Source organism: Paraburkholderia fungorum (assembly GCF_900099835.1).
In the GTDB taxonomy this organism is placed as follows: domain Bacteria; phylum Pseudomonadota; class Gammaproteobacteria; order Burkholderiales; family Burkholderiaceae; genus Paraburkholderia; species Paraburkholderia fungorum_A.
In genome coordinates, this window is record NZ_FNKP01000001.1 from 3109231 (window position 1) to 3166901 (window position 57671).

Below are 57671 nucleotides of genomic sequence, written 5' to 3' on the forward strand. Positions count from 1 at the left end.
GGAGCTTGCCGTCATGAATTTCAATGAGTATCCGATCGAGTCGCTGATGTACATCACGAACCGGCCCGAAATCGTTTTCACGCACGGCAAGGGCTCGTGGCTTTACGACAATACCGGCAAGCGATATCTGGACTTCATTCAGGGTTGGGCGGTCAATAGCCTCGGCCATTGCAACGACGGCATGATCGAAGCACTGAACACGCAATCGAAGCTGTTGCTGAACCCGTCGCCCGCCTTCTACAACGAGCCGATGGCGAAGCTCGCCGGTCTGCTCACGCAACACAGCTGCTTCGACAAGGTGTTCTTCGCGAACAGCGGCGCTGAAGCCAACGAAGGCGCGATCAAGCTCGCGCGCAAGTGGGGCAAGAAGTTCAAGGACGGCGCGTTCGAAATCATCACGTTCGATCACAGCTTCCACGGCCGCACGATCGCGACGATGTCGGCGAGCGGCAAGCCGGGCTGGGACACGATCTACGCACCGCAAGTGCCGGGTTTCCCGAAGGCGGATCTGAACGACATCGCGTCGGTTGAAAAGCTGATCAACGCGAAGACCGTTGCGGTGATGCTCGAGCCGATTCAGGGCGAAGGTGGCGTGATTCCCGCAACGAAAGAATTCATGCAGCAACTGCGCGAACTGACGAAGAAGCACAACCTGCTGCTGATCGTCGACGAAGTGCAAAGCGGTTGCGGCCGCGCAGGCACCCTGTTCGCCTACGAACTGTCGGGCATCGAGCCGGACATCATGACGCTCGGCAAGGGCATCGGCGGCGGCGTGCCGCTGGCAGCCTTGTTGTCGAAGGCTGAAGTGGCGGTATTCGAAGCGGGCGATCAGGGCGGCACCTACAACGGCAATCCGCTGATGACCGCCGTCGGCTACTCGGTGATCTCGCAACTGACGGCGCCGGGCTTCCTCGAAGGCGTGCGCGCGCGTGGCGAGTATCTGCGCTCGAAGCTGCTGGAGTTGTCGGCGGAACGCGGCTTCAAGGGCGAGCGCGGCGAAGGCCTGCTGCGCGCGCTGCTGCTCGACAACGACAACGGTCCGCTGATCGTCGAGAAAGCACGCGACATGCAGCCCGACGGCCTGCTGCTGAACGCGGCGCGTCCGAACCTGCTGCGTTTCATGCCGGCGCTGAACGTCACGAACGAAGAAATCGACCAGATGATGACGATGCTGCGGTCGATCCTCGACTCGCTGTAATCCAACAGGACCACGCGTATGACGACAAACGCGACACTATCGATCCGCCGCTTCGACGCGAGCGACACCGATGCCGTGATCGCGCTGTGGCAACAGGCGTTCCCCGAGTATCGGGACCTGACGCGGCCGCAGCGTAATCCGCATCTGTCGATTGCGAACAAGCTGGCGACCCAGCCTGAACTGTTCTTTGTCGCTGTGTTTGACGAGCGTATCGTCGGCACGGTGATGGGCGGTTACGACGGGCACCGCGGCTGGATGTATTCGCTCGCGGTCGATGAGTCGCTGCGTCGTCATGGTATCGGCACACGTCTCATTGCCCATGTCGAGAAGGCGTTGACCGGCCTTGGATGCCCGAAGTTGAACTTGCAGATTTTGTCGGCAAAAACGGATCTGCTCGCGTTCTACGAGTCGCTCGGTTATCGCGCTGATCCGGTGATCAGTCTTGGGAAACGGCTGGGTGAACTGGCCGATCCGGTGGCAATGGCAACGGCGACGACCACGGCCTGATAAACCGCCGCCCGTACCCAGAAAGAAAAAGCCGCATGCGTTTCACACGCATGCGGCTTTTTTCGTCAGTACGTCAGTGCAGCAGGGCCCGGCTTACTCGCCCAGATACGCCGCGCGCACCTTCGGATCGTCGAGCATCTGCTTCGCGTCGCCCGACATCGTGACCAGACCCGAGTCCATCACGTAGCCGCGATTCGCCGCCTGCAACGCGAGACGCGCGTTCTGCTCGACCAGCAGCACGGTCATGCCTTCAGCGGAAATCGCGCGCACCACTTCGAAGATCTTCTCGACCATGATCGGCGACAGACCCATCGACGGCTCGTCGAGCAACAACAGCTTGGGACGCGAGATGATCGCGCGCGCCATCGCCAGCATCTGCTGTTCGCCGCCCGACAACGTGCCCGCGTATTGCGCGGCACGTTCCTTCAGACGCGGGAAGAAGCCGAACATGCGGTCGACGTCCGCCTTGATGCCGTCCGTATCCGTACGCAGATAAGCACCCATCTGCATGTTCTCGACGATCGACATCCGCGCGAAGATGCCGCGCCCTTCCGGCACCATCGCCAGACCCTTCTTCAGCAGCACATGCGGCGGAATGCCCTTGATCGACTGGCCCATGTACTCGATGTCGCCGATCGTGTACGGCTTCAGGCCCGTGATCGCCTTCATCGTCGTGGTCTTGCCCGCGCCGTTCGCGCCGATCAGCGTGACCAGTTCGCCCTGCTCCACCTGCAGATCGATCCCCTTGACGGCCTGAATGCCGCCGTAGTTGACCTGCAGCCCCTTGATCTTGAGCATCGGGGTATTTGCACTCGTTGCCATAGTCGCAGCCATTAATGAACTCCCGCGCCGAGGTAAGCCTCGATCACCTTCGGATCCTTCTGCACGTCTTGCGGCAGACCTTGCGCAATCACCTTGCCGTAGTCGAGCACCGTCATCTGGTTGCACAGACCCATCACCAGCTTCACATCGTGTTCGATCAGCAGAATCGTCTTGCCGTCTGAACGGATCTTGTCGAGCAGCTTGGTCAGCTCGACTTTTTCCGTTGCGTTCATGCCGGCAGCCGGTTCGTCGAGTGCGAGCAGCTTCGGGTCCGTTGCCAGCGCACGCGCAATTTCCAGACGACGCTGATGGCCGTACGACAGGTTGCGCGACGTGTAGTCCGCGTATTGCGCGATGCCGACGTAGTCGAGCAGTTCGATTGCGCGTTCCTTGATCTCGCGTTCTTCCTTGCGCTCGGCTGGCGTCTGGAACACCGCGCCGATCAGGCCGTGCTTCGTGCGCACGTGACGGCCGACCATCACGTTTTCCAGCGCAGTCATGCCGCCGAACAGACGGATGTTCTGGAACGTCCGCGCAATGCCCGCCTGCGCCACCTGATAAACGGCAGTCGGCGTGTACGGCGTGCCGTCGAGTTTGAACTCGCCCGAATCCGGTACGTACAAGCCGGTAATCACGTTGAAGAAGGTCGTCTTGCCTGCGCCGTTCGGACCGATCAGGCCGTAAATCTGGCCCGACTTGATCTCAAGCCCAACGTCGGACAAAGCCTGCAGACCGCCGAAGCGTTTGTTGACGCCTTTCACCGAAAGTCGAATGTTGTCGCTCATAGTTATTCTCCTTTGGTGCCTTACGCGCGCACCGGCTTCTTGCCGCTGCGCTTCGACAGTTTCGCGATCTTGTCTTCGTGCTTCGGCGACGGCCACAAGCCTTCCGAGCGGTACAGCATGATCAGCACCATCGCGAGTGCGTAGACCAGCTGACGGATCACTTCCGTATCGACGATTTCATGGCCGAAGATCATGTTCTGCAGCGGACCCATGGTCGAGCGCAGGAATTCCGGCAGCACCGCGAGCAGCACCGCGCCGAGAATCACGCCCGGGATGTGACCCATGCCGCCTAGCACCACGCAGGCCAGCACCACGATCGATTCCGGCAGCGTGAACGATTCCGGCGACACGAAGCCCTGGAACGAACCGAACATCGCGCCCGACAGACCGCCGAACGACGCGCCCATCGCGAACGCCAGCAACTTCACGTTGCGGGTGTTGATGCCCATCGCCTTCGCAGCGATTTCGTCTTCGCGGATCGCGGCCCATGCACGGCCGATACGCGAGTGCTGCAAACGCGTACAGATCCAGATCACCAGCAACGCGGCGATCACGAACAGGTAGTAGTACGAGTACACCGACGGGAACTGCATGCCGAACAGCGAGTGCGTCTGCGCGAGGCTGAAGTCGCCGACATGCACCGGGTCGATCGCGGTGATCCCCTTCGGGCCGTTGGTGATGTTCACCGGACGGTCGAGGTTGTTCATGAAAATCCGCACGATTTCCCCGAAGCCCAACGTCACGATGGCGAGGTAGTCGCCCCGCAGACGCAGCGTCGGTGCGCCGAGCAGCACGCCGAACAGCGCGGCCACCGCCATCGCGCACGGCACGATGATCAGGAACGGCACATGCAGCCCGTTCGGCGCGAGATGCGCGATCCACTCGAATTGCGTCGACAGATGCGGCGAGCTGAGCAACGCGGCAACGTAAGCGCCGACCGCGTAGAACGCGATGTAGCCCAGGTCCAGCAGGCCGGCGAAGCCGACCACCACGTTCAGGCCGAGCGCGAGCATCACGTACAGCATCGCGAAGTCGAGCACGCGGACCCAGTAGTTGCCGCCTGCCGTGCCGATGATCATCGGCGCCGCGATCACGAAGATCGCGGTGATGATGCCGACGGTCCACGTCTTCGTGCGGTTCTTTTCAGGGATGAGCGTCGTGGACGGCTCGATGGGTTGAATCGAAGTCATGTTTTTTTCTCCCTGGATCAGGCGCGATCCGCCACACGTTCGCCGAGCAGACCCGACGGACGGAACACCAGCACGATGATCAGCACGATGAACGCGAACACGTCCTGATAGTTACTGCCGAACACACCACCCGTCAGATTTCCGATGTAACCCGCGCCGAGCTGTTCGATCAGGCCGAGCAGCACGCCGCCGACCATCGCGCCGCCGAGGTTGCCGATGCCGCCGAGCACCGCCGCGGTAAAGGCCTTCAGACCGGGGATGAAGCCCATGTAGAAGTGTGCGTTGCCGTATTCGGACGCGATCATTACACCGGCGAGAGCGGCGAGCGCCGAGCCGATCATGAAGGTGGCCGAGATCACGAAGTTCGGGTTCACGCCCATCAGCGACGCATTGCCCGGGTTCTCGGCGATGGCACGCATCGCGCGGCCGAGCTTGGTCTTGTGCACGAGCAGCAGCAGACCGCCCATCACGAGGAACGCGACCACGATGATGACGATTTCAGTCATCGAGATCACGGCGCCGGGTGTGGTGTCAGTGGCCTTGATCACGTTCAGCGGATCGGTCGGCAGAAGCTGCGGGAACGGCAGCGGGTTGCGCGACCAGATCATCATGGCCAGCGTCTGCAGCAGGATCGACACACCGATTGCGGTAATCAGCGGCGCGAGACGCGGCGCTTTACGCAACGGCCGGTAGGCCACGCGCTCGATCGTATAGCCGACCGCCGCGCAGACAACCGCCGCGATGATCAGTGCAATGATCAGCGTCGGCACGTTGCCGAGGCCGGGGAAGTGGTTCTGCAGCACGCCTATGGCTGACAGCGCGACCATCGCGCCGACCATCAACACGTCGCCGTGAGCGAAGTTGATGATGCCCAGAATGCCGTAAACCATCGTATAGCCCAGTGCGATGATGGCATAGACGCTGCCTAGCACCAGCCCGTTGAGGACCTGCTGGATGAAGATATCCATTTAATGCTCCTTAGCCCGTGCGACTGGATTCGCGTTCTTCATCAGCCGGTGGGCGGTGATGCTGCACGGAAACTCAATGGCACTGCGGGTACTGATGTAAAAGACCGGTAAGGGTTATCTGCTGCCGGTTTGCCCTGCAACCGTGATGCGATTGCCGGCTCGCCTTAAGCGGATGCAAAAACGGCACCGTTGGGTGGTTTCGGTGCCGTCAGGCTGAACGTTCCGTCATCACATCTTCACCACGTCGAGAACGGATTTCTTGCCGTCCTTGAAGTCGTAAAGCGTAATGGCGCCCTCTTTCAAATCACCCTTGTCGTCGAACGCGATGTGACCGATTACCCCGTTGTAGTCGGTCGACGGCATCGCAGCCAGCACCTTGGGCGCCTCGATCGAATTAGCGCGCTTCATTGCATCGACGATCACGTACACAGCGTCATACGTGAACGGCGCGTAAATCTGCACCGGCGTGTGGAAGCGGTCCTCGTACTTCTTCTCGAAGTCCGCTCCCCGGTCCATTTTCGAAAGCGCAAGTCCTGCCTCCGAACAGACCAGGTTTTGCACGGCGGTTCCCGCCAGCTCACCCACCTTGTCGGTACACACGCCGTCGCCGCCAAGGATTTTTGCCCTGATACCGAGCGCCGCCGCCTGTTTGGTGAACGGCCCGCCCGTCGCGTCCATGCCGCCGAACATGATCACGTCCGGCTGAACACTCTTGATCTTCGTGAGGATGGCCCGGAAATCCGTGGCCTTGTCGTTCGTCGCTTCCCGTGCGACGACTTTCGCTCCGCTCGCTTCTACGGTCTTCGCGAATTCGTCCGCGAGCCCCTTACCGTAGGCGGTTGCATCGTCGACTATCGCGATGCGTTTGGCGCCCAACGCCTTCGTGGCGTAATTGGCGAGCGCCGGTCCCTGTTGCGCGTCGGTCGCGACGACCCGGTAGGTCGTCTTGAATCCCTGTTGTGTATACGCGGGGTTCGTCGACGACGGCGAGATCTGCACGATGCTCGCGTCGCTATAAATCTTCGACGCCGGAATCGACACGCCCGAGTTCAGATGCCCAACTACGGCGACTACGTGATCGTCAACGAGCTTCTGCGCAACCGCGGTGCCCGTTTTCGGGTCCGCCGCGTCGTCCTGCGCGTCGAGCTCCAGTTGAATCTTGTGGCCGTCGATCGTCAAACCCTGTTTGTTGATTTCCTCGACCGCGAGACGCGCGCCGTTTTCGTTGTCCTTGCCCAGATGCGCGATACCGCCCGTCAAAGGGGCAGCATGGCCGATCTTCACGATGGTCGCTTCACTCACGGGCGCCGGAGCCGATGCCGCCACCGCCGCCGATGCTCCCGCTCCCGCCTCGCCGTCCTGCTTCTTGCCGCACGCGGTCAACATCGCAACTGCGGCCGCGATCGACACGGCGTAAGCAAATTTGACTCGCATTAAGTAGGTCTCCCGCGCCTTGCAAAATCCATTGTTCGGGACCTTAAGGCCTTGAGAACGCGCGCATTGTAACTCCAATTTTGCGATGGGCAATATTGTTGAAACGACAGGGTTTTCCTGCATTGCAACCTTATTTTGGAAGCTAATTTCTCAAAAAGGCGCAACCGGGTTGCGACTGTTTTTCGTGCATCAGTTGCACCATGGTTGAACCCCGTCACATCAAGTGTTGCAGCGAATTCGCCCAATGCCCGATAACTGCGCGCTTTTTGTTAAGTAATACGTTTGCGGAATTATCGAAGACTACGCACTATCTTAGTGCATCAAAAATCGGTGCGACTTGTTTAGCTTGAATTAAACGGGGACCGACCAATAGAGATTTGATAAAAAGTTGAATGTCGATTCAAAATAATTTGTGCGCAAAGACACCAAAATCGGCACTCCGCCATGATCTGGCACTTTATTTATTATGCTTTTGCCAAATTGCGGACATAAAAAAGCGCACCCTCAGGTGCGCTTTTCTTTCAGTTACGTTAGCTGATTGTCAGGCAATCAGACTCAGGCTGGCAGACCCAACCCGCGCGGCAGCGGAAACGCGATGTTTTCCTCGATGCCTTCGAGCGCGCGAACATTACGCACGCCAAGCTCACGCAAACGGGCGATCACCGCCTGGGCCAGCACCTCCGGCGCCGAAGCGCCAGCAGTAACGCCAATACGCCGCTTACCCTCGACCCAGACCGGATCGATCTGATCGGGCGAATCCACCATATAGGCAGGCACGCCGAGTTTTTCAGCGAGTTCGCGCAGACGGTTAGAGTTCGAGCTGTTCGGGCTTCCGACCACGATTACCACATCGCACTGCGGCGCCATGAACTTGACAGCGTCCTGGCGGTTTTGCGTCGCGTAGCAGATGTCCTGCTTTTTCGGCTCGCGGATGGACGGGTACTTGGCCTTCAACGCGCCGATGATCTGCGCGGCGTCGTCGACCGACAGCGTGGTTTGCGTGACGAACGCGATGCGCTCCGGATCGGCCAACTGCAAAGCCTGCACGTCTTCGATGTCTTCGACCAGGTGCATGCCCTCGCCCGCCTGACCCATCGTGCCTTCGACTTCAGGGTGCCCCTTGTGGCCAATCATGACGATGTCGAAACCGTCCTGACGCATCTTGGCGACTTCGATATGGACCTTGGTCACCAGCGGACACGTGGCGTCGTACACACGCAAACCGCGCGATTCCGCCTCCGAACGCACGGCCTTCGACACGCCGTGCGCACTGAAAATCACCGTATTGCCGGGCGGCACTTCTTCGAGCCGCTCGATAAAAATCGCCCCCTTCTTGCGCAAGTCTTCGACCACATACGCGTTATGGACGATTTCGTGACGCACGTAGATAGGGGAACCGTGCAGCTTGATGGCGCGCTCGACGATCTCGATAGCCCGATCGACACCGGCGCAGAACCCGCGCGGCTGTGCCAGCAGGATCTCGGTTTCGGCAAGAGTCGTGTCCGTGATGCTCATGTTTACAGAATCCCGATGATTTTCACTTCAAACGCCAGCGCCTGGCCGGCAAGCGGATGGTTGAAATCGAACAGGGCCGACGTCTCGCCGACTTCTTTCAGCACGCCGGCGTAACGGCCGCCACCTGGCGCGTTGAATTCGACCAGATCACCCGGCGAAAAATCCTCACCGATCATGCTGTTTTCACGCAGCGTAGCCAGCGACACGCGCTGGATCAGCTCCGGATTACGCGGACCGAACGCCTGACCCGGCTCTAGCTGAAAGGTCGAATGGTGGCCGACCTTCAAACCCAGCAAAATGTCTTCCAGCGGCGGCGCCAGTTGACCGGCGCCGAGCAGCAGCGTGGCCGGCTTGTCGGTGAAAGTGTTGATGACTTCGGCGCCATCGGCAAGGGAAAGCCGGTAGTGAAGCGTCACGTGTGAACCCGGTTTCACTTCGGAAATGTCGATGATGCTCATGCAATGCTCGCTCAGTCGAAGCGCGCTGCACGCGTGCGCCGCTGGCGCAGTCGACGCGTGTGGCAAACCGTCGGGGGTGCCGTGCGCAAAGCGCCTATTGTAAGCCACATAGCGGGCGACGGCTTGGCTCCGTCGCGCGCGTAGGGGCATGTCCGCGGCATTGCGCTGCAGCCATGCCCACAGCGGAGGACTCTATATATATGCACGATCACAGCAGTACGATCGACCAGGCGCCAGCAGATACGGTGTTGCAGCAAGCGTTGCCGCCACAACCGCCGCCGCCCCACACGCGGGCACAGACGAAGACATCCCTGCTACGCGGGAAATGGCATAAAAACGACATGCCGCGCGAACGGCTGATCAACCAAGGGGCGGGCGTGCTATCGGACACCGAGCTGATCGTGCTGGTCCTTGGCTCGGGGCTGCCCGATCACGACGTTTTCAGCATCGCGCAGGTTTTGCTCGACCGTTTTGGCTCGCTGCGCGCCATGCTCGACGCGACTTACACGGATTTCGACGGGATTCGTGGCATGGGCCCGGCGAAAAAGGCGCAACTGCTCGCGATCATGGAAATGGCTCGCCGCTCGCTAGTCGATAAAATGCGCAAACGCGAGTTGATGAATTCGCCTGAAGACGTGGAAAACTACCTGCGCCTGCTGATCGGCGGACGTCCGCAGGAGGTTTTCGTGTCGCTATTTCTCGACGCCCGGCATCGGCTGATCCGGTGCGAGGAAAGCGCACAAGGCTCGCTGACGCGCATGGCGGTGTATCCGCGCGAAATTGTGCGGCGCGCGTTGAGCCTTAATGCGGCCAGCCTGATCGTTGCGCATAATCACCCTTCCGGCGCCGTGCAGCCAAGCGCAAGCGATTGCCGCCTGACGCATACGCTGCGCGACGCGCTTGCTTTGATCGACGTGCAACTGGTCGATCATCTCGTGATCGGAGCCGACGACGTTTACTCGTTCGCCCGCGCCGGCTGGCCTTGACGGGGACAGAACCGGGACCTCGGCTGCGTATCGTCGTATCCGGCATCGCAAATAAGGTTTGATTTTGCGGCTTTTTTTCCGCTATAATTCCGGTTTGCCTATTTCCAACCCCCTGTTCCGAAGCCATTAAGGCGTTCCGGAAAGGTCAAGCGTCTCTAGTTCTCACACTTAAGCGCGGCTCTTTTCGGGAAACTTTCACGGCGTTCGAACTCAGAATTAGCGTATTAGGAGTGCTCTCATGGCACGCGTATGCCAAGTAACTGGGAAAGCGCCGATGAGCGGCAACAACGTTTCCCACGCGAACAACAAAACCAAGCGCCGGTTCCTTCCGAACCTGCAAAGCCGCCGTATTTGGGTGGAAAGCGAAAACCGTTTCGTGCGTCTGCGCATTTCGAACGCCGGTCTGCGCTTGATCGACAAGAACGGTATCGACGCTGTGCTCGCAGATCTGCGCGCACGCGGTGAAGCCTAAGGAGTAAATCATGGCGAAAGGCGCACGCGACAAGATCAAGTTGGAATCGACCGCAGGTACGGGTCACTTCTACACGACGACGAAGAACAAACGCAACATGCCGGAAAAGATGCTGATCAAGAAATTTGATCCGGTCGTCCGTAAGCACGTTGACTACAAGGAAACCAAGATTAAATAATCTTGGCTCCAGCCAGACGAAGGCAAAAGACAACAGAGAAGCCTCGCATTTATGCGAGGCTTTTTTGTTTTCTGCCGGTGTTTGCGTTTCGGCCTCCCCCTTTGCTCTCGCGAATAGTCTTATGCCGTTCGGCCAGCTTTCGCTCGGACCTTGCGACGCGTATCCTTTCTCGTTTTAGCGGCGAGCGCATAGCGCGCCGTCATGGAAAAACGATAGACGGAGATGTGAGTAATGGAATTCGATGTGGCGATTGTCGGAAGCGGTCTGGCTGGCCTGAGCGTCGCGCTCAACCTGGCGGAGACGCGGCGGGTTGCGGTGGTCGCCAAGCGATCGATGACCGAAGGCGCGAGCGACTGGGCGCAAGGCGGCATCGCTGCGGTGCTGGACTCGGCAGACAGCATCGAAAATCACGTTCGCGATACGCTGATTGCCGGTGGCGGCCTGTGCGACGAAGCGGCAACGCGCTTTATCGTCGAGCACGGGCGTGCCGCGATCGAATGGCTGATCGGGCAAGGCGTGCCCTTTACCAAAGACGATGCCGCCGAACTCGGCTTTCATCTGACGCGTGAAGGCGGTCATAGTCATCGCCGGATCATTCATGCCGCGGACGCAACTGGCCACGCCGTGGTCGCCACGCTCAGTGAGCGCGTGCGCCGCCATCCGAACATCACACTCCTCGAAGATCACTACGCGATCGACCTGATCACGTCAGACCGCCTCGGTCTGCCGGGCCGTCGTTGCCATGGGCTTTACGCACTTGACCTGCAAAGCGGCCGCACTGTGACCATCGAAGCGCCACACACCGTGCTCGCCACTGGCGGTGCGGGCAAGGTCTACCTCTACACCACCAATCCCGACACCGCGACCGGCGACGGCATCGCGATGGCCTGGCGGGCGGGCTGTCGCGTGTCGAATATGGAATTCATCCAGTTCCACCCGACCTGCCTGTTCCATCCGTATGCAGGTTCGTTCCTGATTTCGGAAGCGGTGCGCGGTGAAGGCGGCATCCTGAAGCTGCCCGACGGCACGCGTTTCATGCCGCAGCACGACGAACGCGCCGAGCTGGCACCACGCGACATCGTCGCGCGTGCGATCGATTTCGAGATCAAGAAGCGCGGTATCGATTGCGTGTATCTCGACATCAGTCATCAATCGCCGGAATTTTTGCACGAGCACTTCCCGACGATTCTGGCGCGCTGCCTGGAATTCGGCATCGACATCACCAAAGAGCCCATCCCGGTTGTGCCGGCTGCGCACTACACGTGCGGCGGCGTCGTCACCGATCTGGCTGGTCGCACCGATCTCGCGGGCTTGTATGCCGTCGGCGAAACTTCGTGCACGGGCTTGCATGGCGCGAACCGGCTCGCCAGCAACTCACTGCTCGAATGCCTGGTGATTGGCCGCTCCGCCGCGCAGGCCATCGAGCAGGAAGGCTTCAGCGCCGCCGTCCACGCGCCGCTGCCGGACTGGGACGAAAGCCGCGTGTCCGACCCAGATGAAGAAGTCGTGGTCGCGCACAATTGGGACGAATTGCGCCGGCTCATGTGGAATTACGTCGGCATCGTGCGTACCGACAAGCGGCTGGCGCGCGCAAAACACCGGCTGGCTCTGCTGCGCGACGAGATCCACGAGTATTACGCAAACTTCAAGGTGAGTCGCGACCTGCTTGAATTGCGTAACCTGGTCGATGTAGCGTCGCTGATTGTCGAAAGCGCGCGCTCACGGCGCGAAAGCCGCGGCCTGCACTTTAGCCGTGACTGGCCAGCCACCTTGCCTAAGGCGCTGCCGACGGTTCTATCACCCGAGTACGTACGCAATCGGAACGTGTGAGGCCGGTGAGCTAAAACGAAAAGGCCGTCGCCGAATGGATTCGGCGACGGCCTTTTGATTAACGTTAATCGCGGCCACCTACGGCCTACGGATCAAACGATCCGCATCGAGTAATCCGTAGCTCGCACGTCTTTGGTCAACGCGCCAATCGACACGCGATCGACCCCCGTTTCCGCGATCGTCCGGACCGTGTCGAAATTCACGCCGCCAGACACCTCCAGCACCGCCCGCCCTGCTGTGATGCGAACCGCGTCGCGCATGGCGTCGAACGAAAAATTGTCCAGCAGGATGGATTGCGCGCGATGCGCCAGCGCGATCTCCAGTTGCTCGAGCGTCTCGACTTCGATCTGGATAGACACGCCGGCATTCAACGCCAGCGCCGCGTCCATCGCCGCGCCCGCGCCGCCGGCCGCCGCGATATGGTTTTCCTTGATCAGAATCCCGTCGTACAACGCGAGCCGCTGATTCGCCCCGCCGCCCACGCGAACCGCGTATTTCTGCGCGAGCCGCAAACCCGGCAAAGTCTTGCGCGTATCGAGAACGCGCGTTTGCGTATGCGCGATTGCATCGACGTACCGGCGCGTTGCGCTCGCGACGCCCGACAGCAATTGCATGAAATTCAGCGCATTACGTTCAGCGGTCAGCAGCGCGCGCACCGGTCCGCGAAGTTCGCAGACGGGCGTATCGGCCGTCATCAGGTCGCCTTCGCGATAACGCCACTGCACGTCGATACGCGGATCGACCTCACGCATTACCGCATTGAACCAGGGCACGCCGCACAACACGGCATCCTCACGCACGATGATGCGCGCGTCGCGCACGTCATCGGCGGGAACGAGGCGGCCAGTCTGGTCGCCTGCGCCGACGTCTTCGGCCAATGCGTCGGCGACGTTGCGCGCCAGAGCCGCGTCGAAGGCCGCGCCATACTGCGCGTGAATTTCAGCGAACAACGGCGAAACCGCGTCGAACTTATCCTGCACTACTGCGTCTATCGCCCCCATCACGCTGCTCCCACGTTCGAATACAGTTGCGCGTCGCGTGCGAGGTCACCGCTTGCCTGCACACGTTTCTTATGACGTGCGGCAAAATCCAGCATCCGGTCAATCGGCAGACGCGCTCGCTCGCCAATCGCGCGATCGACGAAAATCTCGTTGTGGCCTCGTTCGAGCACATCGGCCAGATTCGCGAGGCCGTTCATCGCCATCCACGGACAATGCGCGCAACTCTTGCACGTCGCGCTGTTGCCGGCCGTGGGCGCGGCGATCAGCGTCTTGCCCGGCGCGGCAAGCTGCATTTTGTGGAGAATGCCGAGATCGGTTGCCACAATGAAATGCGTGGCGTCGAGTTTTTGAGCGGCGTCAATCAGTTGCGTGGTCGAGCCGACCACGTCCGCCTGCTCAACCACATTGGCCGGCGACTCCGGATGCACCAGCACTTTCGCGCCGGGATATTCGGCGCGCAGCAGATCGAGTTCGATGCCTTTGAATTCGTCATGAACGAGACATGAGCCCTGCCACAGCAGCATGTCTGCGCCGGTCTTGTTCTGGATATAGCTGCCAAGGTGCCGATCCGGCGCCCAGATGATTTTCTCGCCGCGAGCATGCAGGTCGGCAACGATTTCCAGTCCGATCGACGACGTCACCATCCAGTCCGCGCGCGCCTTCACCGCGGCGCTCGTGTTCGCGTAGACGACCACCGTGCGGTCCGGGTGTGCGTCGCAGAAAGCCGAAAATTCATCGACTGGGCAGCCGAGATCGAGCGAACAGGTCGCATCGAGATCCGGCATCAGAATGCGCTTATTCGGACTGAGAATTTTCGCGGTCTCGCCCATGAAACGTACACCGGCAACGACCAGCGTTTGCGCCGAATGATCGCGCCCGAAACGCGCCATTTCCAGCGAGTCGGCTACACAGCCGCCGGTTTCGTCGGCAAGTTCCTGCAATTCTGCGTCGACATAATAGTGAGCGACAAGCACCGCCTTCTCGCGCTCGAGCAATGCGCGAATACGCGCCTTCAACGCCTGCTTTTCCTCCGCCGACGGCATGTCGGGCACCTTCGCCCACGCCTGCCCGATCCCACAGGACGTGCCCTGCGCTTGCGGCCGGTCGTATTCGACGGTCCTGATCGCCTGCTGATCCATGATCTCCTCTGCCTTCGCTCTGCCGCCGCGGACTGTCAATCGAAAGATGTTGCAGTTTCCGCGGCCCAAAAAAGCAAAACCCCGCCAACGCGGGGTTTTGTGACGTAACGAAATTTTAATAGATTTCGCGATCAAGCATAACGGCGCAGGCGCGTCGCAAAGTCTTGAAGTGCCTTGATACCGCTCTGTTCAGCGCGGTGACACCAGTCTTGCAACTGCACCAGCAGCTGGTCGCGCGATGCATTCGAGCGCTCCCACATTGCCGCGAGTTCATTGCGCATGTCGATGTACGTTTTCAGCTTCTGGCTGTTCGCAAAGATCTGCGGCAACTGACGCTTCTGCGGCTCGTCGAGGCCCGCTTCTTCCTTGTGGAACCAGCTACGGGCGCCGCGCATGACCAGATACTTTTCGCGCGCGCCGACTTCCTTCAAATGAGCCAATTCCTGACGATAAGCGCGCTTGAGCGCCTTGCCGTAACGGGCCATGACTTCGTAACGGTTAGCCAGCACGGCTTGCAGCGTGTCCTGATCGAGCACCAGCTTGCCGGTAGTCAGACGCGGCGTAGGTGCAACCTTCTTGACCTTGGCCAGACGGAACGCCGACATGATGCGGATATACATCCAGCCGATATCGAACTCGTACCACTTGTTCGACAGCTTGGCCGACGTCGCATACGTGTGGTGATTGTTATGCAGTTCTTCACCGCCGATGATGATGCCCCACGGGAAGATGTTGGTGCTCGCATCTGTCGAATTGAAGTTGCGATAACCCCAGAAGTGCGCCAGACCGTTGACCACACCCGCTGCCCAGAAGGGAATCCACACCATCTGCACGGCCCAGATCGTCAAGCCCACAACGCCGAACAGTGCGACGTTCAGCACCATCATCAGGCTCACGCCGAGAATCGGGTACTTGGTGTACACGTTGCGTTCCATCCAGTCGTTCGGCGTGCCGTGACTGAACTTGCGCATCGTTTCTTCGTTTTTCGCTTCAGCGCGATACAGTTCCGCGCCTTCGAGCAGCACCTTCCAGATGCCGCGCGTCTGCGGGCTGTGCGGATCTTCCTCTGTCTCGCACTTGGCGTGATGCTTACGGTGAATCGCAGCCCATTGGCCGGTCAGCATGCCCGTGGTCATCCACAGCCAGAAACGGAAAAAATGACTGACGACAGGGTGCAGTTCCAGCGCGCGGTGCGCCTGGCAGCGATGCAGATACACCGTGACGCCAATAATCGTAATGTGTGTCACGACCAGCGTGTACACGACGAGTTGCCACCACGAGAAGTGCAACAGACCGTGGGCAAGGAAATCGAGCAAAGAATTCAACAAGGCAATTTACCTGTGGAACGAGAGACACGAGGCACGCGCAAAATACGCGTGTCAAGAAAGTGAAAGCATACAGCGGGATTGGACGATATTCTACTTGAAGCGTTCCAAGTGTTTGTAACAAATAGGGATTTTTTGTTCGGTATCAAGAGGATAGAGGTCGGCGGCGACAAATAAAGTGTCCGCCGCCGCTCTCCGGACGCCTGTCAGTGGGCGCTGTCCGCCTGATTGGCTGCTGGAGCGGTCATTGTTACCGGCTGTGGCATTGCGTCACGGATGTTGCCGACAATCCGCACTTCGCGTTGCGCGAACGGGATGGCGATGTCGTGTTCCGAGAACAGCCGCCAGATATTTCGGTTCACGGCCGAGCGCACGCCCGACGTTCCGGTGGCCGCGTCCTCGATCCAGAAGCCGAGTTCAAGGTTGACGCCGTCCGGCCCGAAGCTCGCCAGATAAGGCGTCGGCGCCGGTTCACGCAACACACGCGGTACGCCTTCGGTGGCGCGCGCCAGCAAGGCCATCGCCTGCTCGACATTGCACGAATAGGCGACCTGCACCGCCAGTTTCGCGTAGCCCCGCGTCAGGTAGGACGACTGGTTCTGCACGACATCCGTGATCAGCTTTTCGTTCGGAATCAGCGTTTCGATGCCGTCCAGTCCGCGCACCACCGTGTAGCGCGTGCGGATCTGCGTGACCATGCCTTGCAGGCCGCTCACGTTGATCGTGTCGCCGATCCGCAGCGAGCGGTCGAGCAGAATGATGAAGCCCGACACGTAGTTGCTCGCGATTTTCTGCATGCCGAACCCGAGCCCAACGCCCAGCGCACCGCCAAAAACGCCCAGCACGGTAATGTCGATGCCGACCAGCGACAGGCTGATCAGCACCGCCGCCAGCACGAACGCCGCCCGGCCGACACGCGCCACGACCACCTTCAGATTGGCGTCGAGCGTGGTCGCGCGCATCAGGCGGTCTTCGAAGGTCGAGCCGAGCCACATCGCGACGATCATCGTGATCGCCACCCACAGCAGGCCCGTGGTCAGCGACAGCAGCGTCAGGCGCGCGTTGGCGATCCGGAAATGGACGCTGCCCATCCACGCGATCACGTCGTCCTGAATGCCCATCACGGTAAGCACCATGGCGACCCAGACGACCAGCGAAACGACCTTCTCGACGAGGAAGAGCCACGGGTGCACCTCTCCGTCGCGGCTGAAAACTCGTCGCGCGAAGAAAAATACGATGTAAATCAATGCGATGCCGAACAACGGCACGAGTGCCAGGTTCAGCAGCGCGGTATGCATGAACTGGCCGGTGATGGCTCGGGCGAGCCACACGAGCAGCGCGCCCAGCAGCGGAAACCAAGCGCGATTCAGGCTTTCCGCGCCGAAGCGCAAAGTCTGGTAACGCGTCTCACGGCGCGCGTCCAGCGTACGGCGCACCGCACGCGCAAGCAGCCACGCGATGCCGAGCGTCGCGAGCAGGATGCCGACCTGCCACAACATCACGGGCTGGCCGAAGTCGTGCACAAGGTCGCCGAACATGTGAGAAAAGATGCGTTCTTCCATGATGTTGCCGAAATCGCCGGCCCGCGCTGGTTCAACGAATGAACCCGGCGCGAGCCGGCAAACAGCCAGACGTGATGCTTAGCTCTGACGCTCGAGCACGGCGGCGAAGAAGCCGTCCGTGGCGTGGCGGTGCGGCCACAGCGACAGGTAGTCGCCCATTTCCAGTTCGATCCGCTGCTCGGCCAGCACGTCGCGCGCGGGCACCAGAGCGAAATCCGGGTGATCGGCGAGGAATTTCTGCACGACGCCTTCGTTTTCGGCTTCCAGAATCGAACAGGTCGCATAGACCAGACGGCCGCCCTTCTTCACGAGACGCGCCGCGCTCGCCAGAATCGACGACTGCTTCGGCGCCAGTTCCGCAACCGATTCCGGCGACTGACGCCACTTCAGGTCAGGATTGCGGCGCAGCGTGCCCAAGCCGCTGCAGGGCGCGTCGACCAGCACGCGGTCGATCTTGCCCGCAAGGCGCTTGATCTTCGCGTCATGTTCGCTGTCGATCAGCACCGGATTCACGTTCGACAGCCCGCTGCGCGCGAGGCGCGGCTTGAGCTTGGCGAGACGGCGCTCGGAGATATCGAATGCGTAAAGACGGCCCGTGGAACGCATTGCCGCGCCCAGTGCCAGCGTTTTGCCGCCCGCGCCCGCGCAGAAATCGACGATCATCTCGCCGCGCTTCGGCGCGACCAGCGAGCACAGCAACTGGCTGCCTTCGTCCTGCACTTCGAGCCAGCCGTGCTGGAACGCGTCGAGCTTGGTGAGCGGCGGCTTGCCGACCACACGCACGCCGAACGGCGCGAACGGCGTTGCGCCCGCCTCGATACCGGCCTTCGACAGCGCGTTCAGCACGTCGTCGCGGCTCGCCTTGATCGGGTTTGCGCGCAAATCCAGCGGCGCCGGGTAGTTCAGCGCGGCCGCCAGTTGCGCGAGTTCTGCAGGTTCGAAACGCTGACTCAGCGCCTCGCTGATCCAGCCCGGCAGATTCAGGCGAATCCGCAACGGCAGGCTTTCCGGGTCGATCATCGCGACGTGTTCGAGCCACTTCGATTCCGCTTCCGTCACGAACGGCTTGAGCGCCGAACGCCCTGCCGTCTGCATCAGACCCAGCAAAGCCATCCGGCGCGCCGGGCTGCCCGCGCCGCTTTCGGCGAGGTGAGCGAATTCCATCCGGCGACGCAGCACGGCGAAAACCGCCTCGGCGATCACGCCACGCTCGCCGTGCCCGAGCTTCGGATGCGCGCGGAAAAAGCGGCTGGTCGTCGCGTCGGCGGGACCGTTCAGTTTCAGGACTTCAGCCAGCAAAGTCTCAGTTTGTCCAATCAAAAAACCATGTAATCTCATGCGCCCTCTCCGGCGGTGTGACCGGCAAAGAGCCATTGCGGCTCTGACGGCGTAAGCGTGACACGCAGGCCATCAAGGGCAAGACGCCCTTCGACGAACCAGCGCACCGCGCGTGGATAAATAATATGTTCGGTTGCCAGCACGCGTTCAGCGAGCGTGGCGGGGGTGTCGCCCGCGATCACAGGAACCGCCGATTGCGCGACGATCGGCCCGTGATCCAGTTGCGACGTGACAAAATGCACGGACGCGCCATGCAGCCGCACGCCCGCGTCGAGCGCCTGCTGGTGGGTTTTCAGGCCCGGAAAGCTCGGCAGCAGCGACGGATGCACGTTCAGCATGCGCCCGGCGTAGTGATCGACGAAACCGGCCGTGAGCACGCGCATGAAGCCCGCGAGCACGACCAGATCCGGCGCAAAACCATCGATTTGTTCCGCCAGCGCAGCGTCGAAGCTGTCGCGGTCGGCGAACTGGCGGTGATCGACCACCGCCGTCGCAATACCGTGCGACGCCGCGAACGCAAGGCCCGCGGCATCAGGACGGTTGGCAATCACGGCGGCGATTTGCGCCGGCCAGCCTTCGTTCGAGCAGGCCCGAACGATCGCTTCCATGTTGCTTCCCCGCCCGGAAATCAGGATGACGAGTTTTTTCATTTGCGGATTTTATCATTCGGCAACACCTGAATCGCGACGCGCGAGCCGTCTGTTGCGCTGAGCGTTTATAATCGTTTGTTTTGCGGCACCTCAGCCGCCCTACTCCAACCCGCTATCGTGAGAGTCTTCCGCGGTCTTCCCAATGCCGAAAGCCGTGCGCCCTGCGCACTGACCATCGGCAACTTCGACGGTGTCCACCGCGGCCATCAGGCTCTGCTCGCCCATGTGCGCGCAGCAGCGGATGCGCGCGGCCTGCCCGTCTGCGTGATGACCTTCGAGCCGCACCCGCGCGAGTTCTTCAATCCGGCCGGCGCGCCGCCCCGCATCGCGTTGCTGCGCGACAAGCTGGAAGCGTTGCGCGCCAATGGTGTCGATCGGGTGGTGGTCGAGCATTTCAATCACACTTTTGCCAGCCAGTCGCCGGATGCGTTCGTCGAACGGATCATCGTCAACGGGCTGCATGCACGCTGGGTGATGATCGGCGACGATTTCCGCTACGGCGCGAAGCGCGCGGGCGATTTTGCGTCGCTGAAGGCAGCGGGCCAGCAATACGGCTTCGAAGTCGAGCAGATGGCGACGGTTGCCGATCCGACGGGTGCGCGCATTTCCAGCTCCGGCGTACGCGCGGCCCTGGTAGCGGGCGACCTCGATGCGGCCCGCTCTGCGCTGGGCCGCGATTATCTGATCAGCGGCCATGTCGTGCACGGCATGAAACTCGGCCGCGATCTCGGTTTCCCCACGCTCAACCTGCCGATCGCGCACAAGCGCCCGGCGCTCGCCGGCATTTTCGTCGTGCGCGTGCACGGTGTCGCCGCCGAACCGTTGCCGGGTGTCGCAAGCCTCGGCCTGCGTCCCACCGTCGACGATTCCGGCCGCGTGCTGCTCGAAGTGCACCTGCTCGACTGGCACGGCGACGCGTATGGCAAACTCGTGCGCGTCGAATTCCTGAAGAAGCTGCGTGACGAGGAAAAGTATGTCGACCTCGAAACGCTGACCAAAGCGATCGCGCGCGACGTCGTCAATGCGCGCGCGTGGTTCGCGGCCGCCGGCGCGGGTGCGCCGGGTAGCCGCTCCACCGGTTTCGCCACCTCGGCCACCGACCGAATTAGATAGCCGCCGCGGACGAGGTGTGCGTGCCGAACGCCGCCTCGTCCGTCGCTGCGCGCATCGAAAGGCGTCCGTGGATCACGACATGCCTGCCGGGCGCGCCCAACAACGCCCTCGCGCATCGTGCGCGACCCCGCGCCCTGCTGCGCATAGAACGAATTCACCGCGACCACATCATGAGCAACAAGAAAGCCGATTCGAAACCGCAGTCACGCTACCCGGTGAACCTGCTCGACACGCCGTTCCCCATGCGCGGCGATCTGCCCAAGCGCGAGCCGCAATGGGTCAAGGAATGGCAGGAACGCAAGATCTACGAAAAGATCCGCGCCGCCAGCAAAGGCCGCAAGAAGTTCATCCTGCACGACGGCCCTCCGTATGCCAACGGTGACATCCACCTCGGCCACGCGGTGAACAAGATTCTGAAGGACATGATCGTCAAGGCGCGCAACCTGGCGGGCTTCGACGCGGTCTACGTGCCGGGCTGGGACTGCCACGGCATGCCGATCGAAATCCAGATCGAAAAGCAGTTCGGCAAGTCGTTGCCGGCCGCCGAAGTGATGCAGAAGGCGCGCGCCTACGCGACCGAGCAGATCGAGAAGCAGAAGGTCGGCTTCCGCCGTCTCGGCGTGCTCGGCGACTGGGACAATCCGTACAAGACGATGAACTTCACGAACGAAGCCGGCGAAATCCGCGCGCTCGCGAAGATCATGGAAAAGGGCTATGTGTTCCGCGGCCTGAAGCCGGTCAACTGGTGTTTCGACTGCGGCTCGGCCTTGGCTGAAGCGGAAGTCGAGTACAAGGACAAGACCGATCCGACCATCGACGTGCTGTTCAGCTTCGCCGAACCGGAAAAGACCGCGCAGGCGTTCGGCCTCGCTGCCTTGCCGCGCAATGAAGGCGGCATCGTCATCTGGACCACCACGCCGTGGACCATTCCCGCGAACCAGGCACTGAACCTGCACCCGGAAATCGTCTACGCGCTGGTCGACACGCCGCGTGGCCTGCTGATTCTCGCCCAGGAGCGCGTCGAAGCCTGCCTGAAGCAGTACAAGCTCGAAGGCACGATCATCGCGACCACCACGGGCGAGAAGCTCGTGAATCTGCGCTTCAACCACCCGCTGGCATCCGCGCATCCGTCGTACAAGCGCACGGCGCCGGTCTATCTCGGCGACTACGTGACGACCGAATCCGGCACGGGTGTCGTGCACTCGTCGCCCGCGTACGGCGTGGAAGACTTCGTGTCGTGCAAGGCGCACGGCATGTCCGACTCCGACATCATCAACCCGGTGATGGGCGACGGCCGCTACATCGAATCGCTCGCGCTGTTCGGCGGACTGTCGATCTGGGCGGCGAATCCGCAGATCGTCGAAGCGCTGCAAAGCGCCGGCTCGCTGCTGCACACCGAGAAGTATTTGCACAGCTACATGCACTGCTGGCGCCACAAGACGCCGATCATCTATCGCGCGACGTCGCAGTGGTTCGCCGGCATGGACGTGAAGCCGAACGACACCGACAAGACCCTGCGCGAAACCGCGCTCGAAGGTATCGAAAACACCGCGTTCTATCCGGCGTGGGGCAAGCAGCGTCTGTTCAGCATGATCGCCAACCGCCCGGACTGGACGCTGTCGCGTCAGCGTCAATGGGGCGTGCCGATGGCGTTCTTCGTGCACAAGGAAACCGGCGAACTGCATCCGCGTACGCTGGAATTGCTCGAAGAGGTCGCGCAACGTGTCGAGAAGGCCGGTATCGAAGCATGGCAATCGCTCGATCCGCGTGAACTGCTCGGCGACGACGCGAACATGTACGAAAAGAACCGCGACACGCTCGACGTGTGGTTCGATTCGGGCACCACGCACTGGCATGTGCTGCGCGGCTCGCACAAAGACGAGCTGCAATTCCCGGCCGACCTGTATCTGGAAGGTTCGGACCAGCATCGCGGCTGGTTCCATTCGTCGCTCTTGACCGCGTCGATGATCGACGGCCGTCCGCCGTACAACGCGCTGCTGACGCACGGCTTCACCGTCGACGGCGAAGGCCGCAAGATGAGCAAGTCGCTCGGCAACGGTATCGATCCGCATGAAGTGGCGAACCGGCTCGGCGCGGAAATCATCCGTTTGTGGATTGCGTCGACCGACTACTCGGGCGAACTCGCGATCTCCGAAGAAATCCTGAAGCGCGTGACGGAAGGCTATCGCCGGATTCGCAATACGCTGCGCTTCCTGATGGCGAACCTGTCGGACTTCGACTTCGCGCAGCACGCGCGTCCGGTCGAAGACTGGCTCGAGATCGATCGCTATGCAGTCGCGTTGTCGGCGAATCTGCAGAACGACATCCTCACGCACTACGACAAGTACGAGTTCCACCCGGTGGTCGCGAAGCTGCAGACGTTCTGCTCGGAAGACCTCGGCGGTTTCTACCTCGACGTGCTGAAAGACCGCCTGTACACCACGGCGGCCGACTCGGTCGCACGCCGTTCGGCACAGACCGCGCTGTACCACATCGCGCACGGCCTGCTGCGTCTGATGGCGCCGTTCCTGTCGTTCACCGCCGAAGAAGCGTGGAAGGTGTTCCAGCCGAACAGCGAAACCATCTTCACCGAGACGTATCACGCATTCCCGGCCGTACCGGACGCAGGCGAACTGCTCGACAAGTGGACGCTCCTGCGCGCGGCACGCAGCGACGTGACGAAGGCGCTGGAAGAAGCGCGCGTCGCGAACCTGATCGGCTCGTCGTTGCAGGCCGAAGTCGAAATCCGCGCGAGCGGCGCGCGTTACGACGCGCTCGCGAGCCTCGCCGACGACCTGAAGTTCGTGCTGATCACGTCGGCGGCTAACGTCGTCAAGGTCGATAGCGAAGCGGACGAAGGCGTCGAAGTGATCGCGTCGAAGTATCTGAAGTGCGAGCGCTGCTGGCACTATCGCGCGGATGTCGGCGCGAACGCGGAACACCCCACGTTGTGCGGCCGCTGCTTCAGCAATCTGTTCGGAAATGGTGAAACGAGGAGCGCGGCATAATGGCGAGAACCATGTCGAAAAGCCCGTCGAAAACGTCTGCAGCAAGCAGTTCGCTGGCACCCTGGCTGGGCATCGCGCTCATCGTCATCCTGTTCGATCAGTTGACGAAAATCGCGGTCCAGAAGGTGTTCGCGTACGGTGTTCCGCACGAGGTCACGCCGTTTTTCAACCTGATCCTCGTCTACAACCGCGGCGCGGCGTTCAGCTTCCTCGCGATGGCGGGCGGCTGGCAGCGCTGGGCGTTCACCGCGCTCGGCGTGGTGGCCGCTATCGTGATCTGTTATCTGCTCAAGCGGCATAGCGGGCAGAAAATGTTCTGCACGGCGCTCTCGCTGATTCTCGGCGGCGCGCTCGGCAATGTGATCGACCGGCTCGCGTACGGCCACGTCATCGACTTTCTCGATTTCCACCTGCGCGGTTCGCACTGGCCGGCGTTCAATCTCGCCGACAGCGCGATCACGATCGGCGCGATCCTGCTCGTGCTCGACGAATTGCGGCGCGTACGCGGCTCATCACGCTGACACCGTTGGCTTGAGGCGGTGCGGTGCCTTTTCGGGTCCGACCGCGCTTACGCCCTGGTTTGAAACACGCAGCGGGGCGGGGTGCATCATCGATACCCCGCCCCGCTGCCCGCCACCACGCTTTGTCGGAGGCTTTCGTTGGCAACCGCAGAACTCGCAGGAAAACACCTCGTCCTCGGCATGTCGGGCGGGATTGCCTGCTACAAGATCGCCGAACTCACGCGCCTCCTGACCAAGGCGGGCGCAACGGTCCAGGTCGTCATGACCGAAGCGGCCACGCAGTTCATCACCCCCGTCACCATGCAGGCGCTCTCGGGCCGTCCGGTCTACACGAGCCAGTGGGACGGACGCGTGCCGAACAACATGGCGCATATCGATCTGTCGCGTGAAGCCGACGCAATCGTGATCGCGCCCGCCTCCACCGATTTCCTCGCCAAACTTGCGCACGGCATGGCCGACGATCTGCTGTCGACGATGTGCGTCGCGCGCGATTGCCCACTGCTCGTCGTTCCGGCGATGAACCGTCAAATGTGGCAGAACCCGGCGACCCAGCGCAACGTCACGCAATTGCGCGCGGATGGCGTCGAAGTGCTCGGTCCCGATTCGGGCCCGCAGGCGTGCGGCGAAATCGGCGATGGCCGTATGCTCGAAGCAGCGGCGACGTACGAAGCGATCGCGTCGTTCTTCTCGCCGAAGATTCTGTCGGGCAAGCGTGTGTTGTTGACCGCCGGCCCGACTTTCGAGCCGCTCGATCCGGTGCGCGGCATCACCAATCGTTCGAGCGGGAAGATGGGGTTCGCGTTGGCGCGCGCCGCGCAACAGGCAGGCGCGGACGTGCATCTGATCGCTGGTCCCGTCGCGCTCGACACGCCATGGGGCGTGTTCCGCGAAAACGTGCAAACCGCGCAGCAGATGCACGACGCGGTAATGCGCTCGGTGTCCGACGCCGACATCTTCATTGGCGTGGCCGCGGTGGCTGACTGGCGCGTCGATCACGTCAGCGAGCACAAGATCAAGAAGGCCGCCGACCGCGCGTTGCCGACCTTCTCGTTCGTCGAGAACCCGGATATTTTGGCCTCGGTCGCGAGGTTGCCGCATCCGCCGTTCGCGGTGGGTTTTGCAGCAGAAAGCGGCGACCTCGAAGTCCACGGCGAAGAAAAGCGTGTCCGGAAAAACGTGCCGCTGCTAATCGGCAACCTCGGCCCACTGACATTCGGCCTCGACGATAACGAAGTGATTCTGTTCGAAGCAGCCGGTGCCACCAAGCTGCCACGCGCCGACAAGCAGACGCTCGCGCGCGCACTGATCGCGGAAATTGCGAAGCGTCTGCCCGATACGAGTCTGATTCGCTAAAGCCGCCGCTACGTGAAAAGCGTGTGCGTCAGTCCGCGCACGCTCAGCGAATTGAATCCTCAGGAGCAGTACTGACATGACGCTACTTTCCGTGCTCGATCAAACGCCCGTGATCGCCGGGCACTCGGTGGCGGACGCCATCGCCGCCACCGTCGAACTCGCACAACTCGCCGACAACCTCGGCTACACCCGCTACTGGTGCGCCGAACATCACGGCTTGCGCGGGGTCTCGAACCCATGTCCCGAAGTGATGCTCGCGCGCCTGGGCAGCGTGACCCGGCGCATCCGACTCGGCTCCGGCGGCGTGATGCTGCCGTACTACAGCCCGTTCAAGGTCGCCGAGCAATTCATGATGCTCGAGGCGCTGTTCCCGAATCGCATCGATCTCGGCGTGGGACGCGCGCCGGGCGGCGACATCCGCACGGCCCAAGCGGTTGCGGCCGGCGACTACAATCGCGGCGACATTTTTCCGCAGCAAGTGGCCGATCTGGTCGGCCTCATGCACGGCACGTTGCCGCCCGATCACATCGCGCAAGGCGTTTTGCTGCAGCCACAAATCGAAACGCGTCCGCAATTGTGGATGCTCGGTTCCAGCGAATTCGGCGGCTTGCTCGCCGCGCAACTCGGTATTCGCTTCGCGTTCGCGCATTTCATCAATGCGCATTTCGGGCACCAGGTGGCGCTCGCTTATCGCGAGCGCTTCAAGGCGAGCCAGGAATCGCAGCAGCCGTATCTGGCCGCCGCTGTTTTCGTCATTTGCGCGGACACGGAACAGGAAGCCGCCGACCTGGAAAAAGCCGTCGATCTGCGTCGTGTGCAAATGGCATATGGACTCAACGAGCCGATTCCGTCGATTGAACAAGGCGTTGCGCAGGAATACGGCGAGCGAGAAAAACTCGTGATCGCGCGCGAGAAACCGCGCAGCATCGTCGGCACGCCTGAAACGGTCACCGAACGGCTACATGCTTTGCAGGAACAGTTCCAGGCCGACGAATTGATGGTGCTGACGGTTGCCGGCAGCTACCGCGCGCGCTTGCGCTCCTACGAACTTCTCGCCGACGCGTTCCAGCTCGGCTCGAACACCACTCAGCCCTAACCCTCAAAAACATTTCCAATCTGCATGAAACTCGACCTGAAGATTCTCGATGCGCGCATGCGCGATCAGCTCCCCGCCTACGCGACGACCGGCAGCGCGGGCCTCGACCTGCGCGCGTGTCTCGACGAACCGCTGACGCTGAAACCCGGCGAAACCGCATTGGTGCCGACGGGTCTCGCGATTCACGTCGGCGATCCGGGTTATGCGGCGCTGATCCTGCCGCGTTCGGGTTTGGGCCATAAGCACGGGATCGTGCTCGGTAACCTGGTCGGCCTGATCGACTCGGACTACCAGGGTCAACTGATGATCTCGACCTGGAATCGCGGTGAAACGACGTTCGTGCTGAATCCGATGGAGCGTCTCGCTCAACTGGTTATCGTGCCGGTCGTGCAGGCCGAGTTCAATATCGTCGACGACTTCGAGCAGAGCGAGCGCGGCGTGGGCGGTTTTGGCAGCACGGGCAAGCACTAAGCTATTGCTGCTTCGGCATCGTTCTTTCGAATGACGCCGAAACTTGCCAACCGGAGCGCCAAAAGAAAACGGCGCGGGTTTTTCAACCCGCGCCGTTTTGCTTTCTGGCGCAACTTGGGACGGCTTAAGCCTTACTCGACTTCCACCGCTTCCGGATTTGGATTGCGCGGCGCCGGATGTTCGTCGAAAGTCAACTGAACCTTGTCTTCCGCATCGACGTCGACCGTGACACGGCCGCCGTTCATCAGCTTGCCGAACAGCAGTTCGTCGGCCAGCGCACGACGGATCGTGTCCTGGATCAGACGCTGCATCGGCCGCGCACCCATCAGCGGATCGAAACCGTGCTTGGCGAGATGCTTGCGCAACGCGTCGGTGAAGAGCGCGTCGACCTTCTTCTCGTGCAACTGATCTTCCAGTTGCATCAGGAACTTGTCGACCACACGCATGATGATTTCTTCATCGAGCGAACGGAAGCTGATCGTCGCGTCCAGACGGTTACGGAACTCAGGCGTGAACATGCGCTTGATATCGACCATTTCGTCGCCGGTTTCCCGACGATTCGTGAAGCCGATCACCGACTTGCCCATTGCCTCAGCGCCCGCATTCGTCGTCATGATGATGATGACGTTGCGGAAATCTGCCTTGCGACCGTTGTTGTCTGTCAGCGTGCCATGGTCCATGACCTGCAGCAGCACGTTGTAGATGTCCGGATGCGCCTTCTCGATTTCGTCGAGCAGCAGCACGCAATGCGGCTTCTTCGTGACAGCTTCGGTCAGCAGACCGCCCTGGTCGAAACCGACGTAGCCCGGAGGCGCGCCGATCAGACGGCTAACAGCGTGACGCTCCATGTATTCCGACATGTCGAAGCGGATCAGCTCGATACCCAGCGTGAACGCCAGTTGCTTCGCCACTTCGGTCTTGCCGACACCGGTCGGACCGGAGAACAGGAACGCGCCAATCGGTTTGTCCAGCTTGCCGAGACCCGCACGCGCCATCTTGATCGCAGCCGACAGCGCGTCGATAGCCGGGTCTTGCCCGAACACCACGCTCTTCAGATCGCGATCCAGCGTTTGCAGCTTGCTGCGGTCGTCTTGCGACACGCTTTGCGGCGGGACACGAGCAATCTTCGAGATGATTTCCTCGATCTCGTTCTTGCCGATGGTCTTCTTCTGCTTCGACTTCGGCAGGATGCGTTGCGCTGCGCCCGCTTCGTCGATCACGTCGATCGCTTTGTCCGGCAGATGACGATCCGTGATGAAGCGTGCCGACAACTCAGCCGCTGCCGACAGCGCTCCCGACGAATACTTCACGCCGTGATGCTCTTCGAAACGCGACTTCAGGCCACGCAGAATCGCCACCGTCTGCTCGACGGTCGGCTCGGTCACGTCGACCTTCTGGAAACGACGCGACAAGGCCGCGTCTTTTTCGAAGATGCCGCGATATTCGGTGAACGTCGTCGCGCCAATGCACTTCAGCGTGCCCGACGACAACGCCGGCTTCAGCAGATTTGACGCGTCCAGCGTGCCGCCCGATGCAGCGCCTGCGCCGATCAGCGTATGAATTTCGTCGATGAACAGAATGGCATGCGGACGTTCCTTCAATTCCTTGAGAACCGTCTTCAGGCGCTGTTCAAAGTCGCCGCGATACTTGGTGCCGGCGAGCAGCGCGCCCATGTCGAGCGAATACACCTGCGCATCCGCCAGAATATCGGGCACTTCGCCGCGCGTAATTCGCCACGCCAGGCCTTCGGCGATCGCCGTCTTACCGACGCCCGCCTCGCCGACCAGCAGCGGATTGTTCTTGCGCCGACGGCACAGCACCTGGACCACGCGCTCGACTTCCGACTCTCGCCCGATCAGCGGGTCGATGCGGCCGTCTTTCGCCATCTGGTTCAGGTTCTGCGTGAACTGGGCGAGCGGCGTTTCTTTCTGCGCGGCGGCTTCGTCGGACTCGGCATTCGCGTCGCTCGCTTTCGCGGCGTCGGTGCTGCTCGTCTTGGCGATGCCATGCGAGATGAAATTGACCACGTCCAGACGCGTCACGCCCTGCTGTTGCAGGTAGTACACCGCGTGCGAGTCCTTCTCGCCGAAGATCGCGACCAGCACATTCGCGCCGGTCACTTCCTTCTTGCCATTCGAGGTGGACTGAACATGCATGATCGCGCGCTGGATCACACGCTGGAAACCCAGCGTGGGCTGCGTGTCGACGTCGTCCGTGCCAGGCACGGTCGGCGTGTTGTCATGAATGAAGTTGCGCAGGTTCTGGCGCAGATCCTCGATATTGGCCGCGCATGCACGCAACACTTCCGCCGCCGTTGGGTTGTCCAACAGTGCCAGCAAAAGATGTTCGACCGTTATGAACTCGTGCCGCGCCTGGCGTGCTTCCATGAACGCCATGTGCAGGCTGACTTCCAGTTCCTGGGCAATCATGCTTCCTCCATCACACACTGCAGCGGATGCCCGGCCTGCCGTGCGTGGGTAACGACTTGCTCGACTTTGGTCGACGCGATGTCCCGCGTATAGACCCCACAAACTCCCCTGCCCTCGCGATGCACCTTCAACATTACCTGTGTTGCGGTTTCACGATCTTTATTGAAGTATTCCTGCACGATCATCACGACAAATTCCATTGGCGTGAAGTCGTCGTTCAACAGCACCACCTTGTACATGGCTGGCGGCTTGAGCTTCTTCTCCTGCCGCTCCAGTACGGTGCCGTCCTGCTTGTCCGGGATAATCGCCATACACCCATTCTAAACAACTAGGACAGGCCCGCAATCCTGTCAAAACCCGGCCAACCGGCCGATGAGCCCGTTCGCTACCGCCTGATGGGTGAAACTCCGTCATGCGTGCGATTCGACGAGCCGATTGCGGAGCCGGCCCCTATCCTGATGCAGCGCGGCCGTGTTGCACCGCAGTCGGATCGAGTATCGCACAACCTGCCGGAGCCGGTTGGGACGCTCGTCAAAGCCAGACCAGCCCGGCGACCCTTAGCACAGCATGTGAGTCGATTATGCGACTTTTCAAGCGGTCCCGCTTGCGCAACCGCACATAACGGAAGCGGTAAAAACCCTGGAAACTGGCCTGTTTGCAACGCGACAACGGCATCTCAAAATTTTCTTGACACTCGAATAAAGAGCCTCAACAATCAAGCTGGCACTTTTTTCACTGAGCCATAATTCGAAAAAATGCCGATGGTGAGCTTGTGAGGAGGGAGTGGCTGCATAACGCGGTCACGGAGCTTTTCGAGGGCTCGTGGTAGTGACATGAGTTACAGGGGAAGTTGGAATGGCAACTGGTACGGTCAAATGGTTCAATGACGCAAAAGGTTTCGGATTTATCACGCCTGATGAAGGCGGCGAAGATCTGTTTGCACACTTCTCGGCCATCCAGATGAATGGGTTCAAAACCCTCAAGGAAGGCCAAAAGGTAACCTTCGAGGTCGTGCAAGGCCCGAAAGGCAAGCAGGCATCGAACATTCAGGCTCCCGCCTAAAACTGTTCGTTACCTGTCCTTTGAAACCCGGCTTCGTGCCGGGTTTCTTTTTTGGAGAAACGTTTCTAATTGCCGCCGATTTTTATCGACCGAACGCGACTCCCAATTATTGGGCACAGCTACGTCTAATACTCATTGCGCGATTTAAAATCGGTCGTGGAAATTACTACGGCGCGCAAACAGCATCTGCATTAAAGACGGGTAAATACGTAGGCAAATCGGCGGACAAAAAAATAACCCCGCCGCCTTCCGACGCCGGGGTTATTTATGCGCAATAGATTAATTCAGCGCGCAAGCCTTACATGTTTTCAATCATGACCTGACCGAATGCCGAACACGACACCTGAGTGGCGCCTTCCATCAGGCGCGCAAAGTCGTATGTGACACGTTTTTGCAGAATCGATTTTTCCATCGACTCGATGATCAGGTCGGCCGCCTCGAACCAGCCGAGGTGGCGCAGCATCATTTCCGCCGACAGAATCTCCGAACCCGGATTCACATAGTCCTTGCCCGCGTACTTCGGCGCGGTGCCGTGCGTGGCTTCGAACATCGCGACCGAATCCGACAGATTCGCACCCGGCGCAATCCCGATCCCGCCGACCTGTGCCGCCAGCGCGTCCGAAACGTAGTCGCCGTTCAGGTTCAGCGTCGCGATCACGTCGTATTCGGCCGGGCGCAACAGGATCTGCTGCAGGAACGCATCGGCAATCACGTCTTTCACGACCACGTCGCCGCCCGTCCGCGGATTCTTGACCTTCATCCACGGACCGCCGTCGATCAGCTCCGCGTTGAATTCCTTCTGCGCCAGCGCATAACCGTAGTCGCGGAACGCGCCTTCGGTGTACTTCATGATGTTGCCCTTGTGCACCAGCGTGACCGAGCGGCGATCATTGTCGATCGCATATTGAATCGCCTTGCGCACCAGCCGCTCCGTGCCTTCGCGCGACACCGGCTTGACCCCGATCCCCGACGAGTCCGGAAAGCGGATCTTCTTCACGCCCATCTCGTCCTGCAGGAACTTGATGATTTTCTTCGCCTGCTCGGATCCGGCCGGCCATTCGATACCCGCGTAGATGTCTTCCGAGTTCTCGCGGAAAATCACCATGTCGGTCTTCTCGGGTTCGCGCATCGGCGACGGCACGCCTTTGAAATAGCGCACCGGCCGCAGGCATACATACAGATCGAGTTCCTGGCGCAACGCGACGTTCAGTGAACGGATACCGCCGCCGACCGGCGTCGTAAGCGGTCCCTTGATCGACACGATGTATTCCTTGACCACCTGCAGCGTTTCTTCCGGGAGCCACACGTCCGGCCCATACACCCTGGTCGCCTTCTCGCCCGCGTAGATTTCCATCCAGTGGATTTTCTTCTTGCCCGCGTAGGCTTTCTCGACCGCGGCGTCCACCACCTTGATCATCACGGGCGTGATGTCGATACCCGTGCCGTCGCCTTCGATGAACGGAATGATCGGCTGGTCGGAAACGTTGAGCGAGAAATCGGCGTTGACAGTGATCTTGTCACCACCGGTCGGAACCTTGATGTGCTGATACGACATGATCGGACTCCAGTGAAGGCTATGCAGAAAGCTGATGGAAGACTGCGAAAATGGGTGCTCCTCGCTAAGCGCAATGCCGGACTGCCGCAAGCAGCTTGGCCGCTATTCTAGCCCACGCTCCCGTAGCGACGCGGCCACGGCGGCTCGGGGTTTTCCAACATGGACAGGGGTCGGCGGAGGCGCGGCTCGCATCTTATGTTCTATATAAGAGTCAGGATTGGCCCGATTCGCGAATGCTTTATGATTCCGGCGTCCGCTTTTCGCTCAGCAGACGGCGCGGCACGTTCTGAGCGACATCGGAACGCTGCGCGCCGCGAGCGTTTTTCGCATCACTTCTATCCGTTTCTCTTATGCGCCTTCTCGCTCTGAACAAACCGTTCGGCACCATCTGCCAATTCTCGCCGCACGAGACGCGCGCGTCGCTGGCCGACTGGGTCAAGGTGCCGGATGTTTATCCTGCGGGCCGGCTCGATTCCGACAGCGAAGGCCTGCTCCTTCTCACCGACGACGGCGCACTGCAAGCGCGCATCGCCGAGCCGCGTCACAAACTGGTCAAACGTTATTGGGCACAAGTCGAAGGCGCGGTCGATCACGCCACGCTGAAAAAACTCGCGCGCGGTGTCGATCTCGGCGACTACGTGACACGACCGTGTCGCGCGGAATTTGTCGAGCCGGGCGAATCGCTGTGGGCCCGCACACCGCCCATCCGTTTTCGCGCCGCGATACCGACGACGTGGATCGAACTGTCGATCACCGAGGGCAAGAATCGCCAGGTGCGTCGCATGACGGCAGCAGTCGGCTTTCCGACGCTGCGGCTCGTGCGTGTCGGCGTGGGCGCGCTCGATATTTTTTCGCTTGGACTTCAGCCTGGAGAAAGCGTCGAGTTGTCGTCGAAAGCACCTTGGGAAGGTGTCGTCTAACACTCCCTTACATTTAAAAACAATGCGGCGGCCGCCGGGCCCGTCACGCACGAATCGTCACTACGTGTACGCGTTTTCTCTTCGCGACACGACCTAACCCGTTGTATCCGCAAATAAAAACGCGCGTGAAACGAAGGTAAAAAAACGTGAAACACGAGCGCGCGAGATAAGCCTCAGCGCGCTCATTCGCAGCGCATCATCGTCTTATAAATTTTCCACAAAAATTACGTCAACCGCCGCGCAAGCTCACGCGTTATTCGACGCAGATGCCGCCCGAAGCTATCCGGCATTCAGCCTTAAGGGCCTTTGCACAAGCCGTTCTTGCGGTACGAGCAGGGAGTCTGAGCGCTAAACAGACGCACCGAAAATTTGTTCGATGCGGCTGTCAACCGAAAGGTGGATGGCACGTTTACCGACATGACTCTACATATAACCGGGTCATTTGGTTAATCAACTAAAGCTGAGGATTTACAAAATGAACAAACTGATCGCCGCTCTGGTCGCTGGCCTCTTCGCAACGGCAGCATTCGCACAAGCTTCGGCACCGGAAGCAGCTTCGGCAGCTCCGGCTGCAGCAGCTTCGTCGGCAAAGAAGACCACGAAGAAGGCTCACAAGAAGTCGCACAAGAAGGCAGCAGCTGCTGCAGCAGCTTCGGCAGCTTCGGAATAAGTTTGTAAAAACGCAGTCAAGAACTAGCTTCATTGCCGTTCTTACGGCGTTGAAAGGCAGATCACCGAAAGGCGATCTGCCTTTTTGTTTTTGACGCGCTCGCGTAACATTCGCTGATTAAATTCCAAGCAAGGAGTCTTGCCGTGCGATTTCCCCTGCGCTCGTTGATTGCGCGTTTCGCTGTTGCCGTTGCATTGCCGCTCGCTGCGTTGTCGTTCGTTGCAACTACTGCTGCTCCCGCTCACGCGCAGCAGATGCCGCCTGGCGCGAAGCAGCCCAGCGAATTCCCGCGCGTGAAGCTGACCGCCGGCATGTTCGTGATCGACGCCGCCGTTGCCGCGAACGATGCGGATCGCGAACAAGGTTTGATGTATCGCACGAATCTCGGTCCGAACGAAGGCATGCTGTTCGTGTTCAACGAACATGCCGTGCATTGCTTCTGGATGAAAAACACGTTGATCCCGCTGTCCATCGCGTTCATGCGCGCGGACGGCACGATCACCGACATCGACGAGATGCAGGCCGAGACCACCGACAATCACTGCCCGAAGAACAACGGCGAGTTTGCGCTGGAAATGCCGAAGGGCTGGTTCACGTCGAAGGGCATCAAACCGGGCATGAAGATTCAGGGTCTGCCGCCGCTGCAACAGCAATAAGCCGATCCGGTTTCAGCGGTCACGGAAAAAGCCGGTGCCTTTTGCGAGGCGCCGGCTTTTTTGCATTCGCGCGCCGCGGCAACGCGTGTTGCGGGATCAGGCGAAGTGCGCGCATCGCGTCATCGCGCGCCAGGTCAGCCCAACGCGGTCGCGTAGGCAAACGCCCGCCAGCAGGCGCTTGCGCCCCGCTGGCAAGATTCCTGCAAAAGACTAGCCGACGCGCTATCCTAGTAATCTTAGTAAAGCAGCACCCAGGCTCGCCGGGTAGCACAAACTGCCGTCCGGCCAGCGTTTCAGGCGCGCCATTCCAAGGAGGTTCACGTGCCCCGCAAGACTCCCATCGAGCGCTACCGGAATATCGGCATCAGCGCTCACATCGATGCCGGCAAAACCACCACCACTGAACGCATCCTGTTCTACACCGGCGTGACCCACAAGATCGGCGAGGTTCACGACGGTGCGGCGACGATGGACTGGATGGAACAGGAGCAGGAGCGCGGCATCACCATCACGTCGGCGGCGACTACCGCCTTCTGGAAGGGCATGGCCGGCAACTACCCCGAACATCGGATCAACATCATCGACACTCCGGGCCACGTCGACTTCACGATTGAAGTCGAGCGCTCGATGCGCGTGCTCGACGGCGCGTGCATGGTGTACGACTCGGTCGGCGGCGTGCAGCCGCAATCCGAAACCGTGTGGCGTCAGGCGAACAAGTACAAGGTGCCGCGCATTGCGTTCGTCAACAAGATGGACCGCGTAGGCGCCGACTTTTTCCGCGTGCAGCGGCAGATCGGCGATCGTCTGAAAGGTGTCGCGGTGCCGATCCAGATTCCAATCGGCGCGGAAGAACACTTCCAGGGCGTGGTCGATCTGGTCAAGATGAAGGCGATCTACTGGGAAGAAGAGAACCAGGGCATCAAGTTCGAATACCGCGATATTCCGGCGGAACTCGCGGCCACCGCGAAGGAATGGCACGACAAGATGGTCGAAGCCGCCGCCGAAGCGAATGAGGAACTGCTCGACAAATACCTCGGCGGCGAAGCGCTGAGCGAAGAAGAGATCAAGCACGGCATTCGCGCGCGCTGCATTGCGAACGAAATCGTGCCGATGCTGTGCGGCAGCGCGTTCAAGAACAAGGGCGTGCAGGCGATGCTCGACGCGGTGATCGACTATCTGCCGTCGCCGGTGGACGTGCCCGCGATTACCGGTCACGACGAGCACGACAAGGAGATCGAGCGTCATCCGAACGACACCGATCCGTTCTCCGCGCTCGCGTTCAAGATCATGACCGACCCGTTCGTCGGCCAGCTGATTTTCTTCCGCGTCTATTCGGGCGTGGTGAATTCGGGCGACACGGTCTACAACGCGATCAAGGAAAAGAAGGAGCGCCTTGGCCGCATCCTGCAGATGCACGCGAACGAGCGCAAGGAAATCAAGGAAGTCTATGCGGGCGATATCGCCGCAGCAGTCGGCCTGAAAGAAGCGACGACCGGCGACACGCTGTGCGATCCGAACAACGTGATCATCCTCGAAAAGATGATCTTCCCGGAGCCGGTCATTTCGCAGGCCGTCGAGCCGAAGACCAAGGTCGACCAGGAAAAGATGGGCATCGCGCTGAACCGCCTTGCTCAGGAAGACCCGTCGTTCCGCGTGCAGACCGATGAAGAATCCGGCCAGACGATCATCTCCGGGATGGGCGAGCTCCACCTGGAAATTCTGGTCGACCGGATGAAGCGCGAATTCGGCGTCGAGGCCACGGTCGGCAAGCCGCAGGTCGCATATCGCGAAACGGTGCGCAACAAGGTCGAGGACGTCGAAGGCAAGTTCGTCAAGCAGTCGGGCGGTCGCGGTCAGTACGGTCACGCGGTCATTACGCTCGAACCGGCAGCGCAGGGCAAGGGCTACGAATTCGTCGACGCGATCAAGGGCGGCGTAATTCCGCGCGAATACATTCCGGCGGTGGACAAGGGCATCGTGGAAACGCTGAAGGCCGGCGTGCTCGCGGGCTATCCGGTGGTCGACGTGAAGGTGACGCTGACCTTCGGTTCGTACCACGACGTGGACTCGAACGAAAACGCGTTCCGCATGGCCGGTTCGATGGCGTTCAAGGAAGCGATGCGCAAGGCCAAGCCGGTACTGCTCGAACCGATGATGGCCGTCGAAGTGGAAACGCCGGAAGACTTCATGGGCAACGTGATGGGCGATCTGTCGAGCCGTCGCGGGCTCGTGCAGGGCATGGAAGACATCGCCGGCGGTGGCGGCAAGCTGGTGCGCGCCGAAGTGCCGCTCGCGGAGATGTTCGGCTACTCGACATCGCTGCGCTCGGCCACGCAGGGCCGCGCCACGTACACGATGGAGTTCAAGCACTACGCTGAAACGCCGAACAACGTCGCCGAAGCCGTGATCAACGCGAAGCAGAAGTAAGCTGCGGTCGAAGCATCGACGTTGCAATGCAGCGCAACGTCGATGCTTCAGCACGGCGACCCCAAGCCCGTTCCTTGCGAACGGGCTTTTTTTCGTCCATACGACCGCCGCCGCGCCTGATCCACACAGCACTTTTTGAACATGCAAAAATGCCAGACGGCGCCGACCTGAACACAGGAAGCGCCGGACAACGCCGGGACCGCCGGGAACCATGCTTGGGAGGAGACACCATGAGCCAGGATCACGAACACCCGCATTACCGCGACGATCAGCCCGCAGCGCCGGTCGATTGGCGCGAGCACGGCGTGAAGGTCATCAAGGGCGATCAGCTCGACAGCAATACCGCGCAGACGCCGGGCATGAACCGCGCGGCCGCGATCAACGCCGCGCGGGTCGGCGCGCAGAAAATCTGGGCCGGTACCGTGACGATCCACCCGAACGCGAAGACCGGCGCGCATCATCACGGCGCGCTCGAAAGCGTGATCTACGTGGTGCGCGGCCAGGCGCGCATGCGCTGGGGCGAGCATCTGGAATTCACCGCAGAAGCCGGTCCGGGCGACTTTATTTTCGTGCCGCCGTATGTGCCGCATCAGGAGATCAATGCCAGCACCGACGACCCGCTCGAATGCGTGCTGGTGCGCAGCGACAACGAAGCGGTGGTGGTCAACCTGAACATCGACGCGGTGGAAGCGCCCGAAACCGTGTTCTGGGTCGATCCGATTCACAAGCATCCGCACGACCATTAACTCCTTGCCACGCGACTCATGACGCCAACCGCTTCGCTGCGCCCTCGCCTGTTCACGCTGTATGCCGTGCTGATCGCCGCCAATCTCGGTGCCTGGGCATGGGCGTTGATCGCGTTTCGCCATTACCCGCTGCTGCTCGGCACCGCGCTGCTCGCTTATGGTTTCGGCCTGCGCCATGCCGTCGACGCGGATCACATCGCGGCTATCGACGCCGTCACGCGCAAACTGATGCAAACCGGCAAGAAGCCGCTCGGCGTGGGGCTGTCGTTTTCGCTGGGGCATTCGACCATCGTGATTCTCGCGACGATCGGCATTGCGTGGACCACGCATTCGCTGCACGGCCGCTTCGAGACTTTCAAGGCCGTGGGTGGCACGATCGGCACGCTGGTGTCGGCCACGTTTCTGCTGGTGCTGGCGGCCGTCAATCTGGTGATTCTGCGTGACGTGTGGCGTCGTTATCGCCATGTTCAACATGACGTCGAAACCGCTGTTCAGGCACCGGACGATGCGATTGCGCCCGCTGGCCTGCTGTCGCGTGCATTGCGTCCACTGTTCCGGCTCGTGACGAAAAGCTGGCACATGTACCCGGTTGGCGTGCTGTTCGGCCTCGGCTTCGACACCGCCACCGAAATCGGCTTGCTGGCGATCGCCGCGTCGCAGGCGGGCACGGGTCTGCCGCTGTATTCGATCCTCGTATTTCCCGCCCTCTTCACGGCAGGCATGACGCTGGTCGATTCGACCGATAACGTGCTGATGGTCCACGCGTACGGCTGGGCCATGGACGACCCGAAACGCAAGCTGTACTACAACGCGAGCATCACGTTCGTGTCGGCGGTGGTGGCAATCGTGATCGGCGGCGTCGAGGCATTGGGATTGCTGTCGGACAAATTCGGCCTGAACGGCGGCCTCTGGGATGCGGTCGCCAGCGTCAACGACCGCTTCGGCGCACTCGGTTACGGCATTGTTGCGGCGTTCATGGCGTGCTGGATCGGCTCGGTGCTGTTCCATCGCTGGCGTCGTCCGGATGCGCTCGTGCGGTAATTTCAACGCGTGATCATGCGGTGCCGCGCGGCGTAACCGGTAAGGATGCCAGCGGCGCGTGCGTGCAGTCGTCATGACCGTAAGACTCGCGTGGATCATCGAGCCGCGACCGTTGTGATGGCGATACACAGCGGCTCTTTTATCCGCCAATCGACAATCGGTCGACGCTGCGAGCGTGCCGCATCGCAAGGCAATCGCTTACACTGAAGCGGCTTTGCGCAGGCTTTGATTTTTCGATGTCGCATGCCGACGTCGCCATTGCACTCGCGTTCGTCGCATGGCGTATTTTGCGTCGGCGGCGCGACGCTTCAGAACCGGCAACAGAACGGACTGGACACTCCATCGATGAAAACTCCCGCGGACCGACTTCTCGCACTCGACGCAGCCCGCCTTGCTGCCGATGCTCACGGCACCCACGGCCACCACGCCATCGACGAATTCCTTGCCGGCCGCATCACGCGCCGCGAGTTGCTGCGCTATGCGAGCGTGATCGGTTTGTCGCTAGCGGGCGGCGGTTTGCTGAACCTGCCGCGCGCGCAGGCTCAGGCCGCGGCGGGTGCAGGCAACCAGACGATCCGCGTAGCTCATCTGACGCCTGCGGGCGCTGTCGATCCCCTCACCGTGACAGACGCCGCGAGTCTCGCGCTGCTGAATCAGACCGGCGAGTTCCTGATCGACGACGACGGAGAAAAGCTGATGCTGAAGCCCGCGCTCGCGTTGTCCTGGAAGCCGAACGACAAAGGCGACGTGTGGACCTTCACGCTGCGCCAGAACGTCAAGTTTCACGACGGCCAGCCGTTCGGCGCGAAGGATGTGGTCGCCACCTTCGACCGCCTCGCCGATCCCGCGAGCGGCTCGGCGGCGCTCTCCGTGCTCAAGGGCGTGCTGTCCAAAGGCGGCGCGAAAGTCGTGGACGAGCACACGGTCGCCTTCCATCTGGATGCGCCGAACGGCAACTTCCCGTACTACGTTTCCTCGGACAATTACAACGCCGTGATCCTGCCCGCGAACTACGCGGGCGGTTATGAGAAGACCTTCATCGGCACCGGTCCGTTCAGGTTCGAGAAGTATCAGCCGAAGGTCGGCGCGTCGTTCGTGCGCAATCCCGATTACTGGGGCGAGAAAGCGTTACCGCAACGCGTACAGTTCTCGTTCTACGCCGACGAACAGGCGCAATTGCTCGCGCTGCAGGGCCACCAGGCCGACGTGATGGGCACCTTCACCGTGCAGGGCGGCGCAGGCATTCTGAACAACCCGGAATACAAGGCCGTGGGAGTGAAGTCGAGCGCGCACCGGCAGATTCATATGCGCAACGACAATCCGCTGTTCAAGGACAAACGCGTACGCCAGGCGCTGGCGTTGTCGATCGATCGCGATGTGCTGGTGCGCGGCCTCTTCAAAGGCCGCGCGCAACTCGGCAACGACAGTCCGTTTGCACCGGTGTTTCCGTCATCCGATGCAGGCGTCGCTCAGCGCAAGATCGATATCGCGAAGGCGAAGCAACTGCTCGCGCAAGCCGGCGTGCCGAATGGTTTCGACGTTACGCTGACCACCGAGAAGTACATGGAGATTCCCGATCTCGCGGTGGTCGTGCAGAACGCGGCGAAAGCCATTGGCGTGCGCATCAATCTGAAAATCGAGAGTCAGTCGCTGTATTACGGCGCGGGCACGCCGGGCAAATCCGACTGGCTCGACTCTCCGCTCGGCATTACCGATTACGGTCATCGCGGCGTGCCGAACGTGTTCCTGAACGCGCCGCTCACCAGCACCGGCACATGGAACGCCGCGCACTTCAAGAATCCGCAATACGATCAACTGGTCGCGCAATTCGTTGCGGCAATCGATCTGCCCTCGCAGAAGAAAATCTCCGGGCAAATTCAAACGCTGTTGCTCGACGAGACGCCCGTCATCATTCCGTTCTTCTACGATCAACTGATCGCGATGCGTAAAGGCGTGAACGGCGTGCGCTTCACCGCGCTCGCGCAACTGTATTTCGACCGCGCGGTGCTCAGCGCGTAAGCGCAGGCGATGCCTGGCAGGAGATCACGATGTCGTCCACGGTGACCCCTTCCGCTTCCCGTCCGTCGAATGGCCATGCGGGCCGCGCCGTGCGTTTTCTGGCGACGCGCGTCGGACTGTCGTTGATCACGTTGTGGCTACTGTCGGTGATCGTGTTCGCGGGCGGTCAGCTGCTGCCTGGCGATATCGGCCGCGCGGTACTCGGTCCGCTCGCCGATGCGCGCGCGGTCGCCGCGCTCAATCATCAACTCGGCGCGGATCGTCCGTTGCTCACGCAGTACGTCGACTGGATTTCGCATTTCTTGCGCGGCGATATGGGGCTTTCGTATGCGTACCGCGAACCGGTTGGGCCGTTTATTGCCGCCGCGCTTGGCGCTTCGGCGAAGCTCGGCCTGCTCGCGTTTATCGTCGTGGTGCCGCTTGGGATTGCGGGCGGCGTGTGGTCGGCGATGCACGCGGGACGCTGGCTCGATCGCACGATCAGCATTGCCGGATTGTCGGCCACGGTGGTGCCGGAATTCGTGTCGTCGATCGTGCTGATTCTGGTGTTCGGCGTGTGGCTGCAATGGCTGCCGATCGAAGCGTCGTATCCACCCGAAGCCAGCGTGTTCGAACAACTCAGGCATCTGATTCTGCCGATACTGCCGCTGGTGTTCGTCTTCTTCGGCTATATCGCGCGGATGGCGCGGGCGGGCACCGTCGAGGCGCTCGATGCCGACTACACGCGCACCGCGATCCTCAAAGGCCTGCCGCGGCACATCGTGATCTGGCGACACGTACTGCGTAATGCGTTGCTGCCGACCATCACGGTCGCCGCAACTCAACTCGGCTATATGATCGGCGGACTCGTGGTGGTGGAGACGCTGTTCCACTATCAGGGCATCGGCTCGCTGATCTACAACGCCGCGAAGGCCAAGGATTTCCCGATGCTCGAAGCGGGCGTGCTGACTATCGGCGTGGTCTACACCGTCGCCAATCTCGTGGCCGATGCGCTGCATGTGCTGCTCAATCCGCGTCTGCGTGTGAGGAGCGCCGAATGAGTGCGACCGCTCCGCAAGCCACGCCGCCTGTCCAGACTGCTTCGAAAGAACCGCGCTTCGACTCGTTGCGCGAGTTGCTGCGCTCGCCCACATTCGTCGTGGGCGCGCTCATCGTGTTGTGGTGGATCGTGTGCGCGCTTGGCGGTCAATGGATCGTGCGCATCGATCCGTACGCATCCGATCCGCTCAACTCGTTGACGCCGCCCGATCACACACACTGGTTCGGCACAGACCAATTGGGCCGCGACGTGTTCTCGCGCGTGATCGTCGGCGCGCGCGACATCCTGACCATTGCACCGCTGGCGACCGTGCTCGGCACGGCGGCGGGCACCGCCCTCGGGTTGATCGTCGGCTACTTCGAAGGCTGGGTCGACAGCATCGTGGGGCGCGTGATCGACGCCGTGCTTGCACTGCCGCTCGTGATCGTCGCGCTGCTCGCGCTGGCGGCGGTCGGTGCGTCGAACCTCACGGTGATTCTCGTAATCGGCATCACGTTCACGCCGATCACCGCGCGCACCGTGCGTGCCGCCGTGTTCGCCGAACGGCATCTGGACTACGTCGCCGCTGCGCAACTGCGCGGTGAGCACGCGCTGTACATCATGTTCGTCGAGATTCTGCCGAACGTATTGCCGCCGATCGTCGTCGAAGCCACCGTGCGGCTCGGCTACGCGATCTTCGCGGTCGCCACGTTGTCGTTTCTCGGCTTCGGCATTCAACCGCCGTCCGCCGACTGGGGACTCGCGTTATCCGAGTCGTACACGCTGATGGCGGGCGGCGCATGGTGGACCGTGGTGTTCTCGGCGGCCGCAATTGCGTCGCTGGTGGTCGGCGTGAATCTGATCGCCGACAGCGTGCAAGGCGTACTCGACCGATGAGCCAACCGACGCCCTCCTCTTCAGCCGCGTTCGCCGCCTTCGACGTATCGAAGAGCGACCGCACGGACGCACTGACCGTCGTCGGCCTGACCGTCACGTACCGGATTCGCGGACGCGACCGCGAAGTGCTTCAGGACATCTCGTTTCGCGTCCGACGCGGCGAAGCGTACGGGCTGGTCGGCGAATCGGGTTGCGGCAAATCGACCGTCGCGATGGCGGCTGTGCGCTATCTGCCGCGCAACGGCAAGGTGAAGGCGGGCAAGATCCTCATCGCTGGCGACGACGTGCAGAAGCTCGATGCCGACGCGCTGCGCCATATGCGCGCGAATACGACGTCGATGGTCTATCAGGACCCGGGGCGCGCGCTGAATCCATCGCTGACTGTCGCGCGGCAGGTTTCCGAGGCGTTCGAAGCGACCGGCATGGCGCACGACGAAGCGTTGCAGCGCTCGCTCGACATGCTCAAGCGGGTTCGCATCGCCGCGCCCGAGCGCGTGATGGACAGCTATCCTCATCAACTATCGGGCGGCATGCAGCAACGCGTGGTGATCGCGATGGCGCTGGCATCGAACCCCGCGCTGCTGATTCTCGACGAGCCGACGACCGGGCTCGACGCGACCGTCGAAGCGGAAGTGCTCGATCTGGTGGCGCAGTTGCGCGAGGAACTCGGCACCGCCGTGCTGTTCATCAGCCATAACCTTGCGGTGATCGGGCGAATGTGCGAGCGCGTCGGCGTGCTTTACGCCGGCAAGCTGGTCGAAGAAGGCGCGACTGAAGATGTGTTCGCGCGGCCGCGTCATCCATACACGGTTGGGCTGTTGCGCTGTTTGCCGACCACCGGGCGCAGCAAGGACAGCGAGCGGCTCGACACGATTGCGGGCAGCCTGCCGTTGCCGGGTTCGGTCACGCAAGGCTGCATTTACGCGGACCGCTGCCGTCTCGCCGACGACCGGTGCCGTCGCGACGCGCCGCCGCCGCATCGGCTGAGTGCGGCGCATGGCGATCAGATGTCGCGCTGCCACTACCACGAACGCGCGATCGAATTACCGCGCGCGACGCCGCAAGCGTTGCCTGTCCATGACGCTGCGGCTTTTGCTGCGGGCAAACCTGGCGAGCCGTTACGCCCCGTGCTGCGCGCGCAGAAACTCTCGAAGACATTCCACGTAGGCGGCACACCGCTCCTCGCCCTCGACGACATTTCGCTCGATCTTGTCAGCGGCGAGACGCTCGGCCTCGTCGGCGAATCGGGCAGCGGCAAGACGACGCTCGCGAAGCTGATGCTCGGCCTGCTCACGCCCGACGCGGGCAGCGTGCTCGAACTCGATGGCGCGCCGCTCGCCGCGCGCGTCACGCGACGCAACGACGAACAGATCAAGTCGATGCAGATCGTGTTCCAGAATCCCGACTCGGCGCTCAATCGCGCGCATTCGGTGAAGCGCCTGATTGGCCGCGCGTTGAAGCGGCTCACGCCGTTGCGCGGCGCCGCCGTCGACGAACGGCTCGACACGTTGACCGAAGCCGTGCGTTTGCCCGAACGTTATCTCGACTCGCGCACGCGGCAGTTGTCCGGCGGACTCAAGCAGCGCGTCGCGATTGCGCGCGCGTTTGCGGGCGAGCCGCGCGTGGTGGTATGCGACGAGCCGACTTCCGCGCTCGACGTCTCCGTGCAGGCCGCGATCCTCAATCTACTCGCCGATCTGCAACGAGAACGCGGCGTCAGTTACGTGTTCATCTCGCACGATCTGCATGTGGTGCGCTATCTGTCGGACCGGATCGCGGTGCTCTATCTCGGCAGATTGCTGGAAATCGGCCCGGCGGCAGCGGTGTTCGACGGGCCGCATCATCCTTATACCGAGGCGCTGCTGTCGTCGGCTCCGGCGCTCGACGGCGAGAACAGGCAGGCGCGCATCCGTCTGTCCGGCGACCTGCCGAGCGCGGTCTCGCCGCCTTCCGGCTGCGTCTTTCATACGCGCTGTCCGCGCAAGATCGGCGCGATCTGCGAGCAGGAGCCCCCGCCTTTCGTCGATGCCGATGGCGATGGCGATGCCGTGCATCGAATCCGCTGCCATATTCCGGTGGAAGAATTGCGCGCGCTTCAGCGTGTCTCGCGTGAAGGCGCGAGTGGCGATGCGTCCGGCGATGCGTCCGGGATCGTGTCCACGATGGCATCCAGGGCCGGCAAGGGTAACGAGTAGCGCGGTTCGTCCCAGCCCCGCGCCAGGCGATTCACGCGGCTTTCTGGCCGCGCGTTTCATCGCCGAAACGTTTTCATGCGTTTTTTCATCGTGCGCATCGCACATGCTCATCCGGTACCTGTCGCCGCAAGGCTTTGCGGCCAGTGGCATGGTTATCGCTAAGTATCGTCCAGACATTTGAAGCCGGACAGCGCGGAAGATCGGCGGCGGCATGCGTTTGTGCGCGTGCCGTTCAGCGCCACGCGATGCGGTAAAAGAGTCGGAAATCGTAGCGGTAAAAGAGGTAACGCAGGACTGACGCGCCGGGGCGCGCGTCGGCGAATCAGGCACCGTTTGGGTTGGCAGCAGTGAGTGAACAGGCCCAAACGACCCGGGGGCGGCGAGGTCCGCAGTCAGACAGGTCCGCCGCTGCGGAATCAGCGTGAGAGAGGACGGTAACGAGGCACCGTTGTTCCCTCGGGAGAGACGTGATGAAGACCAGAAAATCCAATCGATATTATTTCGGGATCCTTCGGAGTACAGCTGTCGCGGCTGGCGTGATTGCGCTGGCGACGGGCGTGGCGTATCCCGCATCGACGGAGGTGATCCCCGAGTGGATGCTGCTCGCCGACACGCCGTTGCCTGGCGGCAGCCAGCAGGGCTCGACGCAAGCCGCACCGGACAACGGCGCCGCGCCCGACGCGGTGGCCACGGGCGCGGCGCCCGGCGACACCACCGCCGCCGACGATGCCGCTGCACTATTCGCGCCGCGCGACTGCAATAGCGTCAACATCGGCGGATGCGCTCACCATGGCGGCGGCAGCGGCAGTAACGGCGCGGCGAGCGCGGGCGCGAGCGGCAACAGCGGCGGCGGAGCGGGTGCCGGGAACGGCGGCGGCAGCTCCGGTGCGGGAGCAGGCGCAGGCGCAGGCGGGAAAGGAAATAGCGGTGGCGGTAATGGGGGGAGTAGTGGAAGTAGTGGAAGTAGTGGAAGTAGCGGAAGTAGCGGAAGTAGCGGAAGCAGTGGCAGTAGCGGCAGTAGCGGCAGCAGTGGAAGTAGCGGAAGCAGCGGAAGCAGCGGAAGCAGCGGAAGCAGCAGTGGTAGCGCAGGCTGCGGTTGTGGCTCCAGCGGCGGCCCAGGCGGTGGCAAGAGCGGTGGCTTCGGTGGCGGTTTTGGCAGTGGCAAAGGCGGTGGTTTTGGCGGTGGTTTTGGCGGAGGCTTCGGTGGCGGCTTCGGCGGTGGCTTTGGCGGAGGCTTCGGCGGCGGTCACGGAGGTAAGGGTGGCGGCGGTAACGGCAGTGGCAATGGCGGAGGAAACGGGCACTAACAGTTGCCCGGTCTCCTGGCAGGGTGCCCCCGCGCCCTGCTCTCGCCGGCAACATGCCCGGCACTACCGTTCGCGATCCGCTGGCATCGGCGGTGATGTCTCGATCCCCCGGTCGAGCATCACCGCCCGAGGCCGGTCCGAGGTCCAGCGAGCATCCCGATTCGGGAATCCCCTTAAGCGCGCGGCAGCCGGCCTCCGGTAAGCTGTCGAACAGGCAATACGCGCAGGCGAAGCGGGCTCTCCAGCACTCACAAAACCGTCACATACCCCCGCTCGCGAACAGCTGGAATACAAATCAACCGGTCGCGCACAACTGTTGTGGAACCAATCTGAGGCGACGAGCCTCATATCACATTCAACGTTCGATATGAGGGCCCACCACATGCAACGAAATGTCTCCCCGTCCGCAGCACGCGTGGCCAGCGGCCTGTTCATGACTGCCGCGCTGGGCCTGACCTTGGGCCTGACTTCGCTGGCTCAGGCGCAAACCCCGGCGCAACCTATGCAGCCCACCATGTCGCAAGCGGCTCCGCCCGTCGACCCCACCTTCTCCGCTTACTGGCTCGCCCAGACCTGTCAGAAGAAAAACGACAACGTCGCGCAAGGCCAATGTGTCGGCGCGATTCGCGGCATCATCCACGGTTATCAGTATGGGGTGCTGTTCCTCGGTCAGCGCGGCACGCTGCCGCCCAATGAAACACAGCGCGTGTCGCTGTGCCTGCCCAACACGCAAGTCTCGTCGATCGTCGACGACTTCCTCGCAGACGCTGCCCAGGTCGACCCCGACGCACTCAAGCACACCTCGGCGGAAGTCGCGCTGCTCGGTTCCGTGCACCTCCACCACGCCTGCACCTGATCACGTCGCGGCACAGCGAATCGCTGTGCCGTCGCTGTGCCTTCAACCCGCAGCTAACGCGGCGCTTACAGCATTTCGAGCGCCCGCTTGCTGCGCGGCGGCTTGAAGTATGTGTCGAGAGCCGCCAGTTCATCAGCCTGCAGCCGCAATTGCAACGCGCGATGGTTGTCGCGCACATGCTCGACGCTCCCCGCCTTCGGAATCGCGCACACGCCGGGTCTGAGCAACACCCACGCAAGCGCCACCTGAAACACGGACACTCCGCGTGCATCGGCGATATCGTCGAGCGGCGAGCGTTTCGGCAAACGGGCGTGGTCGACCGGGCTGTAGGCCATGGCCGGCATCTTGCGCCCGGCCATCCACGGCAGCAGATCGAACTCCGGGCCGCGACGTGCGACGTTATAAAGAATCTGGTTGGTCGCGCACGCTTCGCCGCCGGGCATCGCGACGAGTTCTTCCATGTCGCCGGTGTCGAAATTGCTGACGCCCCAATGCCGGATCTTGCCCGCGTCGCGTAACGCTTCAAAAGCTTCGACGGTTTCCGCGAGCGACACCGAGCCTGGCCAATGCAGCAAATAGAGGTCGAGCCGATCCGTCTTCAGACGCTTCAGGCTGCGTTCACACGCCGCGATCGCGCCGCGCCGGCTGGCGTTATGCGGATACACCTTGCTCACGAGAAAGACCTGATCGCGCAAACCGGCGAGCGCTTCGCCGAGCAGCGATTCGGTCGCGCCGTCGCCGTACATTTCCGCCGTGTCGATCAGCGTCATGCCGAGTTCGATACCGCAGCGCAGTGCGTCGATTTCGGCCGCGCGCCGCGCCGGGTTTTCGCCCATCTCCCACGTGCCCTGCCCCAATGCCGGAACGCGCTCGCCGTCGGGCAGGCTCACGCCTGCGATATCGCTTGTCATGCTGACTCCTCGAAATGGCTCGATGCAAAACGATGCCGCGCGGACCCTGTCCAGATGTTCTGGAACGTCCCGACAACCCGTCGCGCGGCGAAAATCATCACGAGGAGTTTAGTCGCTCGACGAGCATTCGACGGGGCACCTGGCAAAAGCCCGCTATAACGTGGCACGCCGATGTCATAGAATTGCCGCTTGCCCATCTTGCGTGAGCCCCATGACCTCTGCCTCGGAAGACCGTTGGCGCGATCTGCGCCCGGACCCGGAAAACGACACGCCGCTTTACCTGCAACTTGCTCGCAAGCTCGGCTCCGCCATCCACGAAAACCGCTGGAATGCCGGCGAAGCGCTGCCCTCGGAACGCGTGCTGTCCGAAGCGCTCGGCGTTTCGCGGATCACCTCGCGCAAGGCAATCGCATTGCTCGTCGAGCAAGGTTTGATCCGGCGCACCCAGGGCGCAGGCAGTTTCATCACGCCGCGTTATGAAGACCCGCTGTCGCGTCTGTCGAGCTTCAGCGAAATGCTGCGGCGGCGTGGCTTCACGCCGAGTTCGAAGTGGTTGTCGCGCGAGATTTCGCCGGCCAATCGCGACGAGGTGATCCAGCTGGGCTTGTCGCCCGCGGCGGCGGTGACGCGGCTGCGTCGCTTGCGGCTGGCCGACGGCATCGTGATGGCGGTGGAAAATTCCACGTTTCCGTCTGCGGTGATTCCCGATCCGCAGGCCATCGGCGATTCGCTTTATACGTATCTGGAGAATCGCGGTCTTTCGATTGTTCGCGCGTTGCAGCATTTTCGCGCGGTCAACGCGAACGAGGAAATCGCGCAGCAGATGAGCATTGCGCCGAACGAAGCGCTGCTGCTGATCACGCGCGTCGGCTACACCGCCGATCAGCGGGCGATCGAATTGACGGATACATACTGCCGCAATGATTACTACGATTTTGTGGCGGAGTTGAGGAAGTAGCAGCGGTTGGCGCTGGCGACGCGGATGCAGGCGCGCAGAGGTTTGCGGAGGATGCGCGGCCTGCTTACGCGCGCTGGCGCATCCTGTCTCCGCTCAACAGCTAACGTGTAAGAGCCGCGCCGCCTCGAATCGTCACCACCACCTGGCCTCGTGCGCCCCCACCCTCGCCGGCGGCAACGAAAAGTACGCAGGCGTCTCACTGAGCTCCTCCGCAGGCTTCACCCCTGACACGCGCCCGAATTCGGAATCGACGGTCATGAGACAGTCACGCACGTCGTCGAGGGTGACATCCGGAGTTTGCCAGCCGTCAGGCATCGTTCCAAAAGACTGCAACCAGCGCCCGGTCTGCGCAAGCGACACGCGCACATGCCAGCTTCCGCCCTCGGTCGCGCGTCGCGCCAATGCGGCCATTGCGCCGAAAGCGGCCAGATAGCCGGTCGCGTGATCCAGCGCCTGACACGGTAAATGCCTCGGCGCGTCGCCGCCCGCCGCCTGCCGTTCGGTGAAAGCAATCCCGCTCGCCGACTGCACGAGGCTGTCGAATCCGCGCCGCTGCGCCCACGGCCCCTCGTATCCATACGCGCAGACCGACACATACACGATCCCCGGCCTGATCCGCGCAAGTTCCTCGGGACCCAAGCCGCGCGCCGCCAGCGCGCCTGGCCGATAAGCCTGCAAGAACACGTCGGCGTGTTCGGCCAGCCCGCGCAACGTCTCGCGCCCGGCTGCATCGCGCAGATCGACCACCGCCGAGCGCTTGCCGCGCCCGTTATCGATCACCAGCGGCGCAATGTTCGGCAGATGCGGACCGTTGATCATCAACACGTCCGCGCCATGCTGGGCGAGCGCACGTCCGGCCACCGGCCCCGCGATGATGCGGGACAGATCGAGCACGTGCACGCCTTCGAGCGGCCGTTCTGCACCTGTCTGGCGCGGCGCCTCCGGCGGCGCATCGCCGATGCGTTCGATTTCGAACAGCGGCAAGCCCGCAATCGCCTTCGCCTGATCCAGCGCGGCCCATTCGTCGGGCGTGCGAATCAGCGCCGCGCAGAGGCCCGCATCGGCCAGCGTCTGGTCAAGCGTCGCGCCGTCCCATCCGCGAATGGCTTGGGCTACCGCAGCAGGATCGTTGTTGCAGCCGAGCACCTGCAGAACCCCGTGCAGATGATGCGCAAAATTCGTATGCAATTGAATCCAGCGGCCGTCGCGCGTCTCGTAAAAGCCAGTCACCGGATCGCGCAACACAGGCGGCGGCCCACCGTCGATCCGCAGATAACGCTCGCTGCGAAACGACGCCAGCGCGCGCCGCATCTGCACCGTGACGTGTTGCCGGCGACCCGTGCGCAAGCGATGAAATTCGGCGGCCGCCAGCCCGGTCGCGGCGATCGTCGCCGAGGCCAGGTTGCCGACCTGATAGACCGAGGGCAAGCCCGGATCGGCACCGGAGAGCGTGACGGATCTCAGCGTAGTCGGGTCGCATCCGGCGACAGTCCAGATATGTTTGAGGGCAAGTTCAGGCGTCATGGCGATGATGTCGGCACAGGAGGAAAGTGAACCGAGTCTAGAATTCCGCTCAGCGCCAATCAATCTTGATTATGATAATCAACATATATTGATTTCTTCGGTTCTTAAGCGTTTTCATGCCAACTGCAAACTTCATGAACGCCACTGAAGCTGCCGCCGCGCTCGGCATCAGCCTGCCGACTCTGTACGCGTACGTGAGTCGCGGCATGCTGAGTTCGTCGGCGGATAGTCAGGGCAAGCACCGGCTCTACGATGCCGCCGAAGTGCGGCGTCTCGCGCGACGCAAGCAGGACGGCAAGCGCGCCGGCAAGGTCGCGCAAAAGGTGCTGGACTGGGGCGTGCCCGTGCTCGAATCGTCGATCACGCTGGTGGCGAAGGGGCGTCTGCTGTATCGCGGGCACGACGCGATGACGTTGGCGCGCACGGCTTCGCTGGAAGAGATCGCCGCGTTGCTGTGGGATTGCAGCGCGCGCCGGATCGCCGATGCGCCCGCCGCGCCGCTCGCCGCCACGCAATGGACGGCGTGGCTCAAGCTCTGGAGCGACAGCACGCCGCTCGATCGCGCGCTCGTGCTGTTGCCTGCCGCGGCGGCGCACATGCCGCGGGTCTGGGCGCTCGGCCGCGATGCGCAACTCGATACCGCTTGCGCCGTCATGCGGCTGCTGGCGGCGGCGATGATCTCGGCGGCGCCGTCGAACGAACCGCTGCATCGGCAACTGGCTGCGGCGTGGAATGTGCGCAACCGCCAGCAAATCAGCCTGTTGCGCGCGGCGCTGGTCGCGTGCGCGGATCACGAACTGAACGCATCAACCTTTACGGTTCGCTGCATTACGTCGACGGGAACGCACCTGTTCGGCGCGGTGGCGGGAGGGCTGGCCGCATTGGCCGGTCCGAAACACGGCGGCGAGACAACGCGCATTGCCGCGCTGTTCGACGAAGCGTCACGCGCGCCCGATCTCGACCGCTATCTGGCAAACCGTCTCGCGCTGCACGAACAGGGTTCTTATGGACCTGGCCTGTCGGGATTCGGCCATCCGCTTTATCCGGACGGCGACCCGCGCGCGCGGCTCCTGCTCGACATGCTCGCGGACTGTGCGCCCGCGCGCTCGCCGATGGGCGAAGTCACGAAGCTCGCGCGCGCCGTGCACGACACGACCGGCGCGGAGCCGACCGTCGATTACGCGCTGGCGGCGATCGAACGCGTGCTCGGGTTGCCGACCGGAGCCGCCTTCACACTGTTCGCGGTGGGACGGGTGGTCGGCTGGATTGCGCATGCGATGGAACAGGCGCGCGATGGACGTTTGATCCGGCCGCGCGCGAGGTACATCGGGGAATACGAAGCGGACACCGAAGGCTGACGGCGTGCTGCGCTTTAGCGTTATCTGGTCAGGTCAGGCGACGCCGAGCCAGCGCGGCAGCCGGCTCAGCGCCGACAACCCGAACATCGGCTTCGGCATCGCGCGCTCGGAACCGCTCGCCAACGCAAACCGCGCGCCGCATTGACTCGCGCTGATCCACGCAACCGATCCGCGCGGCAACTCGATCGATTCACCGGTACGCAGCCAGTGATCCTCGCTGCCACCCTCGACGGTCAGCCAGATCTCGCCCGAGATCACCTTGAAGGTCGACGGACGCGCGACACGCCAGGCCGCCACCGGCTCACCCTGTTCCAATTCGAAAATCCGGACTTCACGCATCGCTGTTCTCCTTCAAGGAATTTTCTTCTGTTGCAGGAATTATTGACGTGCGATGATCGGATACCCATGCACACTTCCGAACACTTTCATCGGAACTGTTCAGTCAAAAAAACGGACAGTTGGCGTGGGCAGGCGTCGTTGGGTGAAGGAAGGACAGGAAGGAAGCAGCAGCATGAAACTCGAAATCCAGCTTGATCGTGAAAACGGCGTACCGCTGACCGAGCAGATCGTCACAGGCGTCATGGGCTGGATCCGGTCTCGCGCGACACATCCGGGTTCGAAGCTGCCGTCCATTCGCCAGTTCGCCGCCGATTTCAACGTGAGCCGTTTCCCCGTGATCGAGGCTTATGACCGGCTCGTGTCGCTGGGTTATGTCGATTCGCGCCACGGTTCGGGCTTCTATGTCGCCGACCGTCAGCCGGTTGGCCCGCACTGTCAGGGCACCTCGGACCCGCGCCGCGCCGAGGACGAATCGGGACATCTGCTGCAGCAGTTCAACCATCCGGGCGAGACGCTCAAGCTGTGCAGCGGGTTTATCCCCGAAGGCTGGCGCGACATGGAGAGCATTGCGCAGGCCATTCGTCACGTGTCGCGCACCGATCCGGCGAGCATGGTCGATTACGCCACGCCGCTGGGCAATCTGACGTTGCGCGAACACCTGCAAAGCCGCATCGGCCTGCTGGGAATTCAGGCCGACACCTCGCAGATTCTGATCACCAACGGCGCAAGCCAGGCGTTCGATCTGCTGATGCGCTACATGCTCAAGGCCGGCGACACGATCTTTGTCGAAGACCCCGGTTACTACAATCTGTACGGGCTGTTCAAGCTGCACGGCGTGAATCTGATCGGCATTCCGCGCACACGGAACGGTCCCGATCTCGATGTGCTGCAGACGCAACTCAAGCTGCACCGGCCCAAGCTACTGTTCATCAACACGGTGTTCCACAATCCGACCGGCACGACGGTCGCTCCGCAGGTGGCGTTCCGCATCCTGCAACTGGCGCGCGAGCATGGTTTCGCGATCATCGAAGACGATATCTACGCCGATTTCCAGACCGAACTCACCGACCGGCTCGCGACGCTCGACCAGCTCGAGCATGTGATTTACGTGGGCGGGTTGTCGAAGACGCTGTCGTCGTCGCTGCGAATCGGCTGCGTGGTCGCGAGCCACGCGATCATCAAGGATCTGGTCGACATCAAGATGCTGACCAGCATTGGCGGCTCGCGCTTTGCCGAAGCAGTGGCCGTGGCGATGCTGGAGCGCGGCGCCTATCGCAAATATCTGGAGCGCCTGCGACGCCGGATGCGCGACGCGCTGGGCTCGACCATCCGCACGCTCGAAGATGCCGGCTGGGAGATTTTCGACAAGCCGGTGGGCGGCAAGTTTGTGTGGGCGCGGGTGCCCCATGTCGGCAATGCTGAGCGGCTGGTGGAATGCGGTGCCCCCATGGGCGTGACCGTGGTGCCGGGCAGCCACTTTCGGCCGAACATGGAAGTTAGCCCCTGGATCAGGATTCATGTGGCGTTTGGGAATGATCCCAAGGCGCAAGCGTTTTTTCGTGCGGCGGCGGAGTTGGACGGCGATTGACGCCAGTACTTAACGTGGCTTGATTGGGCCGCAAGTCGGGCAAGCGGCCGAACCTGATCTGATGCGCGGGTTGTGTGGCCGGAGATTGATCCGGTTGGCATGGAATACCCTCCCCACGCTGCGCGGCACCGCGCTTTTCCCTAGAATACGAATCCCAGCCCGCCCGCACGCGCCCCGCGCCCTCCATGTCCACGCCGACTCCGCCTGCCGCCGCTTCCTCCGCCCCTCCGGCCCGCTCGCTCAGCGTGATGCTGTGGGTTGTCGCCACGGGCTTCTTCATGCAGACGCTCGATTCGACCATCGTCAACACCGCGCTGCCCGCGATGGCGACGAGCCTCGGCGAATTGCCGCTGCGTATGCAATCGGTGGTGATCGCCTATTCGCTGACGATGGCGGTCATGATTCCGGTGTCTGGCTGGCTCGCCGACAAACTCGGCACCCGGCGCGTATTCATGAGCGCGATCCTCGTGTTCACGATCGGTTCGCTGCTGTGCGCGAACGCGCACACGCTGAACCAGCTGGTCATTTTCCGCATCGCGCAAGGCGTGGGAGGCGCGATGCTGTTGCCAGTGGGACGGCTCGCGGTGCTGCGCACCTTTCCGGCCGAACGCTATTTGCCCGCGTTGTCGTTCGTTGCGATACCTGGTTTGATCGGACCACTGATTGGCCCGACGCTCGGCGGCTGGCTGGTGAAAATCGCATCGTGGCACTGGATTTTTCTGATCAACGTGCCGGTGGGCATTATCGGCTGCATTGCGACGTTTATTTTTATGCCGGACAGCCGCAACGAGGACACCGGCAAGTTCGACCTGAAGGGTTACCTGCTGCTGATTGTCGGCATGATCGCGATCTCGTTTGCGCTCGACGGCCGCACGGAATTCGGTATTCAACACGCCACCGTGCTGGTACTGCTGATTCTGAGTCTCGGCTGCTTCGTCGCGTACGGTCTGCATGCGCAACGCGAACCCTCTCCGATTTTCTCGCTGGATCTCTTCAAGATTCACACGTTCAGCGTCGGGCTGCTGGGCAATCTGTTCGCGCGAATCGGCAGCGGCTCGATGCCTTATCTGATTCCTCTGCTATTGCAGGTGAGTCTCGGCTATAGCGCGTTCGAAGCCGGCCTGATGATGCTACCGGTCGCCGCCGCCGGCATGGCGTCCAAACGACTCGTGACGAAGTTGATCATTAAGTACAGCTACCGCAGCGTGTTGATCGTCAACACGGTACTGGTCGGCGTCGCCATGGCGAGTTTCGCGCTCACGAGCGCAAATCAGCCGCTGTGGCTGCGGCTGGTGCAACTCGCGCTGTTCGGCGCCGTCAACTCGATCCAGTTCACCGCGATGAACACGTTGACGCTCAAAGACCTGGGCACCGGAGGCGCCAGCAGCGGCAATAGCCTGTTTTCGCTGGTCCAGATGCTGTCGATGAGTCTCGGCGTGACTGTCGCAGGCGCGTTGCTCGCAACCTTCACGGGCCTGCTCCAGCGAGTGACGGCGATCAATTCTCTGCCTGCATTTCATGCGACCTTTTTGTGCGTTGGGATTATCACGGCGGGCTCGTCGTGGATCTTTGCGCAGTTGTCGCCGGATATCCGCACGCCGGTGAGGAAGACGGATCCGTCGGAGCGGACTTGAGGGGTGGGGGCCTGCTGGTTTGGGGTGACTGCTTCGAGGGGTGCCTTCAAGGGTTGCTGCTTCAGGGCGGCTGGTTCCGGAGTGCTGGTTTGGGATGGCTGGTTTGGGGTTGCATTCGGGAGTTGCCTTCGAGGGTTATTGCTTCAAGGGGTGCTGCTTGAGGGCGCTGGTTCCGGGTCGAGTTGCGGACAGCCCAGGGCGTCACGCGCTTTCGCACCGCGAGCTCGACCCGTTTTCAAGCGACCTTCGGTCCACCCTGAGCGCTGCCCTTTGATCTGCGCGTTCGAACCGCCCTTTTAAACTCCCTTTTCTAGCGGCATTGTCCAGTCGCGCTTTCGCCCCGAACCTCCTCCCACTTCGACCCGCAACGGGGCGGGAACCGCACCAGCAAAGTGCGAACCTACTCCTCCTTGCCCACGCTAGCGCGCAATCGTCGTATCAGACTGCGGAACTTGCACGCTATGTTGTGTTTCCCGCTCGCGCACAGTTCTTGCTCGGCTATCCTGTAAACTCACGTTTTGCGCGTGCCGATCTGTGTCGAGCATGCAACCGCGCAGCACTTCCACACGACTGACATGATGAGCATGATCGAACTCGATCCTCCCGGCTTTCAGCCGCCGCGCCCGGTAGCAGGCGACGAAGGCTCCCGGCGCACCGTTCTATACGGCGGCTACACCGTATTCAGCGTGTTTCAGCCGGTTTTTTCGGTGTCGCACCGGCGTGCGATCGGGTACCACGCGTCGCTGCGCGCCCACGACGAACATGCGCAGCAGGTGCCGTCGCACGAAGTTTTCACGCAGGCCGCCCGACGCGGTGACCTGCTGGAACTCGGCCGGCTGGCCGAATCGCTGCATCTCGGCAATTTCAACGCCTTCGACAGCCACGACGAATGGCTCTTTCTGAGCCTGCACCCAGCGGCGCTGATGGACACGAGCTACGGCGATGCGCTGCTTGCCGGCCTCAAAGCCCTCGGCTTGCCGCCTCAGCGCGTGGTGCTGGAGGTGTCCGAACAGGCAGGTGGTGAAACCACGCGCTTCGCCGAAATCATCGATGCGCTGCGCAAATCCGGCTTTCTGATCGCGCTCGACGGCTTCGGCGCGAAGCATTCGAACATTGACCGCGTGTGGAATCTGCGGCCGGACATCGTCACACTCGATCGCTGCATTCTCGCGCAAGCCAGCGAACACTCGCATATCGAACGCGTGCTGCCTGGCCTCGTTTCGCTGCTGCACGAATCCGGACAACTTGTGCTGATGGGCGGCCTCACCACCGAGCGCGACGCGCTGATCGCGCTCGAATGCAACGTGGACTTTGTCCAGGGCGCATTCTTTGCGGGTCCGAGTGTCGAGCCGGTTAAACCGCAAGCGGCGGCCGGTTTGATGGACTCGCTTTCCGCAGCACTTCGCGAACGGGTCACCGCACGCGAACGCGCACAATCCACGCGACTCGCACCCTACGTCACCGCACTGGAAACCGCAGCCGCACAATTGGTTGCCGGTGACTCGATTTCAGCAGCAACCGCACCGCTACTTACGCTCGGCGAAACAGCCCGCTGCTTCGTACTAGACGGGTCAGGCCGCCAAATTGGCGATAACGTACTGCCACCGGGGCGCACTTCACAACGCGCCAAACGCTTCCGCCCGCTGCTGCATTCGGAAGGTGCGAGCTGGGAACGCCGACCGTACTTTATCCAGGCGATGCGCGTGCCCGGCCAGGTGCATCTCACTCCCCCCTATCTGTCGATCAATGAGGCCCACCTGTGCGTGACAGCTTCGATCGCCGCCCACACGCCGCACGGCACACAGGTGCTATGCGTAGACATCAACTGGGAAGTCGCCGCTCACCGGAATTGACGGAGCGGGATTTTGCTGGATTCGTGTGAGCAGTTGCGTGACTGCCGCACGACCTACCACGCGATTTAGAGCTTGCAGACGCTCCTCGCCGGTCACGATGCGCAACGAGATTATCTTCGTCGACCCCACCACGCCGTCTGTCCACACGTCGAGCAGACCGACCACGTCGCCTTCGAAGAACAGCACGACGCACATCGCTCCCTGCACAGATACCACCTCGGCCGTGTTCGCCTGCCGCGCAAGCGACGTAACGGTGTCCACCCACCCTGCCGAAGCCGGCTCGCGCGCGGACATAGCGGCGCAAACGGGCGCGTCGCTGACAATTTCCGGCGAGTCGCTGAAGAGCCGCAACAGATCTGTTCGATCCCGCGCCTCCAGCGCTGTGCGCAGCCGCTCTACGATCTGTGCATGCGCGGCAGGATCAGGGCGTTGTGACGGTGCACCCGCGCGTTGCAGACGCGCTTTGGCCCGATGGACGATCTGCCGGCAAGCGCCCGGCGTGCGCTCAAGAATGCTCGCAATCTCTGCGTAATCGCAGTCGAAAGCTTCATGCAGCACGAACGCAGCGCGTTCGTCCGGCTTAAGACGTTCGAGCAGCAGCATCACGCCATAAGACATCTCCGCTGCCCGCAAAGCCAACTCTTCCGCCGACGGCGCAACCTCATCGAGCCACGGCTCAGGTAGCCAACCCGAAGCCTGAGACGCGCGTTCGCGCTGCGCCTGCCGCAAACGGTCGATTGCCGTACGGGTGGTAAGCGTGGTGAGCCAAGCAGCTGGAGTTTGCACCG

At 61.9% G+C, this 57671-nt stretch carries 50 protein-coding genes (1 of these 50 running past the window's edge); 30 read left to right on the plus strand and 20 right to left on the minus strand.

Translation table 11 applies throughout. The features are described from left to right. The first annotated feature begins 13 nt into the window (after window positions 1-13). Together BLS41_RS13750 and BLS41_RS13755 are read left to right on the plus strand one after the other, a co-directional pair. On the plus strand, window positions 14-1198 hold the full coding sequence (locus BLS41_RS13750; protein WP_074765327.1) for an acetylornithine transaminase: 1185 nt from the start codon (window positions 14-16) through the stop codon (window positions 1196-1198). An 18-nt stretch (window positions 1199-1216) separates the two neighbouring features. Continuing rightward, window positions 1217-1705, plus strand: a complete 489-nt coding sequence (locus BLS41_RS13755) for a GNAT family acetyltransferase (protein ID WP_074765330.1) — start codon at window positions 1217-1219, stop codon at window positions 1703-1705. 93 nt (window positions 1706-1798) lie between these two features. On the opposite strand, the gene BLS41_RS13760 is transcribed toward BLS41_RS13755, so the two are convergent. The 7 genes from BLS41_RS13760 to BLS41_RS13790 all read right to left on the minus strand — a co-directional run bounded on the left by BLS41_RS13760 (window position 1799) and on the right by BLS41_RS13790 (window position 8877). Then, the gene (locus BLS41_RS13760) at window positions 1799-2503 is read right to left on the minus strand and encodes an ABC transporter ATP-binding protein (protein WP_074766530.1); all 705 of its coding nucleotides are present in this window, start codon (window positions 2501-2503) and stop codon (window positions 1799-1801) included. A 35-nt stretch (window positions 2504-2538) separates the two neighbouring features. Next, complete coding sequence (locus tag BLS41_RS13765) at window positions 2539-3312, minus strand: ABC transporter ATP-binding protein (protein ID WP_074765332.1); 774 nt, start codon at window positions 3310-3312, stop codon at window positions 2539-2541. Between the two features lie 20 nt (window positions 3313-3332). Beyond that, entirely contained in the window at window positions 3333-4502 is a 1170-nt protein-coding gene (locus BLS41_RS13770) for a branched-chain amino acid ABC transporter permease (protein WP_074765334.1), read from the minus strand. Between the two features lie 17 nt (window positions 4503-4519). Further along, complete coding sequence (locus tag BLS41_RS13775; protein ID WP_074765336.1) at window positions 4520-5470, minus strand: branched-chain amino acid ABC transporter permease; 951 nt, start codon at window positions 5468-5470, stop codon at window positions 4520-4522. Between the two features lie 228 nt (window positions 5471-5698). After that, the gene (locus BLS41_RS13780) at window positions 5699-6904 is read right to left on the minus strand and encodes a branched-chain amino acid ABC transporter substrate-binding protein (RefSeq protein WP_074765338.1); all 1206 of its coding nucleotides are present in this window, start codon (window positions 6902-6904) and stop codon (window positions 5699-5701) included. Between the two features lie 555 nt (window positions 6905-7459). Next, window positions 7460-8419 carry a 4-hydroxy-3-methylbut-2-enyl diphosphate reductase gene (gene ispH, locus BLS41_RS13785; protein WP_074765340.1) on the minus strand — a complete coding sequence of 320 codons (960 nt, stop codon included), beginning with the start codon at window positions 8417-8419 and terminating at the stop codon, window positions 7460-7462. Between the two features lie 2 nt (window positions 8420-8421). Next, window positions 8422-8877: an FKBP-type peptidyl-prolyl cis-trans isomerase gene (locus BLS41_RS13790; protein ID WP_074765342.1), complete on the minus strand. Its 456-nt coding sequence runs from the start codon at window positions 8875-8877 to the stop codon at window positions 8422-8424. 200 nt (window positions 8878-9077) lie between these two features. On the opposite strand from BLS41_RS13790, the gene radC reads away from it, so the two are divergent. The 4 genes from radC (at window position 9078) to nadB (ending at window position 12343) form a co-directional block, all read left to right on the plus strand. Then, on the plus strand, window positions 9078-9863 hold the full coding sequence (radC, locus tag BLS41_RS13795; RefSeq protein ID WP_074765344.1) for a RadC family protein: 786 nt from the start codon (window positions 9078-9080) through the stop codon (window positions 9861-9863). A gap of 238 nt (window positions 9864-10101) precedes the next feature. After that, complete coding sequence (gene rpmB, locus BLS41_RS13800) at window positions 10102-10335, plus strand: 50S ribosomal protein L28 (protein ID WP_064268656.1); 234 nt, start codon at window positions 10102-10104, stop codon at window positions 10333-10335. 10 nt (window positions 10336-10345) lie between these two features. After that, entirely contained in the window at window positions 10346-10513 is a 168-nt protein-coding gene (gene rpmG, locus BLS41_RS13805) for a 50S ribosomal protein L33 (protein WP_006050116.1), read from the plus strand. A gap of 231 nt (window positions 10514-10744) precedes the next feature. Beyond that, window positions 10745-12343: an L-aspartate oxidase gene (gene nadB, locus BLS41_RS13810; RefSeq protein WP_074765346.1), complete on the plus strand. Its 1599-nt coding sequence runs from the start codon at window positions 10745-10747 to the stop codon at window positions 12341-12343. 92 nt (window positions 12344-12435) lie between these two features. On the opposite strand, the gene nadC is transcribed toward nadB, so the two are convergent. The 6 genes from nadC to purN all read right to left on the minus strand — a co-directional run bounded on the left by nadC (window position 12436) and on the right by purN (window position 19358). Beyond that, window positions 12436-13344 (minus strand): carboxylating nicotinate-nucleotide diphosphorylase, encoded by a 909-nt coding sequence (gene nadC, locus BLS41_RS13815; RefSeq protein ID WP_074765348.1) that lies wholly within the window; start codon window positions 13342-13344, stop codon window positions 12436-12438. After that, entirely contained in the window at window positions 13344-14483 is a 1140-nt protein-coding gene (gene nadA, locus BLS41_RS13820; protein ID WP_074765351.1) for a quinolinate synthase NadA, read from the minus strand. Before nadA ends, nadC begins: the two co-directional genes overlap by 1 nt. 131 nt (window positions 14484-14614) lie before the next feature. Further along, window positions 14615-15811, minus strand: coding sequence for a DesA family fatty acid desaturase (locus tag BLS41_RS13825; RefSeq protein ID WP_074765353.1), 1197 nt, complete (start codon window positions 15809-15811; stop codon window positions 14615-14617). 203 nt (window positions 15812-16014) lie between these two features. Beyond that, a complete protein-coding gene (locus tag BLS41_RS13830) occupies window positions 16015-17370 on the minus strand; it encodes a mechanosensitive ion channel family protein (RefSeq protein WP_074765355.1) in 1356 nt (451 codons plus the stop codon). Between the two features lie 78 nt (window positions 17371-17448). Next, on the minus strand, window positions 17449-18708 hold the full coding sequence (locus BLS41_RS13835) for an RsmB/NOP family class I SAM-dependent RNA methyltransferase (protein ID WP_074765357.1): 1260 nt from the start codon (window positions 18706-18708) through the stop codon (window positions 17449-17451). Beyond that, complete coding sequence (gene purN, locus BLS41_RS13840; RefSeq protein ID WP_074765359.1) at window positions 18705-19358, minus strand: phosphoribosylglycinamide formyltransferase; 654 nt, start codon at window positions 19356-19358, stop codon at window positions 18705-18707. Before purN ends, BLS41_RS13835 begins: the two co-directional genes overlap by 4 nt. Window positions 19359-19475: 117 nt before the next feature. On the opposite strand from purN, the gene BLS41_RS13845 reads away from it, so the two are divergent. The 6 genes from BLS41_RS13845 to dut all read left to right on the plus strand — a co-directional run bounded on the left by BLS41_RS13845 (window position 19476) and on the right by dut (window position 26920). After that, window positions 19476-20471: a bifunctional riboflavin kinase/FAD synthetase gene (locus tag BLS41_RS13845; RefSeq protein WP_074765361.1), complete on the plus strand. Its 996-nt coding sequence runs from the start codon at window positions 19476-19478 to the stop codon at window positions 20469-20471. Between the two features lie 170 nt (window positions 20472-20641). Continuing rightward, a complete protein-coding gene (gene ileS / locus BLS41_RS13850) occupies window positions 20642-23479 on the plus strand; it encodes an isoleucine--tRNA ligase (RefSeq protein WP_074766532.1) in 2838 nt (945 codons plus the stop codon). An 11-nt stretch (window positions 23480-23490) separates the two neighbouring features. After that, complete coding sequence (gene lspA / locus BLS41_RS13855; RefSeq protein ID WP_429249515.1) at window positions 23491-24000, plus strand: signal peptidase II; 510 nt, start codon at window positions 23491-23493, stop codon at window positions 23998-24000. Between the two features lie 138 nt (window positions 24001-24138). Beyond that, on the plus strand, window positions 24139-25353 hold the full coding sequence (gene coaBC / locus BLS41_RS13860; RefSeq protein WP_074765365.1) for a bifunctional phosphopantothenoylcysteine decarboxylase/phosphopantothenate--cysteine ligase CoaBC: 1215 nt from the start codon (window positions 24139-24141) through the stop codon (window positions 25351-25353). Window positions 25354-25429: 76 nt separating this feature from the next. Beyond that, window positions 25430-26449: an LLM class flavin-dependent oxidoreductase gene (locus BLS41_RS13865; RefSeq protein WP_074765368.1), complete on the plus strand. Its 1020-nt coding sequence runs from the start codon at window positions 25430-25432 to the stop codon at window positions 26447-26449. A 24-nt stretch (window positions 26450-26473) separates the two neighbouring features. Then, window positions 26474-26920, plus strand: coding sequence for a dUTP diphosphatase (gene dut, locus BLS41_RS13870; protein WP_074765371.1), 447 nt, complete (start codon window positions 26474-26476; stop codon window positions 26918-26920). A gap of 131 nt (window positions 26921-27051) precedes the next feature. On the opposite strand, the gene clpA is transcribed toward dut, so the two are convergent. Both clpA and clpS read right to left on the minus strand, forming a co-directional pair. Further along, window positions 27052-29349, minus strand: coding sequence for an ATP-dependent Clp protease ATP-binding subunit ClpA (gene clpA / locus BLS41_RS13875; RefSeq protein ID WP_074765373.1), 2298 nt, complete (start codon window positions 29347-29349; stop codon window positions 27052-27054). Then, window positions 29346-29660, minus strand: a complete 315-nt coding sequence (gene clpS / locus BLS41_RS13880; protein WP_074765375.1) for an ATP-dependent Clp protease adapter ClpS — start codon at window positions 29658-29660, stop codon at window positions 29346-29348. The genes clpA and clpS overlap by 4 nt, the downstream gene beginning before the upstream one ends. Before the next feature lie 544 nt (window positions 29661-30204). On the opposite strand from clpS, the gene BLS41_RS13885 reads away from it, so the two are divergent. Then, window positions 30205-30411 carry a cold-shock protein gene (locus tag BLS41_RS13885; protein ID WP_007180614.1) on the plus strand — a complete coding sequence of 69 codons (207 nt, stop codon included), beginning with the start codon at window positions 30205-30207 and terminating at the stop codon, window positions 30409-30411. 298 nt (window positions 30412-30709) lie between these two features. Here the strand turns inward: BLS41_RS13885 and icd are convergent, their stop codons facing one another. Then, window positions 30710-31966 (minus strand): NADP-dependent isocitrate dehydrogenase, encoded by a 1257-nt coding sequence (icd, locus tag BLS41_RS13890; RefSeq protein WP_074765378.1) that lies wholly within the window; start codon window positions 31964-31966, stop codon window positions 30710-30712. A gap of 350 nt (window positions 31967-32316) precedes the next feature. On the opposite strand from icd, the gene BLS41_RS13895 reads away from it, so the two are divergent. The 12 genes from BLS41_RS13895 (at window position 32317) to BLS41_RS13950 (ending at window position 46718) form a co-directional block, all read left to right on the plus strand. Next, complete coding sequence (locus BLS41_RS13895) at window positions 32317-32886, plus strand: pseudouridine synthase (RefSeq protein ID WP_074765380.1); 570 nt, start codon at window positions 32317-32319, stop codon at window positions 32884-32886. Between the two features lie 475 nt (window positions 32887-33361). Further along, window positions 33362-33556, plus strand: a complete 195-nt coding sequence (locus BLS41_RS13900; protein WP_074765382.1) for a hypothetical protein — start codon at window positions 33362-33364, stop codon at window positions 33554-33556. Window positions 33557-33699: 143 nt separating this feature from the next. After that, entirely contained in the window at window positions 33700-34212 is a 513-nt protein-coding gene (locus BLS41_RS13905; RefSeq protein ID WP_074765384.1) for a DUF192 domain-containing protein, read from the plus strand. Window positions 34213-34533: 321 nt separating this feature from the next. Beyond that, entirely contained in the window at window positions 34534-36639 is a 2106-nt protein-coding gene (gene fusA / locus BLS41_RS13910) for an elongation factor G (protein WP_074765386.1), read from the plus strand. 230 nt (window positions 36640-36869) lie between these two features. Beyond that, entirely contained in the window at window positions 36870-37385 is a 516-nt protein-coding gene (locus BLS41_RS13915) for a cupin domain-containing protein (protein WP_074765388.1), read from the plus strand. 18 nt (window positions 37386-37403) lie between these two features. Beyond that, a complete protein-coding gene (locus BLS41_RS13920) occupies window positions 37404-38426 on the plus strand; it encodes a HoxN/HupN/NixA family nickel/cobalt transporter (RefSeq protein ID WP_074765390.1) in 1023 nt (340 codons plus the stop codon). Between the two features lie 345 nt (window positions 38427-38771). Continuing rightward, window positions 38772-40445, plus strand: a complete 1674-nt coding sequence (locus BLS41_RS13925) for an ABC transporter substrate-binding protein (protein WP_074766534.1) — start codon at window positions 38772-38774, stop codon at window positions 40443-40445. Between the two features lie 29 nt (window positions 40446-40474). After that, window positions 40475-41485, plus strand: a complete 1011-nt coding sequence (locus tag BLS41_RS13930) for an ABC transporter permease (protein WP_074765392.1) — start codon at window positions 40475-40477, stop codon at window positions 41483-41485. After that, window positions 41482-42360: an ABC transporter permease gene (locus tag BLS41_RS13935; protein ID WP_074765393.1), complete on the plus strand. Its 879-nt coding sequence runs from the start codon at window positions 41482-41484 to the stop codon at window positions 42358-42360. The genes BLS41_RS13930 and BLS41_RS13935 overlap by 4 nt, the downstream gene beginning before the upstream one ends. Continuing rightward, complete coding sequence (locus BLS41_RS13940) at window positions 42357-44555, plus strand: ABC transporter ATP-binding protein (RefSeq protein ID WP_074765395.1); 2199 nt, start codon at window positions 42357-42359, stop codon at window positions 44553-44555. Before BLS41_RS13935 ends, BLS41_RS13940 begins: the two co-directional genes overlap by 4 nt. A 470-nt stretch (window positions 44556-45025) precedes the next feature. After that, complete coding sequence (locus tag BLS41_RS39025; protein ID WP_074765397.1) at window positions 45026-45862, plus strand: hypothetical protein; 837 nt, start codon at window positions 45026-45028, stop codon at window positions 45860-45862. Between the two features lie 382 nt (window positions 45863-46244). Next, window positions 46245-46718, plus strand: a complete 474-nt coding sequence (locus tag BLS41_RS13950) for a hypothetical protein (RefSeq protein ID WP_074765399.1) — start codon at window positions 46245-46247, stop codon at window positions 46716-46718. A gap of 65 nt (window positions 46719-46783) precedes the next feature. Here BLS41_RS13950 and BLS41_RS13955 read toward each other — a convergent pair whose 3' ends face one another. Beyond that, window positions 46784-47629 carry an aldo/keto reductase gene (locus BLS41_RS13955; RefSeq protein ID WP_074765401.1) on the minus strand — a complete coding sequence of 282 codons (846 nt, stop codon included), beginning with the start codon at window positions 47627-47629 and terminating at the stop codon, window positions 46784-46786. A gap of 211 nt (window positions 47630-47840) precedes the next feature. Here BLS41_RS13955 and BLS41_RS13960 point away from each other — a divergent pair, with 211 nt between their 5' ends. Further along, on the plus strand, window positions 47841-48587 hold the full coding sequence (locus tag BLS41_RS13960) for a GntR family transcriptional regulator (RefSeq protein ID WP_074765403.1): 747 nt from the start codon (window positions 47841-47843) through the stop codon (window positions 48585-48587). A 132-nt stretch (window positions 48588-48719) separates the two neighbouring features. Here the strand turns inward: BLS41_RS13960 and BLS41_RS13965 are convergent, their stop codons facing one another. Beyond that, on the minus strand, window positions 48720-50111 hold the full coding sequence (locus BLS41_RS13965; protein ID WP_074765405.1) for a CoA transferase: 1392 nt from the start codon (window positions 50109-50111) through the stop codon (window positions 48720-48722). A gap of 134 nt (window positions 50112-50245) precedes the next feature. On the opposite strand from BLS41_RS13965, the gene BLS41_RS13970 reads away from it, so the two are divergent. Next, window positions 50246-51469, plus strand: a complete 1224-nt coding sequence (locus tag BLS41_RS13970) for a citrate/2-methylcitrate synthase (protein WP_436971983.1) — start codon at window positions 50246-50248, stop codon at window positions 51467-51469. A gap of 33 nt (window positions 51470-51502) precedes the next feature. Here the strand turns inward: BLS41_RS13970 and BLS41_RS13975 are convergent, their stop codons facing one another. Then, window positions 51503-51808 carry a DUF2917 domain-containing protein gene (locus tag BLS41_RS13975; protein WP_074765409.1) on the minus strand — a complete coding sequence of 102 codons (306 nt, stop codon included), beginning with the start codon at window positions 51806-51808 and terminating at the stop codon, window positions 51503-51505. 172 nt (window positions 51809-51980) lie between these two features. Between BLS41_RS13975 and BLS41_RS13980 the strand changes: the two genes are divergently transcribed. From BLS41_RS13980 to BLS41_RS13990, 3 genes are all read left to right on the plus strand, one after another. After that, entirely contained in the window at window positions 51981-53396 is a 1416-nt protein-coding gene (locus tag BLS41_RS13980) for an aminotransferase-like domain-containing protein (protein ID WP_074765411.1), read from the plus strand. A gap of 185 nt (window positions 53397-53581) precedes the next feature. Then, on the plus strand, window positions 53582-55030 hold the full coding sequence (gene mdtD / locus BLS41_RS13985) for a multidrug transporter subunit MdtD (RefSeq protein ID WP_074765413.1): 1449 nt from the start codon (window positions 53582-53584) through the stop codon (window positions 55028-55030). 578 nt (window positions 55031-55608) lie between these two features. After that, entirely contained in the window at window positions 55609-56883 is a 1275-nt protein-coding gene (locus BLS41_RS13990) for an EAL domain-containing protein (RefSeq protein ID WP_074766536.1), read from the plus strand. On the opposite strand, the gene BLS41_RS13995 is transcribed toward BLS41_RS13990, so the two are convergent. Next, a protein-coding gene (locus BLS41_RS13995) for a sigma-70 family RNA polymerase sigma factor (protein WP_074765415.1) crosses the window boundary here: on the minus strand, window positions 56839-57671 show its 3' portion. 151 nt of this gene lie beyond the right edge of the window; 833 of the gene's 984 nt are visible here — the last part of the coding sequence; its start codon lies off the right edge, out of view; the stop codon is at window positions 56839-56841. The genes BLS41_RS13990 and BLS41_RS13995 overlap by 45 nt on opposite strands.

Bases quoted from the DNA above. Each gene is read 5' to 3' on its own strand.
- ileS (WP_074766532.1), top strand. From the start codon at position 20,642: ATGAGCAACAAGAAAGCCGATTCGAAACCGCAGTCACGCTACCCGGTG.
- BLS41_RS13830 (WP_074765355.1), bottom strand. From the start codon at position 17,370: ATGGAAGAACGCATCTTTTCTCACATGTTCGGCGACCTTGTGCACGAC.
- BLS41_RS13980 (WP_074765411.1), top strand. From the start codon at position 51,981: ATGAAACTCGAAATCCAGCTTGATCGTGAAAACGGCGTACCGCTGACC.
- BLS41_RS13915 (WP_074765388.1), top strand. From the start codon at position 36,870: ATGAGCCAGGATCACGAACACCCGCATTACCGCGACGATCAGCCCGCA.
- BLS41_RS13765 (WP_074765332.1), bottom strand. From the start codon at position 3,312: ATGAGCGACAACATTCGACTTTCGGTGAAAGGCGTCAACAAACGCTTC.
- BLS41_RS13750 (WP_074765327.1), top strand. From the start codon at position 14: ATGAATTTCAATGAGTATCCGATCGAGTCGCTGATGTACATCACGAAC.
- BLS41_RS39025 (WP_074765397.1), top strand. From the start codon at position 45,026: ATGAAGACCAGAAAATCCAATCGATATTATTTCGGGATCCTTCGGAGT.
- BLS41_RS13970 (WP_436971983.1), top strand. From the start codon at position 50,246: ATGAACGCCACTGAAGCTGCCGCCGCGCTCGGCATCAGCCTGCCGACT.
- BLS41_RS13900 (WP_074765382.1), top strand. From the start codon at position 33,362: ATGAACAAACTGATCGCCGCTCTGGTCGCTGGCCTCTTCGCAACGGCA.
- radC (WP_074765344.1), top strand. From the start codon at position 9,078: ATGCACGATCACAGCAGTACGATCGACCAGGCGCCAGCAGATACGGTG.
- BLS41_RS13780 (WP_074765338.1), bottom strand. From the start codon at position 6,904: ATGCGAGTCAAATTTGCTTACGCCGTGTCGATCGCGGCCGCAGTTGCG.
- nadC (WP_074765348.1), bottom strand. From the start codon at position 13,344: ATGGGGGCGATAGACGCAGTAGTGCAGGATAAGTTCGACGCGGTTTCG.
- dut (WP_074765371.1), top strand. From the start codon at position 26,474: ATGAAACTCGACCTGAAGATTCTCGATGCGCGCATGCGCGATCAGCTC.
- icd (WP_074765378.1), bottom strand. From the start codon at position 31,966: ATGTCGTATCAGCACATCAAGGTTCCGACCGGTGGTGACAAGATCACT.
- BLS41_RS13935 (WP_074765393.1), top strand. From the start codon at position 41,482: ATGAGTGCGACCGCTCCGCAAGCCACGCCGCCTGTCCAGACTGCTTCG.
- BLS41_RS13895 (WP_074765380.1), top strand. From the start codon at position 32,317: ATGCGCCTTCTCGCTCTGAACAAACCGTTCGGCACCATCTGCCAATTC.
- ispH (WP_074765340.1), bottom strand. From the start codon at position 8,419: ATGAGCATCACGGACACGACTCTTGCCGAAACCGAGATCCTGCTGGCA.
- nadB (WP_074765346.1), top strand. From the start codon at position 10,745: ATGGAATTCGATGTGGCGATTGTCGGAAGCGGTCTGGCTGGCCTGAGC.
- BLS41_RS13965 (WP_074765405.1), bottom strand. From the start codon at position 50,111: ATGACGCCTGAACTTGCCCTCAAACATATCTGGACTGTCGCCGGATGC.
- BLS41_RS13835 (WP_074765357.1), bottom strand. From the start codon at position 18,708: ATGAGATTACATGGTTTTTTGATTGGACAAACTGAGACTTTGCTGGCT.
- clpA (WP_074765373.1), bottom strand. From the start codon at position 29,349: ATGATTGCCCAGGAACTGGAAGTCAGCCTGCACATGGCGTTCATGGAA.
- lspA (WP_429249515.1), top strand. From the start codon at position 23,491: ATGTCGAAAAGCCCGTCGAAAACGTCTGCAGCAAGCAGTTCGCTGGCA.
- BLS41_RS13760 (WP_074766530.1), bottom strand. From the start codon at position 2,503: ATGCTCAAGATCAAGGGGCTGCAGGTCAACTACGGCGGCATTCAGGCC.
- mdtD (WP_074765413.1), top strand. From the start codon at position 53,582: ATGTCCACGCCGACTCCGCCTGCCGCCGCTTCCTCCGCCCCTCCGGCC.
- BLS41_RS13920 (WP_074765390.1), top strand. From the start codon at position 37,404: ATGACGCCAACCGCTTCGCTGCGCCCTCGCCTGTTCACGCTGTATGCC.
- BLS41_RS13940 (WP_074765395.1), top strand. From the start codon at position 42,357: ATGAGCCAACCGACGCCCTCCTCTTCAGCCGCGTTCGCCGCCTTCGAC.
- purN (WP_074765359.1), bottom strand. From the start codon at position 19,358: ATGAAAAAACTCGTCATCCTGATTTCCGGGCGGGGAAGCAACATGGAA.
- BLS41_RS13790 (WP_074765342.1), bottom strand. From the start codon at position 8,877: ATGAGCATCATCGACATTTCCGAAGTGAAACCGGGTTCACACGTGACG.
- BLS41_RS13885 (WP_007180614.1), top strand. From the start codon at position 30,205: ATGGCAACTGGTACGGTCAAATGGTTCAATGACGCAAAAGGTTTCGGA.
- BLS41_RS13960 (WP_074765403.1), top strand. From the start codon at position 47,841: ATGACCTCTGCCTCGGAAGACCGTTGGCGCGATCTGCGCCCGGACCCG.
- BLS41_RS13865 (WP_074765368.1), top strand. From the start codon at position 25,430: ATGACGCTACTTTCCGTGCTCGATCAAACGCCCGTGATCGCCGGGCAC.
- BLS41_RS13950 (WP_074765399.1), top strand. From the start codon at position 46,245: ATGCAACGAAATGTCTCCCCGTCCGCAGCACGCGTGGCCAGCGGCCTG.
- clpS (WP_074765375.1), bottom strand. From the start codon at position 29,660: ATGGCGATTATCCCGGACAAGCAGGACGGCACCGTACTGGAGCGGCAG.
- BLS41_RS13925 (WP_074766534.1), top strand. From the start codon at position 38,772: ATGAAAACTCCCGCGGACCGACTTCTCGCACTCGACGCAGCCCGCCTT.
- BLS41_RS13990 (WP_074766536.1), top strand. From the start codon at position 55,609: ATGAGCATGATCGAACTCGATCCTCCCGGCTTTCAGCCGCCGCGCCCG.
- BLS41_RS13930 (WP_074765392.1), top strand. From the start codon at position 40,475: ATGTCGTCCACGGTGACCCCTTCCGCTTCCCGTCCGTCGAATGGCCAT.
- BLS41_RS13955 (WP_074765401.1), bottom strand. From the start codon at position 47,629: ATGACAAGCGATATCGCAGGCGTGAGCCTGCCCGACGGCGAGCGCGTT.
- rpmB (WP_064268656.1), top strand. From the start codon at position 10,102: ATGGCACGCGTATGCCAAGTAACTGGGAAAGCGCCGATGAGCGGCAAC.
- rpmG (WP_006050116.1), top strand. From the start codon at position 10,346: ATGGCGAAAGGCGCACGCGACAAGATCAAGTTGGAATCGACCGCAGGT.
- BLS41_RS13770 (WP_074765334.1), bottom strand. From the start codon at position 4,502: ATGACTTCGATTCAACCCATCGAGCCGTCCACGACGCTCATCCCTGAA.
- nadA (WP_074765351.1), bottom strand. From the start codon at position 14,483: ATGGATCAGCAGGCGATCAGGACCGTCGAATACGACCGGCCGCAAGCG.
- BLS41_RS13775 (WP_074765336.1), bottom strand. From the start codon at position 5,470: ATGGATATCTTCATCCAGCAGGTCCTCAACGGGCTGGTGCTAGGCAGC.
- BLS41_RS13755 (WP_074765330.1), top strand. From the start codon at position 1,217: ATGACGACAAACGCGACACTATCGATCCGCCGCTTCGACGCGAGCGAC.
- BLS41_RS13975 (WP_074765409.1), bottom strand. From the start codon at position 51,808: ATGCGTGAAGTCCGGATTTTCGAATTGGAACAGGGTGAGCCGGTGGCG.